Annotated in this window: 33 protein-coding genes, 2 tRNA genes and 1 rRNA gene; 15 read left to right on the forward strand and 21 right to left on the reverse strand. The window is 34.7% G+C overall.

From position 1 onward, the window contains the following. The first annotated feature begins 532 nt into the window (after positions 1-532). From tpx to ABEB31_RS19445, 12 genes are all read left to right on the forward strand, one after another. Positions 533-1,030, forward strand: a complete 498-nt coding sequence (gene tpx / locus ABEB31_RS19390) for a thiol peroxidase (protein WP_347053313.1) — start codon at positions 533-535, stop codon at positions 1,028-1,030. 9 nt (positions 1,031-1,039) lie between these two features. Then, entirely contained in the window at positions 1,040-1,414 is a 375-nt protein-coding gene (locus ABEB31_RS19395; protein WP_347053314.1) for a diacylglycerol kinase, read from the forward strand. Between the two features lie 18 nt (positions 1,415-1,432). After that, complete coding sequence (locus tag ABEB31_RS19400) at positions 1,433-3,883, forward strand: FtsK/SpoIIIE family DNA translocase (protein WP_347053315.1); 2,451 nt, start codon at positions 1,433-1,435, stop codon at positions 3,881-3,883. Between the two features lie 7 nt (positions 3,884-3,890). Further along, positions 3,891-4,583, forward strand: coding sequence for an outer membrane lipoprotein periplasmic chaperone LolA1 (gene lolA1, locus ABEB31_RS19405; protein WP_347053316.1), 693 nt, complete (start codon positions 3,891-3,893; stop codon positions 4,581-4,583). An 8-nt stretch (positions 4,584-4,591) separates the two neighbouring features. Then, a complete protein-coding gene (locus ABEB31_RS19410) occupies positions 4,592-6,043 on the forward strand; it encodes an LptF/LptG family permease (protein ID WP_347053317.1) in 1,452 nt (483 codons plus the stop codon). A gap of 5 nt (positions 6,044-6,048) precedes the next feature. Continuing rightward, positions 6,049-7,182, forward strand: a complete 1,134-nt coding sequence (ribB, locus tag ABEB31_RS19415) for a 3,4-dihydroxy-2-butanone-4-phosphate synthase (RefSeq protein ID WP_347053318.1) — start codon at positions 6,049-6,051, stop codon at positions 7,180-7,182. Between the two features lies 1 nt (position 7,183). Further along, entirely contained in the window at positions 7,184-7,582 is a 399-nt protein-coding gene (locus ABEB31_RS19420) for an acyl-CoA thioesterase (protein ID WP_184167062.1), read from the forward strand. Positions 7,583-7,722: 140 nt separating this feature from the next. Continuing rightward, a tRNA-Ser gene (locus ABEB31_RS19425) sits at positions 7,723-7,807 on the forward strand. Between the two features lie 145 nt (positions 7,808-7,952). Beyond that, positions 7,953-8,037 (forward strand) — tRNA-Ser (locus tag ABEB31_RS19430). A gap of 229 nt (positions 8,038-8,266) precedes the next feature. Continuing rightward, positions 8,267-10,915: a sensor histidine kinase gene (locus tag ABEB31_RS19435; protein WP_347053319.1), complete on the forward strand. Its 2,649-nt coding sequence runs from the start codon at positions 8,267-8,269 to the stop codon at positions 10,913-10,915. Beyond that, positions 10,908-13,178, forward strand: a complete 2,271-nt coding sequence (locus ABEB31_RS19440) for a hypothetical protein (RefSeq protein ID WP_347053320.1) — start codon at positions 10,908-10,910, stop codon at positions 13,176-13,178. Before ABEB31_RS19435 ends, ABEB31_RS19440 begins: the two co-directional genes overlap by 8 nt. Further along, complete coding sequence (locus ABEB31_RS19445) at positions 13,168-14,337, forward strand: DNA cytosine methyltransferase (RefSeq protein WP_347053321.1); 1,170 nt, start codon at positions 13,168-13,170, stop codon at positions 14,335-14,337. Before ABEB31_RS19440 ends, ABEB31_RS19445 begins: the two co-directional genes overlap by 11 nt. A 79-nt stretch (positions 14,338-14,416) precedes the next feature. On the opposite strand, the gene ABEB31_RS19450 is transcribed toward ABEB31_RS19445, so the two are convergent. From ABEB31_RS19450 to ABEB31_RS19515, 14 genes are all read right to left on the reverse strand, one after another. Beyond that, complete coding sequence (locus tag ABEB31_RS19450; protein ID WP_347053322.1) at positions 14,417-14,719, reverse strand: hypothetical protein; 303 nt, start codon at positions 14,717-14,719, stop codon at positions 14,417-14,419. Positions 14,720-14,931: 212 nt separating this feature from the next. Continuing rightward, positions 14,932-16,749, reverse strand: coding sequence for an alkaline phosphatase (locus tag ABEB31_RS19455; RefSeq protein WP_347053323.1), 1,818 nt, complete (start codon positions 16,747-16,749; stop codon positions 14,932-14,934). A 328-nt stretch (positions 16,750-17,077) separates the two neighbouring features. Then, positions 17,078-18,613, reverse strand: a complete 1,536-nt coding sequence (locus ABEB31_RS19460) for a RagB/SusD family nutrient uptake outer membrane protein (RefSeq protein ID WP_347053324.1) — start codon at positions 18,611-18,613, stop codon at positions 17,078-17,080. Positions 18,614-18,634: 21 nt separating this feature from the next. After that, entirely contained in the window at positions 18,635-22,015 is a 3,381-nt protein-coding gene (locus tag ABEB31_RS19465; RefSeq protein WP_347053325.1) for a TonB-dependent receptor, read from the reverse strand. A gap of 67 nt (positions 22,016-22,082) precedes the next feature. After that, the gene (locus tag ABEB31_RS19470) at positions 22,083-23,003 is read right to left on the reverse strand and encodes a FecR family protein (RefSeq protein WP_347053326.1); all 921 of its coding nucleotides are present in this window, start codon (positions 23,001-23,003) and stop codon (positions 22,083-22,085) included. Between the two features lie 109 nt (positions 23,004-23,112). Next, on the reverse strand, positions 23,113-23,670 hold the full coding sequence (locus tag ABEB31_RS19475) for an RNA polymerase sigma-70 factor (RefSeq protein ID WP_347053327.1): 558 nt from the start codon (positions 23,668-23,670) through the stop codon (positions 23,113-23,115). 310 nt (positions 23,671-23,980) lie between these two features. Then, positions 23,981-25,468, reverse strand: coding sequence for an aminotransferase class V-fold PLP-dependent enzyme (locus ABEB31_RS19480; RefSeq protein WP_347053328.1), 1,488 nt, complete (start codon positions 25,466-25,468; stop codon positions 23,981-23,983). 23 nt (positions 25,469-25,491) lie between these two features. After that, entirely contained in the window at positions 25,492-27,495 is a 2,004-nt protein-coding gene (locus ABEB31_RS19485) for a protein-disulfide reductase DsbD family protein (protein WP_347053329.1), read from the reverse strand. Positions 27,496-27,690: 195 nt separating this feature from the next. After that, entirely contained in the window at positions 27,691-30,483 is a 2,793-nt protein-coding gene (locus tag ABEB31_RS19490; RefSeq protein WP_347053330.1) for a M16 family metallopeptidase, read from the reverse strand. Positions 30,484-30,641: 158 nt separating this feature from the next. Beyond that, positions 30,642-31,793 carry a redoxin domain-containing protein gene (locus ABEB31_RS19495; RefSeq protein WP_347053331.1) on the reverse strand — a complete coding sequence of 384 codons (1,152 nt, stop codon included), beginning with the start codon at positions 31,791-31,793 and terminating at the stop codon, positions 30,642-30,644. A 78-nt stretch (positions 31,794-31,871) separates the two neighbouring features. Then, positions 31,872-33,059: a redoxin domain-containing protein gene (locus tag ABEB31_RS19500; RefSeq protein ID WP_347053332.1), complete on the reverse strand. Its 1,188-nt coding sequence runs from the start codon at positions 33,057-33,059 to the stop codon at positions 31,872-31,874. A gap of 63 nt (positions 33,060-33,122) precedes the next feature. After that, entirely contained in the window at positions 33,123-34,529 is a 1,407-nt protein-coding gene (locus tag ABEB31_RS19505) for a RagB/SusD family nutrient uptake outer membrane protein (RefSeq protein ID WP_347053333.1), read from the reverse strand. Positions 34,530-34,546: 17 nt separating this feature from the next. Further along, entirely contained in the window at positions 34,547-38,134 is a 3,588-nt protein-coding gene (locus tag ABEB31_RS19510; protein ID WP_347053334.1) for a SusC/RagA family TonB-linked outer membrane protein, read from the reverse strand. 205 nt (positions 38,135-38,339) lie between these two features. Beyond that, positions 38,340-39,491, reverse strand: a complete 1,152-nt coding sequence (locus ABEB31_RS19515) for a FecR family protein (protein WP_347053335.1) — start codon at positions 39,489-39,491, stop codon at positions 38,340-38,342. 280 nt (positions 39,492-39,771) lie between these two features. Here ABEB31_RS19515 and ABEB31_RS19520 point away from each other — a divergent pair, with 280 nt between their 5' ends. Next, complete coding sequence (locus tag ABEB31_RS19520; protein WP_347053336.1) at positions 39,772-40,371, forward strand: RNA polymerase sigma factor; 600 nt, start codon at positions 39,772-39,774, stop codon at positions 40,369-40,371. A 117-nt stretch (positions 40,372-40,488) separates the two neighbouring features. Here the strand turns inward: ABEB31_RS19520 and xylA are convergent, their stop codons facing one another. From xylA to ABEB31_RS19550, 6 genes are all read right to left on the reverse strand, one after another. After that, positions 40,489-41,814, reverse strand: a complete 1,326-nt coding sequence (xylA, locus tag ABEB31_RS19525; RefSeq protein ID WP_347053337.1) for a xylose isomerase — start codon at positions 41,812-41,814, stop codon at positions 40,489-40,491. A gap of 7 nt (positions 41,815-41,821) precedes the next feature. Continuing rightward, positions 41,822-43,303 carry a xylulokinase gene (locus ABEB31_RS19530; RefSeq protein WP_347053338.1) on the reverse strand — a complete coding sequence of 494 codons (1,482 nt, stop codon included), beginning with the start codon at positions 43,301-43,303 and terminating at the stop codon, positions 41,822-41,824. Positions 43,304-43,307: 4 nt separating this feature from the next. Continuing rightward, positions 43,308-44,315, reverse strand: coding sequence for a GntR family transcriptional regulator (locus tag ABEB31_RS19535; protein ID WP_347053339.1), 1,008 nt, complete (start codon positions 44,313-44,315; stop codon positions 43,308-43,310). 167 nt (positions 44,316-44,482) lie between these two features. Beyond that, the gene (locus ABEB31_RS19540; protein ID WP_347053340.1) at positions 44,483-44,995 is read right to left on the reverse strand and encodes a glycoside hydrolase family protein; all 513 of its coding nucleotides are present in this window, start codon (positions 44,993-44,995) and stop codon (positions 44,483-44,485) included. A 16-nt stretch (positions 44,996-45,011) separates the two neighbouring features. After that, positions 45,012-45,749, reverse strand: coding sequence for an SDR family NAD(P)-dependent oxidoreductase (locus ABEB31_RS19545; RefSeq protein ID WP_347053341.1), 738 nt, complete (start codon positions 45,747-45,749; stop codon positions 45,012-45,014). A 304-nt stretch (positions 45,750-46,053) separates the two neighbouring features. Next, a complete protein-coding gene (locus ABEB31_RS19550) occupies positions 46,054-46,500 on the reverse strand; it encodes a PepSY-like domain-containing protein (RefSeq protein ID WP_347053342.1) in 447 nt (148 codons plus the stop codon). A 258-nt stretch (positions 46,501-46,758) separates the two neighbouring features. Between ABEB31_RS19550 and ABEB31_RS19555 the strand changes: the two genes are divergently transcribed. Beyond that, complete coding sequence (locus ABEB31_RS19555) at positions 46,759-47,100, forward strand: alpha/beta hydrolase family protein (RefSeq protein ID WP_347053343.1); 342 nt, start codon at positions 46,759-46,761, stop codon at positions 47,098-47,100. Positions 47,101-47,114: 14 nt separating this feature from the next. Further along, entirely contained in the window at positions 47,115-47,246 is a 132-nt protein-coding gene (locus ABEB31_RS19560; RefSeq protein WP_347053344.1) for a hypothetical protein, read from the forward strand. 643 nt (positions 47,247-47,889) lie between these two features. Here the strand turns inward: ABEB31_RS19560 and rrf are convergent. Further along, a 5S ribosomal RNA gene (gene rrf / locus ABEB31_RS21715) occupies positions 47,890-47,962 on the reverse strand; the annotation flags it as partial.

Below are 47,962 nucleotides of genomic sequence, written 5' to 3' on the forward strand. Positions count from 1 at the left end.
GTCCTTAGTATTTAGTTCTTAGTTCTTAGTCCTTAGTATTTAGTTCTTAGTAAGTCACTTTTGTCAGGCTGAGCGTCCCGAAATTTCGGGACGCTCAGCCTGACAAGGTTGCGAATAAATCTAAAATCTACATTCTTAAATCTTAAATCTTAAATCAGTTGGGCGAGCCACCATTAGAAAAAGGGGCTAATCTTGCAGGTCTATATTCGCCCCTTTTACTAATGCTGTCGGGCTATCCACGCTACTTCGGTAGCTTGCTCCTATCCCTCTCGCGTGCAAACGTTTTCAAAAGATGTTTCTGTTTTCATTTCACACAATATGGTCCTGACAAAAATGAGAGTAAAATTATATGCACAATAATATCATGCATTTTAAAGTTATCAATGAAAATAATTGGCAAATAAAAACACCAATACGTGAATTCGTGGCTATCCAAAAACCATTCTTAATCTCTCCTTAAACGCATAACAAATACTTTTAGATTCAAATTTTAATCCTTACTTTTGAACCTCATTAATTTTAAACAAAAAACATGGCATCTATCACATTAGGAGGAAATCCGGTACATACATCAGGCGAATTACCAGCAGTTGGATCTCAATTAGCTGACTTCAAATTAGTTCAAAACGACTTATCTGTAGCTTCATTAAGTAATTTTGCGGGCAAAAAATTAGTTTTAAATATTTTCCCAAGTGTAGACACAGGAACTTGTGCAACATCTGTTAGAACATTCAACGCCAGTGCAAGTAATTTAGAAAACACAACAGTTTTATGTATTTCGAGAGATTTACCATTTGCTCAAAAACGCTTTTGTGGTGCCGAAGGATTAGAAAATGTTGTCAACTTATCTGATTTTCAAACTGGTGCATTTGGTAAAGCAAACGGTTTAGAAATCGTTGACGGACCTTTAGCAGGTTTACACTCCAGAGCTATTATTGTAGTCGATGAAAACGGAAAAGTACTGCATACAGAACAAGTTGCTGAAATTGCAAACGAACCAAATTACGAAGCTGCTTTAGCTGCACTATAAGATCCTATAATGGAATTTCAAAAAGACAATACTTTTGTTACAGGTCGGTTAAAAAGCACAAAATATGCTTTGCAGGGAGCTGTAAAATTGATAAAAACAGAACACAGTGTTATGGTCCAGTTCTCATTGGGAATTATTATGACCATAGCCGGGTTCTATTTTCATATTTCACAAACCGAATGGCTATGTCAGACATTAGCTATCGGTTTGGTTTTAAGCATAGAAGGATTAAATACGGCAGTTGAAAAAATTGCCGATTTTATCCATCCTGATTACAGCAAACGAATCGGATTTATTAAAGATATTGCTGCCGGAGCGGTATTTTTTGCCGCAATGACTGCAATAGCAATAGGCTTGATTATTTATATTCCAAAATTTATTTAGGCAAAGGAAAACGCAAGAATGGCAAAAAATAAAAAAGAAACTGCAGATAAAAAAAACGAAAAACAGGAAGGAAACAAAAGATCTTTTAAGATGTCAAAACAACAAAAATTTGTTGTTGGTTGTCTTTTGGTTCTTTTTTCTATTGCCCTTTTGGTGGCATTTATTTCTTTTTATGTTAACGGACAATGGCAAAACGATCAGAGTGTCGTAGACCAGCTTGGTGACCGTACAGAGGTTGCAGAAAACTGGCTCGGAAAATTCGGCGCTTATTTAGCCGACATCATTATCTACAAAGGTTTCGGAATTGCCTCGTTCGTTTTTGTACGTCTCATTTTCTTAACAGGAATGTTTCTGGCGTTGGAACTTTCTACCCAAAAACTTAAAAACACCTGGTTTTGGGACATTTTTGCTATTATAATTGTATCCGTTTTATTTGGTTTTTTTGCCACTTCTGCTCCCGAACTTGGAGGAACAATTGGTTACGAATTAAATTTATTTCTGCAGGATTACATTGGAAAAACAGGAACGTTATTAACCCTTCTTTTTGGTTTAATAGTGTATCTGATTTTTAAAATTAAAGTTTCTCCGGAAAAAATTCAATCCTATTTTGATTCTACGAAAAAACAACTGAAATCTGAGTTTGACACATTTAAACCAGCTGCCGCTCAACCGGAAAGTGCTTATAATTTAGAAGAATTCGCCGTTGAAGAACCGGAAAGCGATCCCGAAATTGATGAAATCCACATCAAAACAGCCGATTCTCAATTTGAAATCAACAAAGAAGCTTTAAAACCAACGATATCCCACTCTTCTGAAATTGAACTGAATCCGGTTTTAAAACCAATTGCCCCAAAACAGGAACTGCCTTTAGTTTCACCGGATGAGGCTTTTGTAATTGAAAAGGCAGAAGAAGAAGATATTATAGAAGAAAACCTGGCTTCGCGCCTTGTGGCCGATTTCGGGTTATTTGACCCGACTTTGGATTTATCGAATTATAAATTCCCAACCATTGATCTATTAAAAGAATATTCAACTGGCGGAATTACAATCAATCAGGAAGAATTAGAAGAAAATAAAAACAGAATTGTAGACACACTTCGTAACTACAAAATCGAAATTGCACAGATTAAAGCAACCGTTGGACCTTCTGTAACCTTATACGAAATTGTTCCTGAAGCCGGTATCAGAATTTCTAAAATTAAAAGTTTAGAAGACGATATTGCGTTGTCATTATCTGCATTAGGAATTCGTATTATTGCGCCAATTCCCGGAAAAGGTACTATCGGTATTGAGGTTCCGAATAAAAACCCAACTATGGTTTCCATGAAAAGCGTTATCGGAGCCGCTAAGTTCCAGGAAGCTGAAATGGAATTGCCTATTGCATTAGGAAAAACCATTTCTAACGAGACTTTTGTTGTCGATCTTGCCAAAATGCCTCACTTATTGATGGCGGGTGCAACCGGACAGGGAAAATCGGTTGGATTAAATGCAGTTTTAACTTCGCTTTTATACAAAAAACATCCTGCGGAGGTGAAATTTGTTTTGGTCGATCCGAAAAAAGTGGAGCTTACTCTTTTCAATAAAATTGAAAGACATTATTTGGCCAAACTTCCGGATACAGAAGATGCGATCATAACCGATAATGCGAAAGTTGTCAATACTTTAAATTCACTTTGTGTGGAAATGGACAATCGTTACTCTTTATTAAAAGATGCGATGGTTCGTAATATAAAAGAATACAACGATAAATTTAAAGCTAGAAAATTAAATCCCGAAGCAGGTCATCGTTTCTTACCCTATATCGTTTTGGTGGTAGATGAGTTTGCCGATTTGATTATGACGGCAGGAAAAGAAGTTGAAGTTCCTATTGCGCGTCTGGCACAGCTGGCCCGTGCGATTGGTATTCACCTGATTATTGCCACGCAAAGACCTTCTGTAAACGTTATTACAGGTTTAATAAAAGCCAACTTCCCGGCAAGGATTGCTTTTAGGGTAACCTCTAAAATTGACTCCAGAACTATTTTGGACACACAGGGTGCCGACCAGTTAATTGGACGAGGAGATTTACTCTATACAAACGGAAACGATGTGGTACGTGTTCAGTGTGCTTTTATCGATACTCCGGAAGTTGAAAAAATCACTGATTTTATCGGTGGACAAAAAGCGTATGCCAATGCTTATTTGCTTCCTGAATTTGTTGGGGAAGAAAGTGGCATTAATCTTGATATAGATATTTCCGAAAGAGATACTTTATTTAGAGAAGCCGCAGAGATTATAGTCAATGCCCAGCAAGGTTCTGCTTCTTTATTGCAGCGAAAATTAAAATTAGGATACAACAGAGCCGGTCGTTTGATTGATCAGCTGGAAGCAGCAGGTATTGTTGGTCCGTTTGAAGGCAGTAAAGCCAGAAGTGTAAACATCCCGGATTTAAGTGCTCTTGATCAATTTTTTAATAATGAACAAAATTAATCTTATCATGAAAGCAAATTTTCAAGAAATCAACAACAATTCTATCACAAACAGGACTAAAAAGTTTTTGCAAATAGGCGTTTTATTCCTTTTGAGCTTCACTTCTATTCAGGCTCAGGATAAAAAAGCAAAAGATTTATTGAACCAGGTGACTTCAAAAATAAAAAGCTACGACAATATTGTTATTGACTTTAAATATTCTTTAAACAATGCTAAAGAAAATATCAATCAGGACAGTAAAGGAAATGTTACCATGAAAGGAAATCAGTATGTACTGAATTTTATGGGCGTTACTAAAATTTTTGACGGGCAAAAAACCTATACAATTGTACCTGAAGATGAAGAAGTTACTATATCTAAAGTAAATGAAAAAGATGACGCTGCGATTACGCCGTCAAAAATGCTTACTTTTTTCAATTCCGGCTACAAATACAATATGGATATTGTTCAAAATGTGAAAGGAAGAAAAATTCAATACATAAAATTAGCTCCGACCAATACCAAAGATCAGAGAAAAGAAATTTTGTTAGGTATTGACGTTCAGACCAAACACATCTATAATTTGATTGAAACAGGAAAAAACGGAACAAAAACAACTTTAACCGTTAATTCTTTTAAAACCAATCAGCCATTATCAAAAAATCAATTTACCTTTGTAGCGAGTAAATACCCGAAATACTACATTAATAAATTAGATTAATTACAAGGTTGAAAATTTTAGACAAATACTTACTAAAAACTTTTCTGATTACATTTACTACGGTATTTGTAATCCTTTTTTTTATATTCATATTACAGACTGTCTGGCTATTTATCTCAGAACTTGCAGGTAAAGACTTAGATTTATTACTGGTTGTTAAATTCCTGCTTTTCTCAATGCCGCGTATTATTCCGCTGGTTTTGCCGCTTTCAGTTTTGTTGGCTTCGATAATGACTTTCGGAAATCTTGCCGAAAATTATGAATTTGCTGCCATGAAATCTTCCGGAATTTCTTTACAGAGAGCCATGCGGGTTTTAATTGTATTTATCTGTATTTTAAGTATTGTAGCGTTTTGGTTTGCCAATAACGTTATTCCGTATGCAGAATATAAATTTGTCAATTTTAGAAAAAATATTGCACAAGCGAAGCCGGCAATGGCAATTGCTGAGGGACAGTTTAACGATGTTGGCTTTTATAATATTAAGGTCAACAAAAAGACCGGAGAAAACGGAAATCACCTGACGGGAGTGACGATTCACGAAAAGCCTAATAATATGGGCGAAAACAAAACGGTTATCAAATCGAAAACCGGTGAATTGATCAGCAGTGAAAAATCAAGCATTCTGCAATTGGTTTTAAATGATGGTTATTATTACCAGGATGTTACTCCTAAAAAATATGAGGATCGTGCAAAATTGCCTTTCGTTAAAGGAAGGTTTAAAAAGCAGATCATCAATATTGACTTATCTGAACTTAATAAAGTAGATGACAGCAAAGAAAGTATTGCCGGTACAAACGCCATGCTTAACGTTAATGAATTGCGATATACACTGGATTCCTTAAATAAAAATCTGGACAATGAGATTGTTTCGTTTTCTGAAAACATCAATCAGCGCGTTGGGATCAGAAAAGCACCTCCATCAATAAAAAGAGATTTTAAGAAAAAACAACTGCCCAACAATCTAATGTCGATGTACACGAACAAAGACAAAGTTGATATTTTGAAAATGGCAGGAAGCAATCTTACAAGTAATATTTATTCGATAGAAACGACACAAAAGGACTTAAAGGATAAACAACGTGATATTAACAAGCACCTGAGTGCCTTATACGAAAAATTCGTAATTGCGTTTGCCTGCTTTCTAATGTTTTTTATCGGAGCTCCTCTGGGTGCTATTATCAGAAAAGGCGGACTTGGGTTACCAATCGTATTCGCTGTTTTAATCTTTATTACTTTCCACTTCATCAATACATTCGGAAAAAGATTATCTCAGGAAGGCGGTATCACTCCGTTTTTGGGATCATGGATGTCGTCGTTTATTCTGACGCCACTGGCCGTTCTTTTGACCTACCGCGCCACAAACGACAACGGATTAATTAATTTTGATGCGATTACAACTCCGATCTCACAACTATTTCAGAAAATTTCCGAGCGGTTTTCACCAGCTCAAAAGCAATAATAATTATGTCAACAACTAATATACAACTGAATACCATTGAAGAAGCCATAGAAGACATTCGTCAGGGTAAAGTAATCATTGTAGTCGATGATGAAGATCGCGAAAATGAAGGCGATTTTTTGGCTGCTGCCGAAAAAGTAACACCGGAAATGATCAACTTCATGGCCACTCACGGACGCGGCTTAATCTGTACACCACTTACCGAAAGCCGTTGCAAGGAACTGGATTTGCGTGCTATGGTTAGCAATAATACAGACCATATGGAAACTGCTTTTACCGTTTCTATTGACTTAAAAGGTCATGGCGTTACCACCGGAATCTCTGCTGCAGATCGTTCTAAAACAGTTGAAGCCTTGGTTGACCCGAATACCAAACCACATGATTTGGCTCGTCCCGGACATATTTTTCCACTGATAGCCAAACAAGGAGGCGTTTTAAGAAGAACCGGACATACAGAAGCAGCAATTGATTTTGCCCGATTAGCCGGATTTAAACCGGCCGGAGTTATCTGCGAAATTTTAAACGAAGACGGAACCATGTCACGTTTGCCTCAATTGATAGAGGTGGCTAAAAAATTCAATTTAAAATTAGTTTCTATTGAAGATTTGGTTGCCTACAGAATGCAACACGACAGTCTTATCGTTAAAAAAGAAGATTTTGATATTGAAACCCGTTTTGGGACTTTCAGATTAAGAGCTTACGAACAAACGACCAACAAACAAATTCATATTGCTTTAACAAAGGGAACCTGGAATTCCGGAGAACCTATTTTAACACGCATCCACTCTTCGCAGGTAAACAATGACCTGCTAGGCACATTGACCAACAATGCAGAACAGCAGCTCGATGACATGTTTAAGGTAATTAACGAGAATGGAAAAGGCGCTGTTATTTTCATCAATCAGGATATGACGGCGGTAAATCTTTTAAATAGAATTTCTGAACTTAAAACCTTGCAGTCCAGCGGAACTTTAAAAGCTCCAAAAGTAATTATTGACAGTAAAGATTACGGAATTGGCGCGCAAATCCTGCACGATATTGACATTTCTAAAATCAGACTGGTTTCTAATACCGAACAAACCAAACGCGTTGGGATGATTGGTTACGGACTTGAAATTACAGAATACGTAAACTATTAATATGGGAACAGTAGAAGAAAGAATCCAGAAATCTGAAACGCGTATTTTTAAGGCTGTTTTCCCAAGTACAACTAACCATTACGACACTTTATTTGGCGGAACTGCTCTCCATTTAATGGACGAAGTAGCATTTATCTGCGCTACCCGTTTTAGCAGAAAGAAAGTCGTAACGATTTCGACCGGCCAGATCGATTTTAAAAAAGCGATTCCGGCGGGAACTTTAATCGAATTAGTGGCAAAAGTAGACAGCGTTGGGCGAACGAGCTGTAAAATTCATGTTGATATTTTTATGGAGCAAATGTATTCTGAGCTGCGCGAAACGGTGGTTTCAGGAACTTTTTCGTTTGTTGCAGTGGATGAAAATAAAAAACCAACACCTATTTTAGACGATTTAGAGTAATTTTTTAAACTTTCTATTTTTCGGAAATACTGATAATTAGACACTTGAAAATTATTTTAAAAAAGTCGCTAAAAAAGTTTTGAGAACCGAAAAAGCGTCTTATATTTGCACTCGCAATCACAAAATGATAGCAACATACTGGAGAAATGGCAGAGCGGTCGAATGCGGCAGTCTTGAAAACTGTTGACTGTAACAGGTCCGGGGGTTCGAATCCCTCTTTCTCCGCTGACTTTGAAACCCTTAACTTTGTTAAGGGTTTTCTTTTTTTATGCCCTATAATTTTATTGCAAATAGTAGCTAAAAAAGTTTTGAGAACCGAAAAACCGTCTTATATTTGCACTCGCAATCAGAAAATGATCTGCAACATACTGGAGAAATGGCAGAGCGGTCGAATGCGGCAGTCTTGAAAACTGTTGACTGTAACAGGTCCGGGGGTTCGAATCCCTCTTTCTCCGCTGGATTTTAGGAAACCTTCAACTTTTTAGTTGGAGGTTTTTTTTATACTAGTTTTTATCGTTAAGTTTTTGTTTTTGAACCAAATTATATTATATATTTGAAATTAATAGTTTTTATATTACATAAAAATATTATACTTTAATTTTTATTTTTTACACTTATTAACTAATTATAAAAACAATAATATCTTTACTCAATTATACAATCATCTAATTCTTTTTTTCTCAAATGAAATTTACATATAACTCAAGAATAATAAGACACCTTGGATATGAACTTATTACCTCAGATGCCGTAGCATTGACCGAACTTATAAAAAATTCATATGATGCTAAAGCTAATAAGGTCTTAATTAATTACTTCACAGATATTGAAACTATCAATTTTAATGATTTTGATAGACCTATTGATACTGTTATTCATAACGAATTAAAAAAAATCAATCCTTCAGGCATTCTTACTATTGAGGATAATGGAAAAGGTATGGATTTCAATACACTTAAAAAAGGTTTTTTTGAAATTGGTTCTACCGTAAAAAAGGATGAGAAAAAAAATCAACAAGAAAGCGATAATACTATTATTTTAGGAGATAAGGGAATCGGACGACTTGCATCGCAAAGAATTTCTCCTATTTTGATTGTTGAGTCGTACGATGATATTGAAAAAGAAATAAATGTCGTTGTTGTAGAATGGTCTAATTTTTTTTCAGGGGACGATTATGATGCTCCTGAATATAAAATAAAAAATCAAAATATTCAATCATATACAAGATTATGGCTACTAGGAAGTGGTGACCAAAAACTGGAATTTTCTAAATTTTTCGAAATAAAAGATTTATTTGAAGGTGGTGACATTTTTGGCAATCTTGGAAAAAAACTAGGTAATTACAATTCTATCAAAGAAGATCTAAATTCCGCATTAAGTTTTCTATACTCTCCTTTTGAAAAAGAAAATTCAGTGTTAAATTTAATAATAAAGTCGAATTCTCAAGAAGTTAAAATAGATTTTAGTCAAGAAGTATTAAAAGTAGCAGAGACTAAGCACTCATTTGATACAGAAATTATATTAGACGAAAATAATAATCCGTCAGATTTAAGATTTAATTTAAGAATGGATATTAAACCTTGGTTTATTGAAAGAATACATCAAAATATATTGGGAGACGTTTTATTTAGAAGTTATAAACTAGACTCAAAAGGATATCAATCTATTCTTGATAAATATTTGGAACAGTATAAAAAGAATTTGTCAGATATATTTCTTTTAAGTGATGCTTTTGTAAGATGGAATAAAAAATATAATGATGAGCTTACATCTTCATTTAAATCGGCTCTAATCAAAATTGCTCCAATTCAAGGTCAAATTTATTCTTTTAAGCGCGACCAGTCACTAATGAGCATGGCTCGAAAATCTGCACTAGATAATGGATATATCGATGATACAACAAAAATAAACTATAGTATTCGTCCGTTTTTAGAATCAAATAATGGAATCAAATTATATAGAAATTCATTTAGAATTGGAACTATTGGAAATAAAGATAATGATTGGCTTCAATTACAACAAAGAAGAACATCTGGGCAACAATTTTTTAGGTTCGAATTAGGTAATGTAGTAGGATATATAAAAATTAATGATAAAAAACAAGAATATATATATGAAACTAGTTCTAGAGAACACTTAACTGATAACATATATGTTGATTCATTACAAAAAGCATTAACTGAAATTCTTGAAATATTTTCACCAACTTTTAACAAACGAGCTGTTGAATTGACAAAACATATTTTAGACATTGAAGGATTAATACCTGAGAATAGTGAAAAAGAAGTTCAGAGGGAAGTTGATAAGTCTAAAATTTTACTAGAAGATGCCAAAAGAAATATACAACTTATAAGCGGAGCTTTTAAAACGATTAAAGATAAAATTGATTTAGATACTGATGAAAAAATAAATACAGTTAGAAATGTTTTAAAAAAATTAGAAGTTGTAACAGATAATTTTGAACAAAACGTTGACGATACTCAAAAATCATTGGAAAGTGCAAATTTATTACTTGCAATAACACGAGAAGAACAGAACCGCGTAAAAACAGAAGCCTATAATAATTACAAATTAATGGCTAATGGGCTAGTTACAGAAGTTATCACCCATGAATTACATTCAATGCTAAGTAATTCTGAGGATGAAGAAAAAAAATATGATCAACATATTAAAACAGTTCAAAATTATTTTCTCGAAAATGGACTATATGATTTAAATAAAACTCATTTTAAACCTGTAAAAGATAAGTTTGAACATCTTTACAATAGAATGGGTGATTTGAGTAAATTTTATTCTTTTTTAGAAAAGACATTTATAACAACAGAAGGGAATAGAATTTTACAACCAACTGAGTTAAAATCTGAACTGGAAATTATTAACGAACGTTTTTTATTCAGAACTAAGAGACATAATATTGATATAACTTTTGATGATGTTTCAAATGTATGGGAAGTACCAAAAGGTGCTTTGCTACATGTTTTTTATAATTTAATCGACAATTCAATTTACTGGATAAAGCAAAGACAATCATTAGAAAAATCAATCCCCACATACAAAAGAGAAGAAAAAGATTTTATTATAATTAGAACCACATCTAATAAAACAATAGAGTTTTTTGATAGCGGAACTGGTGTTGTAGAGAAATATCAGGATATTCTTTTCAACGAATTAGTTTCTGGTAAAGAAAATGGACGAGGAATGGGATTATATATAGTGAGACAGTTTTTAAAATCTTTTGGAGGAGATATTAAATTATTAGATTCAAAAAATGAATATGGTAATCGCTACATTTTTGAAATTAGTATAAATGATTATATAGAAGAACATGAGTAAATTTAAGGAACTAATAAAGTCATTAAAAGCTTATACAATTGTTATTATTGAAAATGAATTTACCCTAATAGATGATTCTTTAAAAATCTTAGCTTTCTATTGTTTAAGTCACGAAAACATTTCTAATAGAATAGACGAATATCTTTTAAAATATAATTTTACTGAAATAAAAGATTTATTAAAAAAATTTAAAGATAATTTTGAAAAATTACCGCACGATGAAGAATTAATAAATCAAATACCGGCAATAGATAATTTTGAACACTATTTGATAAAAATAAATAGTAAGAAAATCTTAGATGCTTTTGATTTAAAATTATTTGAACAAATAATTAGTGCTGATACAGATAATTTCATTAGAAAAATTTTTCTCAAATTTGGTGCTGTAAATACTTATCCAAATAATCAATATGATGAAATAATTCAAGAGATAAAAGAAATTAAAAATTCCGAAATATTATTTTTTAATCAAGTTCCTGCACGGACTGAATTCGAAGACTTCATTAATGACATAAAAAATAGCCTGATATTAACAGAAAGTAATTTTTATCTTTGCTTGATTGATAAAAGCTTAGGAAGTGGAGATGATGCTACAGGCAAAGATTTTGCACTAAACGATCTTTCAAATCTTAATAAAGAAAATAAACTTAATTCTATTTGTTTTATTTATACAAGTAGGCCTTCGCAAGTCGATCCTCCAACTGAACTAGAACATTATTATGCACAGGAAATTGCAAAAAATTCGCCACCAAATTTTGATGAAATTACTCAAGTTTTAGCTCAATCTGCTTACGCTACAGTTTTTAATAATATCCATGAGAATATTAAAGAAAGCGCTAAAGTTTCATTGAGTGCTGTTTTAAAAAATCAAAAAAATATAAAACATATTGTTAATGAATCTCATAATGAAGGGATTCCTCCTTATGACTCTGTAAAATATTGGTACAATCTTTTAACTCAAAAGACTTTTGAACAAAAAGAGACGAGTGATTATTCATATGTTGCTTCTTTATCATCTTTTTTTAAAAATGAGTTTTTAAATGATCACCCAAATATTTCTGAAATAGACAAAGAAATTAGGGATCTGAATAACTATGAGCAATTTGATGATAATGTTAATATAAAACATTTACCAATTTCTCCAGGCGATATTTTCAAAATCAAAAATGAATACTACATCCTTGGCGGACAATTATGCGATACATTAATTAGAGGAAAAAAACTAAAAAGAAATTATATAACAGGTGAGTTGCTTAAAATAAAAATTTCAGATGAAGTTTTAAATGGAAAATATAATATCGATACTGATGGAAAAGTAAAAAAAATAAAAATCTGTAACTTTAATTTAGAAGGGGTTTTAAAAACATTAGAAATAGATATTTCAACTACTAATACTTACTTAATTGAACTTGAAACACTAGATTTGTGTTGTTTAAATAATGATGGTAATTCAAAAATTAATATTGCCCAAGATATAAACGAAAATATTTTAAGATTACTGCCAGATTATGGAAATGAATATTTCAAAAACATAAAAGATTTCTTCAAAGAAAAAAATATAAATAAGCTTAGACAAATATTAAACAATATCCAATTATATAATCCACTTTTAATTTCTAAAATCGATTTTTCTAGAAAAGGAAAGGTAATTAAATACGATATACAAAGACTGTCAAGATTAAAGGGAAGATATTATGATTCTCTTTATAATAATATTTTAAATAATAAAGGTAGAATAGATCTGAATTTAATAGACAATAGTAACGAAACTGCGACATCTTGTAAATTAATATTTTCGCTCCCTGGTGGAGAAAACTTAGAAATTCTAGATTTTAATTTATGGTCATCAAGAGGTCGTGTTTTTATAACTAAAAAGGACTTAGTTAATGAGGTAAATCAATATTCTGAATTATTAAGTTTGTGCAATGATGAAGAATTGTTCGGTGAAAACAAAACTCAATATAATATAAAAATAAATGGGAGCATTATAGAATTACAATATAAATATCAATTAGATGAAAAAAAATACCATGGAAAAGCTAACTTCTCTTACGCCGATTTTTTTAAGAAATTAAACGCAGACGATGATGATACCTTTACATTATTAGAGACAAACACAACTTTTGGCATCAGAAATGATAAAGGGCACCCTACAAGAGTATTTAGTATCGACGAATTAAAAAAAGGCATCTGCTTTCATCATGAAAAAATGACTATTAGGTTAATTAACGGAATTATCAAAAGAGAACCAAATGCAGAATAAAACATACAAAATCTTATCACTTTTTTCTGGTGGTGGATTTCTAGATTTAGGATTTATTAATCAAGGATTTCAAATAGAGGAAGCTCTTGAAATAGAGCCTTATTTTATTAGTGCATATAACCATGGTATGACCAGTTACTTTAATAAATCGAATAATCACTATATTAAAAATAACTTAATTGAACATAAAAACATATCCAGGCCTAGAGATGTTTCTAGTATAGTTGAACAAAATAGATTAAAAGATAACTACAAGGATATCGTTGGGATTATCGGTGGTCCACCATGTCAAGACTATTCAGTTGGCGGAAAAAATGGAGGAATCGAAGGAGAAAGAGGAAGATTAATTTATAGTTATTTTAAAATAGTTCAAGACCTAAAGCCAGGCTTCATGTTTTTTGAAAATGTTGAAGGTCTTTATAAAACCAAACGGCATAGGGAATCATTTAATGCATTTGTAGAAGATATAAAAAATGAAGGTTATTATGTTTATCATGATTTATTGAATGTATTAGAATATGGTTATGCACAAGACAGATCTAGAATTGCGCTTGTAGCTTTTAAAAAAGAAATCATTGATACATTAGTGTTAAATGGTTTTGATTATATAAATGATAATGATTATTTAAAATTTGGCGATGATAATAATTTAGTATTTAAATGGCCAAAACCATTATTCAAAACCCCTAAGTTATTAGACTGGCCAAAAAAATGGAATTTTGGTAATAAAAAAGTTATTGTCCAAGACCATAATATTATAAGATTAACAGTGAAAAATGCTTTCGAAGGACTAAATTCTAAAACTCCTAATCAAGATGAGTATTTTCAACCTAAATCAACTAAATTTAAAACAGTTGAAGAAGGAAATACAGATAGAAAGTCTTTTAAAAGACTTCATCGTTATAGATACAGTCCAACCGTTGCATATGGCAATAATGAAGTTCACTTACATCCTACAAAAGAAAGAAGACTTACAGTAAGAGAGGGGCTAAGACTTCAAACTGTCCCAGATGAATATGTTTTACCTAAATCAATTCCTTTAACGCCAAAATTTAAACTAATAAGTAACGGTGTTCCGACTGCCAAGGCAGAATTAATAGCAAAAGAAATCAGACACACTTTGAATAATTACTCTAAATGTCTTGATAAAAAATTATAATATCTTTTCGAAAAACCTTTCTACAACAACTTAAGAAACCTCATAAATTATTTATTATGAGGTTTTTACACTTTTAAACTTATTTCTTCACCCCAACCCTCCAAACCTCATCCAACAACTCCATCTCATCATTCGGCAACAACTGTAAAGCAATTTCAATCAAAACCATGGCATCTGGAAAAGCTTTACCGGAAGTTTCCGCTTGAAGTAAACTAATACTTCCTTTCATTAGAGAAGAAATCATGATATTTAATTCGCTATAACAAGACACTTTTAATGTTGCGTCAAACGAATTATTATTGGGCTTTAGAGTTTTAAAATAATTTACTTTACTCATTAATTCTAATAATTCTGTTAGCGATTCTTTTTGTTGTGTTTCCATATTTTCGATTCTCATTTAGACAATTCAAATTTGAATCTTTATTTCGGAATAAAGGTTATCACATATGATAACAAGGCAAAAAAGTCGGAAAATAATTGTAGAAATAAGATTTTCAAAACAGGAATTGAATGTAAATCTTATTTTTAAGCAACAAAAAAAGCCGCAATCTTATTTCTAAAATTGCGGTCCTCTAAAAAATCAATCCACTAAAATTATTTCCCAGAAATCAGCGCCATAATTTTATCATAAATAGCTGTATTCTGATAAACACCATTAAATTTTTCAGCTCCCGGACCGTAAGCAAAAACCGGAACCGGAACCGCTGTATGATCGTTTGTGCTGAAACTTCCGTGAACGTAACCTTTTTCGATGCTTCCATCAATTAGAGACAATCCGCCTGTTTCGTGGTCTGCGGTTATGATTAATAATGTTTCCGCATTTTTATCTACAAATTCCATAGCCTGACCTACGAGTTTGTCAAAATCGAGCATTTCCCGAACCACGTATTCTACATTATTCTGGTGTCCCCCATAATCAATTTGTGCGCCTTCGGCCATAATAAAAAACGGATTTTTTGTTTTTGCAAAAGTATTTGTCGCTTTCGCTAAAGATTTTGAAAGGAAATCTCCCCTCCCATTTTTCATAGAAACTACCGCTGCATCTTCTAAAACTATAAACTTGTTGTTTTTAATAGTATCTAAACTGGCAAATTTATCCGAAAATGTATAGCCTTTTTCGATCAGCATTTTCGATAAATCTTTACCGTCTTTTCTGGCATAAAATTCTTTCTGCCCGCCTCCAATTAAGATGTCAGAAGGATTTGAAAGAAAATCGTTTGCAATGGGTTCGCTCAAACTTCTTTCCAGTTGATGCGCATAGAAAGAAGCCGGAGTTGCATCTGTAATATTTCCGGCAGAAATGATCGCAGTTTTATAATTTTTCTCTGCTAATTGCTGTGTAATCAATTCCAGCGGTTTTCCGTTTTCATCCACACTTATAAAACGATTATTGGTTTTATGTCCGGTTGCCATTGCAGTGGCTCCTGCAGCCGAATCGGTAATGTAACTGTCCGACGCTTTTGTGATCGATAATCCCTGAGTCGGGATATTAAACAAACTCAATTGTCCTTTGTTTGCCGTGTATCCGGAATAGATTTGAGTTAATCCCATTCCGTCTCCGATTAAAAGAATGACGTTTTTTGGACGCTTATTTTTGAAGCTGTTTTTAGGAACATACGCCTGATGAAATTCTGTATTCTGGTAAAATGTCGTTTTTATTTTATTGATGAATTCCGTCAGATCAGCCACATGGTCTGTTCCAATAAAATCGACTTTTAGATTCATCAAAGTCATGTACGTATTTACATTATCCTGCGTAGCCCAAAACCTTATTTTTTTATTTTGATCGTGGACTTTTTTAATAATGGCCTGAATTTTTTCTGAATCCGGCTGGGTCAAAACACCTTTTCCGTTCCAAACTGTGATTTCATGCAAATCTTCACTGATCATTTCGACTTTTGCCAATTGATCAGAAGTATAATTTTCATTCAGCCTTCCGTCAAAATAAATAAAATCAGGATAATTTTTCCATAAAGACGGCAAAGGTCTGTTTCCGGAAATAACCACTTTTATGTTTTTATTCGAAATGATATCCGGAAATGTTTTGAGCTGCTCGGTTATTACTTTCAAAGTCGAATCGGCATCCGACTTGATATCAATCATTACAATCAGCGGTTTGCCGCTCGGATAAGCTTTTCCTTCTAAAGTTTTCAATTTAGACGAAAGCGGTTCCAGATACATTGTTTTTAAGGTATTGTAAGAAGCAATTTCTTTTGAGGTATGGGCCACATACAACTCATTATTTACTAAAAAAACATCGGCTTCGATAACACCTGTTTCGTTAGAATAGGCTCCATAAAACGGTAATTTACTGGCGTAATCGTTATGCGAATGAATGTTGGATGAACTGTATTCCTGCGCCTGCGCGAAAAGGAAAAAGGAAAGGCAAAAAAGGGTGATTATTTTTTTCATTGAAAATGATTTTTATTCTTTTAAAGCTGTAGGTAACTTTATTAGAAATGTAAGTTTTAATCTATTTCCCGAATTTTCGGGGTTGTTTTTGTCCATAAAGACATTTCAATAGTTTAAATACACATAGTAAAACTATTACGTTTGTATTTGTCATTCCGAGGAACGAGGAATCACACTCGGAATTCGACAAAGATTGGAGATATTCTATGCGGAATATCTAGTGTGATTCCTCGTTCCTCGGAATGACAAAAAGTATCTTTTTTACAACTGCAGCCCTCCGACAAAGGCTGCAGCTTAAAAAACTAAAAAAACACAATGAAATTCTGTATTACCAGCCTTGATTCTGAGTTAAAGCTCCTTTGCTTACTGCAATTTCATCTGGCGGTATTGGCCAGACATGATGAATGGCAGGGTTAAAATTACGGGCAGGATAAATGACACTTCCGTCATAATGGTGCAATGGTTTGGCGTAGGTTTCTTTTGCATCGCCCCAACGAACTAAATCGAAATGACGATCGGTCCACTCTCCTGCTAATTCGCATCTTCTTTCTCTTTTTAAATCCACCATTGTCGCTCCTGAAAGATCGGCAAGTCCGGCACGGTGACGAATCATATTAATTTCCAAATCGGCGTTCTGGCCTTTCATTAATTTGGCTTCCGCTAACATCAAAATCACATCTGCATATCGCAAAAGAGGTACATTTAAAGCTGTTGAAGGTTTGTCTCCATTTGCATTTACATAACGGATATCTACTGCACCTGAAGTTGACTTGGGATAACTGAAAGGCTCCATATATTTTTTAAACTGATACCCTGTTCTGTTGCTTGAGCTTACGATATGATTTCCTTCATTAAAAGTAACTTCTTGTCCGAAATAAACAAATTTGTCCCCTTTTTGTAAAATTGTGGCACTGCGTCTTTTATCGTTTGCCGCATAAGCATCAAACAATTCTTTTGTAGGATAGAAATTTCCCCATCCGTTGTAAACACCCCACCCTTTATCTTCCAGACATACTCCCGGAAAAATAGATCCTAATGATGTGTTTCCGGCACTTGAAGTTACCGACCAAATATATTCTGAAGACCAGTTGTTACTGATTTTAAATACATCTTCAAAATTATCCAGTAATTTGTGTTTCCCGCTTGCTACAATCAGGTTGGCGTATTTAATAGCATTGTCATAATCTTTTGCATACAAATACGTACGAACCAAATAAGCCCATGCAGCAGTTTTGTGCGCCCGGCCATAATTATCCGGCGTTAACTGATCAAAATAAGGTAATAAGTCGGCTGCTTTAATTAAATCGGCTGCAATGTAGGCATAGTTTTCCGCAACATTTTTAGCACGAGGCACATATACGTTCGTATAATCTGCCCGGTCCTGAATCGGAATTCCTGCGCGGTCATCTCCATAATGATAAGCGAGTTCCAGATGCATTACCGCATGATTGAAATACGCTTCACCTAACATGCCATTTTTGGTACTTTCGTCCAAAGCAATATTCGGAACGTTACGGATTACGTCGTTACAACGTTTCATAATTTCATAGTGAATTCTCCAGATATCTTTGGTATCCGATTCTGCTCCGTCTACAATAAAATTTTTGATACGTTCTGCATTTTGTCTCGGCTTGGTTCCAATATCATCACTGGCATTGTTGAGCCAGAAGAAACCACGGCCGTACATATTATCATCAGAATACAAGGCATAAATCGCATTAACTCCTGCTTTGGCATCTGCGGGAGTTTTCCAGAAATTTCCGCTTGACGGCGCACCTTGTGGAATCACATCAAGTTCGCTTTCGCAAGCCAAAGTGCTGACCAAAAGCACAACACTCCACAATAAAAGACTTATTTTTTTCATTTTTAATTGTTTTTTATTTTTTTAAAAAGTTGCGTTAATACCTGTCATGTAAATGCGGGAAAGCGGATAACGTCCTAAATCCATACCGAAGCTTCTAAGACCTACTTCGGGATCCATTCCTGAATACTTTGTGATAGTGAATAAATTTTGTCCGGAAATAAAGAATCTCAATTTTGCTTTTCCGTTCAGCCAGCTTTCTTTTACTGTGTAACCTATCGAAACATTTTTCAATCTTAAGAAAGAAGCATCTTCAATGTATAAATCAGAAATACGCCCGAAATTATTGTTATTGTCTGTAGCTGATAGTACCGGAACATTGGTATTGGTATTTGCAGGCGACCACGCATCTTTAGATTCTGCCAATAGATTATAACCCGGGAAAGAAGCATTTAAACCCGTATGTTTTACAGCATTGAAAACACTATTTCCTGCAGCGCCGTTGAAAAAGATATTCATATCGAAACCTTTGTAGCGGAAATTAGCATTAAGGCTATAAGTGGTTTTTGGAAAAGGACTTCCTAAGACTACCCTGTCACTGTTATTGATTACGCCGTCTCCGTTTTCATCTTTGAATCTGATGTCTCCGGCAACCGCATTGGGCTGATACGCCACCCCATTCTTATTAACATACTCTTTTGCCTCTGCATTACTTTGAAACAACCCGTCAGTCGCATATCCGTAGAAAGCGCCAACCGGACTTCCGATCTGATAAATATTGGCCAATGGTAAACTACGAACCCGGCTTAAGCCAAGTGGTTCCAACGAACTTAAATCGTCTTTTATGGAAACAATTTTATTGGTTAAAAACCCTGCGTTTGCCGTCACATCAAACTTAAATTCACCACGCGTTTTCTGATACGTCAAACTTACCTCAACTCCTTTATTTTCAACATCACCGGAGTTTACAATTCTTCCCTGAGGTGTTCCCGAAACCCCTGGTAACTGGTCACGAACCAACATGTCTTTGTTTTTCTTAATATATGCATCTACAGATCCGATTAAACTATTGTTCAGCATAGTAAAATCCAAACCAACGTTGGTCTGCTCTGAACTCTCCCATTTTAAATTAGGATTTGATAATTCGCTTTCTGCATACCCGTAATTGATAGACGGAGTTGCACCAATTAAAGCCTGTGTCTGTACTAAAGGCACACTAAACTGATAAGGACCAAGATTTCCAAGATTTCCAATCTGTCCCCAGCTTGCACGAAGTTTTAAATTACTGATAATCGGCTCGATACCTTTCATAAAACTTTCTTCAGAAATTAACCACCCCGCAGAAACGGAAGGATATACTTTCCAACGGTTTTCAGATAAAAGTTTTGATGTTCCGTCGCGGCGGACAATCCCGGAAAATAAATATTTCTGATTGAAATCATAATTTAACCTTCCTACATAAGAAGAAATAATTTCATCTGATAAACCAGCTCCGGTCTGTTGGATTAATTTTGCATTTAATAAATAACGCTGGGAAGGATCTTCGTTATCAAAACCAGTTCCTTCAACCGTATAAAAATCTCTTTTGGTCTCCTGATACGTATAACCGGCCAAAGCTTTCAAATTGTGTTTTCCGAATGATTTTTCATAGGAAATAGTCTGTTCGCTTAATAAATCGGTAACCGTTAAGTTCTTTAAAGTCAATCTGTTGAAATCAAATATTTTTCCTGGCTCTGTAACTTTTACTGTAAAATCCGTCGCATTATCCTGAATTCTGGTATAACCCCAATTGGATTTAATTTTCAGCCCCGGAATAACCTCCCATTCCGCATACGGATTGATCAAAATGGTAGAAACAGGATTTTTGTTGTCTAATCTTTTCAGGTATGCTACAGGATTAATCACATCTCCGTAAGAACCAATATATTTTTCTGGAACTCCTCCAAACTGACCAGAACCGTCTTCCCTGTAAATCGTCGCGTTTGGCGGATATAAAATCGCTGCCTGAATTGCTCCTGTGTATGAACTTGAAGTATTTGCCGTCTGACCATCTGTTAAGGAATACGATAAGTTTTCTCCAATGGTAAAATTATCAGCTAGTTTAAAAGAAGAATTTGCTCGTACTGTATAACGTTCCCCATAAGTATTCAGCAGGATACCTTCGTTTTTTCTGTAACTTCCCGAAAGGAAGAAATTTGTTTTTTCTGTTTTTCCATTTACCGAAAGTGATAAATCCTGAATTTCTCCCGTACGGAAAATTTCATCCATCCAGTTTGTTTTGGTTGTTCTTGCTGTTGGTTCAAAGGCCGTGTCAAACGCAGGGATTCTTGGCAAACCTGCATTATCTCTGGAAAGATTCATTGCATCAGCATATTCTGCAGCGTTTAAAACATCCAGTTTTTTAGCTACATTCTGAAAACCGCCCTGATAATTTACGTTTACGTTAATTCGGTCTGAAACTCCTTTTTTCGAAGTAATTAAAATGACACCGCCTGAAGCTCTCGCTCCATAAATGGCCGCAGAAGCCGCATCTTTCAAAACACTGATCGATGCAATATCATTTGGATTAAGTGTATTTAAAGATCCGCTGTAGATAATTCCGTCCAAAACAATTAACGGAGTTTCTGCATTTAAAGATCCAATTCCGCGAATATTGATAGTCGGCGAGGCAGTTGGGTCGCCACCATCATTGATTACCGTCACACCGGCAACAGTTCCCTGTAATAATTCTGCAGCATTATTATAAGTTCTGCTGGAGGTCTCCTTCATAGAAACAGCCCCTACCGCGCCTAATACTTCATTCTTTTTCACACTTCCGTATCCCATAACCACTACTTCCTGAAGCTGCTTAACATCGGCTGTTAATTTTACAGTTATAGTTTGTGAACTGGTTACTTTTACTTCCTGGGTTACATAACCCACATACGAAAAAATAAGTGTCGCCTCTGCTGCATTGATTTCCATTTTGAATGTTCCGTCAAAATCAGTTGCTGCAGTTGCGTTAGAACCTTTATCTTTAATTCCGACACCCGGAAGCGGCATATTGTCATCTCCGCCATATACAGTTCCTGAAATAATGATTTTATTTTGATCTGAATCTGCCAGCTTCTGATTTTTCTTAATTACAATATTATTACTGATAATTTCGTAACGAAGAAGAGAGCCGCAAATTTTATCCAAAGCCTGTTCAATTGTTACGTTATTAAGCTTTAAACTAAGTTTTTGATTCGTATTTACCTGACTGCTTTCGTACATAAAATGCAAATCGGTCTGATTCTCTATTTTTTGAAATATCTTTTTTATACTTTCATTTTCAACTTTTAAAGTCACTCTTTTGTTAATGTCAACATTCGCTGCTTTTACTGTTAGTGCTGCAAAAAACAAAGTAAGAAACAGGAGTAATTTTATTCCTGTTGTCCTTATGTTCTGAGACTTTACGGCATACCGCATTTGTTTTTCATTCATAATGTTTAGATTTAGTTGTTTGTTTTTGTTGATTTTTCTCTACGTAGTTTATTTTGATGTCAGGGGATTATTCTATTGTATAAATTCCCGAATCCATTTTATATTCGGCGTTGATAATATTACACACCAGTACAATTACCTGATCGGCAGTTAATTCTTTAAAATATCCGCTGATCTTTAATGTGTTTAGTTGCTTGTTTTTAATTTCAATGGCAACATTATAATTGCGGTTAATTGTGGCAATAACTTCAGGCAGCGGGGTTTCTTCAAAAACCATTATATTTTTGCGCCAAAGCGAAATCGTATTGACCGGAATATCTTTAAAAGCCTGAAGTTTATTATTTTGAGATTTAAAAATCACTTTTTGCCCCGGAGTTACATATACATTTTCATCTGTGACAGTCGACTTTACATTTACCCTTCCTGTCATTACCGAAACTTCCTGTGTCTTCTGATCCGGATAAGCCTGAACATTAAAACTGGTTCCCAAAACTTTCGTGTCCATTTTATTGGTATGAATAATAAAAGGATGTTTTTTGTCTTTGGCCACGTCAAAAAAAGCTTCTCCTATTAAGTGAACTTCCCTGGTATCGCCTTTAAATTCTTTTGGATATTTTAAAACACTTCCTGCATTCAGCCATATTTTAGTTCCGTCACTTAATTTTACTGCAGCATGTTCTCCCAGTTTTACCGTTAACTGGGTAGTTACGACTCCATTTGCTGACTGGTGAAAAAACACTGATAAACCAATCAGAAAAATAACTGATGCGGCAACAATCCAGTTTTTATATTGAAGAAAAATAACTTTATCCGTATTTTTTATTTGTTTCACTTCTTTTCTTAATTTGGAGCGATCTGAATGAACCGCTTCCATGTTATCAAAAAAATCATCGGTACGGTCGTACCATTTATTCCACATTTCCTGTCCTTTGGGAGAATATCTTCCGTCTAAAAAATTTTTGATTTCGTTATTTGAATTTTCAGGCATTATAATTTCTTTATGTCTTTAATAATATGTCTTGGAAATTGTTTTTTCGGTTAGGCGCAAAAGGTTACGTTTCTGTTAAGAAAAAAATATTTTCACCCGGAACTGTAGTCTAATTGAATTCTCCCAAATAAGAGCGCATAAATTTTAGCGCATAGGTAATATGATACTTTACCGTTTCTACAGAAACATTTAGTTCTTCTGCAATTTCTTTATTAGAATAATTTTTGATGCGGCTGAGAATAAAAACCTCTTTGGATTTTTTAGGAAGTAATTTTGCCGCCTGATCAACAGCATTCTGAAGTTCCTCATAATAAATGGCATCTTCTGTGGCATTACGGCTGCCAAAAGAAACCGCATTTTTTTGTAAAACTTCCTGAATATACTGATCTGTTACTTCATATGACTTGATATAATCTAAAGTCATATAACGGACTGAAGTGTAGATATAAGCCGCAAAACTTTTCTGAATGACAATTGTCTTGCGTCTTTCCCAGATCGAAGTAAAAACTTCCTGGACAATTTCTTCAGAAATGGCAATTGATCTCATTCTCAGATAGACAAACCGAACAAGCACATCCCGATATCTGAAATACAACTCATCAAAAGCCTTATCCTTGCCATTTTTCAATAAATCGACAAGTTCTTCGTCTGTTGATTTCTTATACATGATACATTAATTTGGCAGGATTAATCCAATTAAAAGTATGGTATGAAAAATTTTTTCTGATGGAGTTTGGATAATGTTTCTGTTGTTCAAAAGTTGACATAGACAAAGTATTGCGTTCTTCTTATATGTCTGTAAAATTAAAGATGAGGGTAGGTCGAAAAGGTTACGTTTACATTAATAAAACTACCTTGAAAAGAAACATATTATTAACATTTGGAGAGAAATGTTATTTGAATTTTTACAAAAAGAAAAAAGCATGAGAATCTAAGATCTTCATGCTTTTCTGAAATTGCTTTTAAGTTCCAGTATGTCAGAGTAAGAACCAATCCCTCACCTCTTCCTCAATAGTTTCTTTTATTATTAAACTATCAAACTCATTCGTAACACAATTATACTGATACGCTTTCTCCCAATCTTTACCATTCTCAACAATTTCTTTAATTGAATTTATAATAAACAAAAGTTCTTTATTTGTCATTGTCGGATGAAGCGAAACCCTAACCCAGCCCGGTTTTTCGGTTAGGTTTTTCTGAAGGATTCCGTTTGTTATTTGGGCTGATTTTTCTTCATCGATATGGAGTAAAAAATGGGCGTATGTACTGGCGCACGACCAGCCGCCGCGAACCTGGATTCCGAAACGGTCATTTAGTAAACGTACTATAAGATTGTAGTGAATATCCTTTATGGTAAAAGAAACACAACCAATTCTTTCAGCATCTAAATCTCCTAAAATCGTTAATCCTTCGATTTTTTGCAGCTCTGAAAAACAAAGATTTAATAATTCTTTTTCCCTGTTTTTCATGTTTTCAACGCCCATTTTGTTCTTTAGCTCCAGACATAAAGCCGTTCTCATAACCTGCAAAAATCCGGGAGTTCCACCGTCCTCTTTAGTTTCAATGGCATCGCTGTAATTGTATCCGCCCCACGGATTGGTAAATTTTACATTTCCTCCGCCAGGATTATCCGGAAAATTGGAATTGTATAATGTTTCATTAAAAACCAAAATACCACAAGTTCCGGGTCCGCCCAAAAATTTATGAGGCGAAAAGAAAATCGCATCCAACCTTTCTTCCGTATTTTCAGGATGCATGTTGATTTCTACATAAGGAGCCGAAGCTGCAAAATCTACAAAACAGTAACCACCATTTTCGTGCATTATTTGGGCGAGTTCATGGTAAGGCGTAACGATTCCGGTTACGTTCGAACAAGCTGTAAAAGAACCTATTTTTAATCTTCTGTTTTTATATTTTTGAAGTTCTTCTGAAAGTATTTTTGGATCGACCAGATTGTTTTCGCCGCAAGGCAAAACCACCACATCGGCAATGGTTTCGTACCACGGCACCTGATTGGAATGGTGTTCCATATGGGTAATAAAAACGACTGGCCTTTCATCGTCATAGTGAAGTTGTACATTGAAAATATTATCGGCAGATCGTAATCCCATAATACGCTGCAATTTGTTTAAAGCCGCCGTCATTCCACTTCCTGTGGCTACCAGACAATCTGTTTCTGAAGCATTTACATGTTGTTTAATTAACTGCCTTGCATATTGGTACGCGTATGTAGATGCTTTTCCGGTCTGACTGGAAAAAGAATGCGTATTGGCAATCATGGGTCCCATTTTTCGGAGCATAATTTCTTCAATAGGAAAATACAATCTCCCGCTGGCGATCCAGTCCGCGTACAGTAAATTCTGAGTTCCGTAAATCGATTCAAAAGTATGATTTACGCCCACGGTATTTTCTCTGAATTCAGAAAAATAGTGTTCTAATTTGCTTGTCTCTAAAGTAACTTCCATTTCATTTAATATTACAAAAACATTTACTTCTTAAAATTTTTAATTCCCGATTGCAGCCAGGCATAATATTCCTCAATATCGGGATTATATGCCGACGGTTGTGTCAGGTTTTCGCTTTTATGATCTATAATAACGTAAAAAGGCTGCGCATTTGCCTTATAAGTTTTAATCTGCAGATCACTCCACTTATTTCCAATTGTTTTTATTTTTTTTCCGGTAGTTGCAGAAGTATATTGTTCACTTTCCGGTAATTCTTTCTTGTCGTCCACATATAGTGAAATCAAAACTACATCATTATTCAGAATTCCCAGAACTTTCGGGTCCGACCAAACCAGTTCTTCCATTTTTCGACAGTTTACGCAGGCATATCCTGTAAAATCTAATAAAACAGGTTTACCTTCTTTTTTTGCGAAAGCCATTCCTTTATTATAATCGTGAAAAGTGATAATATTTTGTGGACCATGCTCTGCCCCTTCCGGCAGCGAACCTGTTATTTTTAATTCAGAATTTCCGGAAACTCCCAATCCGTTTGGTGATTCGCTATAATGTAAAGGAGGAGGAAATCCGGAGATTAATTTTAGCGGCGCTCCCCATAGTCCCGGAATAAGGTAAATCGTAAAACTTAAAGCAATTAATCCGAAACCTAATCTTCCAACAGAAATATGATTTAGCGGAGAATCATGCGGAAGCGTAATTTTTCCAAATAAATAAAAAGCCAACATTCCGAAAACGGCAATCCAAATCGCCAAGAAAACTTCCCTTTCTAACCAATGCAATTGCAAAACCAAATCGGCATTTGATAAAAATTTGAAAGCCAAAGCCAATTCCAGAAAGCCTAAAACTACTTTTACAGTGTTCAGCCATCCGCCCGATTTTGGCAAAGCATTCAACCAGCCCGGGAAAGCTGCAAATAAAGAAAACGGTAATGCAATTGCAATCGAAAATCCTAACATTCCAATAATTGGTGCGATTCCGCCTTTTGAAGCTGCTTCAACCAATAACGTTCCCACAATGGGACCCGTACACGAAAATGAGACAATGGCCAAAGCCAAAGCCATGAAGAAAATTCCGATTAGTCCGCCTCTGTCTGCCTGAGAATCGACTTTATTGGCCAGCGAACTGGGCAGCATGATTTCGAAAGCGCCTAAAAATGAACAAGCAAAAACTACCAGTAAGATAAAGAAAATCAAGTTGAACCAAACGTTTGTTGAAAGTGCATTTAAAGAATCGGCACCAAAAACGGCTGTCACAATCGAGCCTAATAAAACGTAAATAATTACGATCGAAAAACCGTAGATCATAGCATTTCTGATTCCTGCAGCTTTGGTTTTACTTTGCTTGGTGAAATAACTGACCGTCATCGGAATCATTGGAAAAACGCACGGTGTCAGCAAAGCAGCAAATCCAGATAAAAATGCTAAAATAAAAATACTAATCAAACCACGTGATTCATTTTTCTTAGGCTTATCTATTTTTGTTTTAGAAAATGCTACATCTGTTTTATCGATTGTCTTTCCTGCAGAAACAGCAGAATCTTTTACAACCGCCAATCCTTCGGCGGAAGCCAAATTCTTCTCTTCCGGAATCTTAAAAGTCAATTCTTCTGTCGTTGGCGGCAGACAATTGCTGTCATCGCAAACCATAAATTCTACCTCAGCTTCTATTTTTGAACTAACCTTCGAAGTAAATTTAATTTTCTGTGTAAAAAGTGCTTTTCCTTCAAAATACTTAATCTTCATATCGAAAATTTTATCCTGAACTTCGTGTCCTTTTTCTTCGGTTGTCTTTCCTGTTAATTCGAAATCTTTGTTGGGATTTTTAAAAGTAAAAGCAGTTTTAGATGGCCCGCCTTCTTCAATATATTGTCCGTACAAATGCCAGCCGGATTGAATTTCTGCCTGCACTTTTAAAAGATATTCTTTGTCTGAAAGCTTTTCAACAGACGTTTTCCATTTTACCGGATTGTACATTTGTGCAGACAAAAAGCTGCTGTACAAGAGAAATAGTACTATAATTGTTTTCTTCATTTTTTTAAGGTTTAAAAAAAAGAGCTGTCGGCAAAACAGCTCTTTTAGTCTTTCACAGAAAATGGCTTACTAATTCAGATTCTAAAATGAAATATTGAAAGACTACTATTAAAAATTTAATATTGGATTTTCGATTTTAAACTTTATGGCTTTTGACTTACGAATTCAAAAAATCCTGTCATCTATGGCCAAAAACTATTTTAAAGGATTTCCTTCTTTATCCAAAGAACCCGCTTTAATGATGATCATTTTATCCAACTGAATGTATTTCTTAATTGCGTCATTTACTTGCTGTAACGTTGCTTTCTCGATATCTTTTGGATATTGCTCAATGTAATCCGGTTCTAAACCTCTTTCAATAAAATTTAAAATTGTTCTCGCCATACCATTTGTGGTCGACATTCCCACTTTAAAACTTCCTATCAGGTTGGTTTTCTTGTTTTCTAATTCTGAAGCCGTTATACCTTCTTTCACCCATTTATCTACCTGAACCATAGTGGCATCAAGACCTTTTTGAAACAACGAAGGATTAAAAGAGGCATTTACAAACCAATACCCTCCGGTTTCAATATTTCCGCCTAAACCAGATGAAATACTATAGGTTAACCCATCATTATCACGTACGGTCTGCATTAGGCGTCCTGCGAATCCTGCACCTAAAGTGTAATTTCCAATGTAAAACGGAATATAATCGGCATCGGCTCTTTTTAAACCTGTAAACTGTCCGATATACAATTCTGCACTTGGTTTTTCTGCAATGCTGACCACTTCTGTTTTTGAAGGTGTTTTAGAAGCTTCTTCAAATTTTAATTTTTCAGAAACCCCGCCATTCCAGTTTTTAAAAGATTTTTTTAATGAATTGTTCAGATTCGCACCATCTGTATCTCCCACAATAACCAAACGCATAGAAGCTGTTCCGAAATATTTTTTATGAAAAGCTTTTACCTCATCTAAGGTTGCATTTCTAATATTATTGATATCCTCTTCAACACTTAAGCTGTAATTTGGGTTCGTTTTGGGATAAATTGCCTGCGATAAAGCAATACTTCCTCTTGCTCCCGGATCATTTAAATTCTGCTGGGTATTTCCAATAAATTGCTGTTTCAAATTTTCAAACTCTTTCGCATCAAACAAAGGACTTCTTAATTCTTCTGCCAGTAAGACAATTACCTGATCTAAGTCCTTTTTCAGACATTTAAATCCTATATTAATTTTAAATGCAGAAGCGTTTATATTTAAATTCACTCCCAGTTTTTGAAGTTTTTCTGAGAATTTAAATTTGTCATTTAATGTCGTTCCTTTGGATAACATGGAAGCGGTTAATGCGGGAATCATTTCATTTTTAGTTTCGCTCGCATAATTACCCAACGAAATACTTGCTGCAACAGTCACGAAATCTTTGGCAGAGGTTTTTACTGAAACAACATCAATTCCTGCAACTTTTTCTCTTTTGAAAGCGGAAGCAGATTTCCCGGTTACATTTTCTGCTGAAATTAGTTCTTCTGAAATATCACTATTTGAAACCAAATGTTCTGATTGTTTTCCGTCATGCGAATGTTCATTCTCCGGATGCCTGTAATAAAAAGGCTCATTGTCCGGAATATAATTATTTGCCTGAGTTGTTGCCAAATTCTGAGAACCAGCTTGTTTCGGAATAAAATATCCTGTAGTACTTTGATCTTCCAGTAAATATTTTTGGGCTACGCGAAGAACATCTGCCGGTGTAACTTTTTTTAATCGGTCCACACCTGTAATATAATCTGTCCAGTCGCCTGCTGCTATTGCTTCATTCAATTCGGACGCAATGACACCAGATCCGTCGCGGGCTAAAATAGTCTGAGCGCTAATTTTTGCCACAACACGATTTACCTCATCCTGCGTTACGCCTTCTTTCTGAATTTTCGCTACCACTTCGCTAATCTTTGCATCGATATCTTCATGCTTTGAATTTGTGGGAAACCCAACGCCTATTGTAAAAAGTCCAACTTCTTTAAAGTTTGTGGCATTGGCGTAGGCATATATTCCCAAACGGCTGTCAACAATTGTTTTGTTTAAGATCGCCGATGGTCCGGAGCCTATAATTTCGCCCAAAATGTTTAACGCCGGAAGATCTTTGTGCAAAGCACCAGGAATCTTGTAGGCTTTGTTAACTACGCCAAGTTCTCCAGGCTTTTTAACCACTATTTTTCGCGCACCATATTGTCGTGGCTCTTCTGTATATGGCTGGGGCATTGCTTTTGGCGCTTTGGTAATTTTACCAAAATACTTTTCAACCAGAGCAAAAATGTTTTCTTTTTTAAAATCGCCGATAATGGTTAAAGTAGCATTATCTGGCCAGTAATAGGTATTGTAGAAATTTTGTAAAACCTCAATTGGTGCGTTTTCAATATCCGATTTCCATCCAATTGTAGAATGATGGTACGGATGCGCAATATAAGCCGAAGCCCATATTTCTTTGTCCAATAAACTATTAGGGTTGTTTTCGCCACGCTCAAATTCGTTACGCACAACCGTCATTTCTGCCTCCTTGTCTTCTTTAGTTAAAAGCGAGTTACGCATTCTGTCGGCTTCAATCCGGATCGCCAACTCAATTTTATCACTCGGCAGCGTTTCAAAATAATTGGTTCTGTCGTTCCATGTAGTGGCATTCAATTGTGCACCGGTATTTTGTAAAACATCGGTAATGGTATTTCCATTTTTTTTATTGAAAGTTGGAGTTCCTTTAAACATTAAATGCTCTAAAAGATGCGTTGATCCGGTGTTTCCCAAAACTTCATGTTTAGAACCTACACGATATACAATTTGTACAGTTGCAACAGGCGATGCATTGTCTTGTAAAAGCAAAATATTCATTCCGTTTGGTTGGTACAAATACTCTTCTATTCCGCCTAACTCCTTTATTTTTTTAAAGTTAACCGAATTATTCTGCGCCGAAATAAGCGTACAGAATGCCAATGAGCAAAAGCCCAGAAAGATAGTTTTTTTCATTTTTTGTCTGATTGAGATATACTAAATGTAAATTTCCAAAACACATAATACCAAAAACCGAAGAGTTTTTTTGAAGGCTGATAAAACAGATCTTATGATCTTAAATCTGTTTTATCAGTTCAAATTAATACTTTAAGCAATATGTGTAAAATAGTAATTTACGATTTACTAAAAATTTCTTTTAACTTCGTCTGTAGTGCTTCTTCACGAAGATTCGATGCTACAATTTTTCCGTCAGGACCAATTAAGTAATTGGTCGGAACCACTGTCACCCCGTAAGTTTTAGCTGCAGCATTTTTCCAGCCTTTTAAGTCCGAAACGTGTGTCCAGGTTAAACCATCTTTTTCAATTGCTTTCAACCATGGTTCTTTTTTATCGTCAAGCGAAATGCCCAAAACTTCAAAACCTTTATCGTGATAGGCTTTATAAGCAGCAACAACATTCGGGTTTTCTTTACGACATGGTCCGCACCAGCTTGCCCAAAAATCAACCAAAACATATTTGCCTTTGTAATCTGATAGTTTAACTAATTTACCATTAGCATCTGTCTGAGAAAATTCTGGTGCCACGGCTCCAACGGCAGTTTTTTCAAAAAGATCCACTGAAGCTTTTACCTGCTTTCCGTAAAAAGATTGTTTTACTTCGGGCGATAAAGTTTCATACATTTTCTTCGCCAGTTTTGGATTTGGATATTTAATCAGTCTGTCATCTAAAACTAAAACTGCTCCAATGCTTCCTTTGTTTTTTTCGATAAATCCTGCTGTCGCTTTGTCTGCTACTGCCTGAAGATTTTCCCATTTTTTATCCATAAAAATGCGGTGTCCTTCTGATAGTTTTCCTTTCGGAATTGTCTTATCTGCAGCATCCACTTTATACAATGAATCGGATAATTGATATAGCGGAAATGCCACTTTCTGAATTTTAGCAAATTCGTTTTTATAAAAAGACTGGTAAATCGAGTCTTCTTTAGCACCTGAGATCTGGCCTTTAAAAATGGAATCTTTTAGTGCCTTAAAGGATATCTCTCCGTTTTCCAAAACAAAAGTCTTTCCGTATTCTGCACCTTTCAACTTGATGTTATGCAGCATTGGTTCTGCAACAGATCCCGTAAATATAAATTTACCATCTGTAACTTTGGCAGAATCCACCACTTTTGTACTATCGCCAAAGGTTTCCAGATAAACCATTCCCTCTTTTAGTCCGTCAATTTTTCCATTAATAGTGTATCCTTCAGCTTTCTTAGAGCAAGAAGTTATTGTCGCGGCAAGTGCTAACGTCACTAAACCACATTTTAAAATTGTATTTTTCATATATATTTTTTTTGCGATGTTTTTTTTCAAAGTTTAAATTTTCACCACGTTGCCTTTCCAGACTGAAATTGAGACAAACTAGGACTTTAATAATTCTTTTAGTTTTGCTTCTAATGCTTCTCCGCGTAAATTATCAGAAACAATAACCCCTTTGCTGTCAATAAGATAAGTTGCAGGAATTGTTTTTACATTGAATGCTTTACTCACTTTATCATCGTCGTACAGATTTGGCCATTGCATATTTTCCTGCGCTAAAGCTTTTAGCCATGCTTTTTGATCCTGATCGATAGAAATACTTAATACTTCAAATCCTTTTGCTGAATAGGATGCATATGCAGTTTTAAGATTTGGAATTTCTTTACGGCATGGCGCGCACCACGAAGCCCAGAAATCGATAAGAATGTATTTTTTTCCCGAAACAAGATCTTTGACACTTTTAGCATTTCCATCCTTATCATTTAATTGAAAATTGGCTACACTCGTACCTACGAGAGATTTTGGATTAATTTCTTTGTCCACCAATTGTCCGTAATAACTTTTCTTTGCTGCTTCGGATAGTTGGTCGTATAAAGGTTTTTGCTGTGGCGTTAAGTATGAAAACTGTGTCATCATGAAAAAAGGTCCCCACCAGTTTGTTTTATGTCTCGTTATAACATCTGTTGTCAGTTTTTCCACTTTCGTGAAAAAAGCTTTTTCATCTGTTTCAAATTTTTTCCATTGTGCAAGACTGGAAACAGAATCCATCAGTTTTTTGTTGTTTTCTTTTCTGGCTTTTCCAATAATGTCGCTTAAATCTTTTATTCCAATATGATAAGCTTCATAATCTTTATTTAACTCCCCTTTAAAAGCCGTTTGCTTAACATAATAATCATGTGATTTTGAACCTGTAATAACTTCATTTTTAAAAAAGATACTGCCGGTTTGAGTTGGTTTTTCGGCAGCTGCTGTTATTTTTATTTTTGAGTTTTCAACCAAAACCGGAATAAATCCCTTGTTTTCTCCAAATGCGACAAAAAATAATCGTGGTTCATTCAGTCTTCCGTTAAAACTAAATTTTCCGTCTTTTACTGTTGTTTCGGCTACCGCAGCTTCCGAAGAATGTGTTGCAGAAGGCACTAATTTTACCTTTATACCTTCTTCTAGTCCGGTAATTTCCCCTTCTATACTATATCCTGTACTCGGTATTTTTTTATTTTGCGCAGTTGTGTTGGCGGTTATTAAAACGCAGGCAATAACCGCATAAATCGTTCTTTTGAGATTTTTCATGGTGGTGTTTTATATAAAGCTTCCTTTTCTGGAAAAAATTTCCTAATCAGGAAGCTTTAGTTTTTATTTAGCTACATTTTGCGTGATTGTTCCATTTCCCGGATTCTGGGTTGCTCCCTGCGGGAAAGGCATTGTCCATAAATGAGAATCTGATGCCAGTGTATAAGTCGTTCCGTTTGCTGTTTTTGTAAAACTAACTTTGTAAACACCTTCCGCATTGAGACGGCGCGCATCTGCAAACGGAACAATAGTATTGATAAGTTCGTTTCTTTTAGTTCTAACAATAGCATTCAGTGCCATAGTTTTATCAGCTGTTGCAATGTCCTGATAAGAAGCCGGAAGAATACGGGTTTTGCGAACGGTATTTAAAACATTTAATGCCTCGCTAATTTGCCCCGCACGAGCCAGACATTCTGCTTTAATTAAATAAACTTCTACCGTGGTAATGCCTCCAAAATTAAACATACCAGATAAAGTCCTTCTATAATAGGTTTCTGCACCAACAGTATAGATTTTCCAACGAGAAATAAAACGGGCATCTCCTGCTTCAAATAATTGTGCACGTTCTGTCGGAATACTATTTTCTGTGGCCAAATTAGAGTTAGCACCATGGCGGTACGTGTAGTTTTCTACATAATTATAACCCATTGGAGAAGTTGTGGCTGTATACGAATTTGGTACATCAATAATGGCTTTATTCGAATTATAATAGCCAATCCAGTCGAATAATTTATTGTTTTCTGCTAATGCCAAATCTGCATATTTAAGTGCTTCTGTATAATTATTCATTTGTAGATAAACCCGCGAGTAAAATGCATAACCCGCACCTAAATTGGGGTGTAAAGGGGTTTGTGATACCTTTAGGAGATAGGGTAAGGCTTCACTAACATCTTTCAAAATAAAATCATACATTTCCTGAATCGTTACCTGCTTACTCGGTGCATTAATATTGGCACTCGTAATCAACGGAACTGATAATTTTGTAGCAGCGGTGGATGCGACATACGTATCGGCATAAAAATTAACCAGATTAAAATAATTCATGGCCCGTAATATCTTTGCTTCTGCCCAAACTGCTCTTTTCTCACTTTCGGTTGCCTGATTGGTATTTAATACATCTTCAATAATTAAATTGAAAGTTGAGATTCCCTGATAACTTGCGTAATAGGTAGTTTCATCTGAGACTTTCAATGCGATACGATCGGCATTTTCATCCCACATATAATTGGCATTAATCAATCTGTCACTTGACAAAGTAGCAAGAGTGACATACTGATCGTTTAGTAATTGTGAAGCTCCTGTCACATTCACGCGCTGATTGGTATATTCGTCGCGTAAAAAAGCTTCGTAATCTGCCAGTGTGGTTGGCGCTTTTGATCCTTTGGGAACATCGCTTAAATAATCATCGCAGGAAGCAAATGTTATTCCCAGAATCAATAAACATGCTATTTTTGTATATATATTTTTCATTGTCTTCTTCTTTATTATTAGAAATTAACATTTACACCTAACACAAAACTTGGAGAAATAAAGCCGCCCAGCATATACTTGGCATCTCTGCTTTTTGCAAAAGTATATACGTTTTCTGCATTCAGATTAAATCGTATGCCATCCAATTTTACTTTTTTTATAATTGCATCTGGCATTTCATACGCCAATGAAATATTGCTTAACCTCACATTTGATGCATCCAAAATATTAATATCTGCATACGAATATATAGTGCGGGAATCTGAATTGAATTCCGGATCATATTCGTAAACCGCTCTTGGGACATTTGTGAAAGCTTCATCCCCAGGCTGCATCCATCGGTCTGCAATATGATTGTTTACAACAGTAATATCTGTAACGTAACCTCCCGCAGCACCATTGTAATTATTAGTCAGCATCGGTAAAAATGAATTTCTGACTTTATGCCCTAATTCGTAAATAAAAAGTGCCGAAAGTGAGAAGTTTTTATAATTAGCAGAAGTATGAAAAGATCCGCTGTGCGTGGGAACTGTTGATCCATAATCCTTAATCGCATCCAATTGGCCGGGATTGTATTTTACGGCAGTTCCTGAAGCATCATAAACCTGAGGGATTCCGGTACTGCTTAATCCTGCCCATTTATAACCATAAATTGAATTAAAGTTGGTACCCACTCTCGGAAAAGACTTTGCCTGGTCCAGTTGTAAGTAATAAACCGGTGCTTTAACATTGACATAGTCTACTCTGTTTTTATTATATGCATACAAAACAGATGCATCCCAGAAGAAAGAAGGTGTTTTTACGATAGTTCCGCTTAAACTAACTTCAATTCCTTTATTGGTCATTACACCGTTATTTATTCTGTAAGTAGAATATCCCCATCCTTCTGTTGGAATTCCCTGACTGCTCGCTAACAAATCTTCTCCTTTCTTATTGTAGAAATCTAAGGTTCCGCTAAATCTGCTTTTAAAGAATGAAAAATCCAAACCAATATTGGTAGTAGTGGTTTTTTCCCAAGACAACTCTGGATTTGGCCTCGAGTTTACGGTTCCCTGATTGCCGCCAACATTAGAATTTGAGTTGTAATAAGCTGTTAAATAGGGTGCAGAATCTTTAGCAATATTTCCTCCAATACCATAAGATCCGCGAAGTTTTAATGCGTCTATCCAGTTAACAGCAAAAAATGATTCTTTATCAATATTCCATCCAGCTCCGGCAGACCAGATTGGTTTGTTTTGATATTTACTGTCTGTACCCCAAAGATTAGAACGATCCCAACGTACACTTCCGGAAACAGTGTATTTTCTATTGTACGTATAACCCCCGGTTCCGTAAACTGATACGTAACGGTTTTGCAATTCTTTTTCAAATGAGAAATCGCTTTGTGACATATATCCATTAAAAACGGTTCCGTAGACTTGCAGTAAATTTGCCTGATTTATTGGTGCAAAGCCCAAAGTTTGTGCATCGTAACCATAGCGTGTATTGGTATTATACTCTTGTCTCGCATGGCGGATTTCCATACCGGCAATAGCAGAAAAATCATGTTTCTGATTAAAAATCTGATTGAAATTTAATTGTTGACGGAAGTTGTAAGCATTCGAAAACTGATTGGTTTCTGCGATAATATCTCCATACGGCAGATTGTAAACTGCCTTGTTATTTGCAATGGTCACCAGGCCGTTTACCTTACTTCTGACATAATACGAGTTTTTGTCAAATAACTGACTGCCACGATCTGAACCAAATTCGTATTGAAACATTGCATTATAAGTAAACGCTTTACTGAATTTGACATTGAATTTAGCATATGTTCTGTTCAGGAAATTTTTATTTTCTATTAAATTTCTTCCAAACTCGTCCATAGGTGTTATATCCATATTATAAAGACCGTAAGTCTGCATAGAATTAAGCGTAAAACTATTGTATCGGGAAGCAGCAGTAGAAACAAAATTACTTCCGTCGTTATTAACTAATTGGTTATAAGGCTGATATTTAAATCCGGGTCCAGTAGTAAAATTTGGATTGGAAGCGAAATAACTTTGCGTATTTCCTTTTCCGAAATTTACATAAGTTCCTAAGTCTAAAGAGAGCCAGCTGTTAATCTGGGTTGAATTTTTTAAATTAATACCAACTGTTTCATTTTCAGAAAACTTATCTTCAAGTTGATTATCCTTATAAGTTAAAGAAGCATTAAACGCATTATTTTCAGTAGCTTTTCCTAAACTAAGGTTGTGCTGCATAAAATACTGATCGCGTTTTGCATATTTAGCAATATCATCAAAATATCGATATCCTTGAGAGCCAAGCATATCTAACGTACTATTTGCCGCTGCCTGCGAAGTAACGCCAGCAAAACCTTTTAAGATTGCCTGCATTCCTAAACTTGTAAAAACTGCATTATTTAATAAAGACTTCGCATACGTACCGGCATTTGCTCCTTGTAAATTAGGATTTCCTGCCGCCCATCCTCTTTCAAGATCCACAATATCGGCAGAACTTGTTAAGTTATCTGTATAATTTCGGTATGGAGTAACGGTTAAATTACTTGAAAAAGAAATGGTTGTCTTTCCTGCTTTTGCTTTTTTAGTAGTAATTACTACGACTCCGTTCGCAGCACGGGCCCCATAAATAGAAGAAGCTGCAGCATCTTTTAAAACGGTAATTGTCTCTATATCTTCTAAATTCAGGCTTGGAAGATTTTCTTCTATAGAAGCATAAGGAGATAATTTTGTGTTTTCAACCGGAAAACCGTCAATTACATATAAAGGCGCTGTAACACCGTTCATAGAGGTAGTTCCGCGAATTTGTCCATCCTGATATCCCACGATTCGTCCTTCTAAGATTTTATCCAAACTGCTTAAACGCTGCTCTTTAAATTCTCTGGCTTTTAAATTTGAAAAAGCTCCTGTTACATGTTCAGCATTTATGGTTTGATATCCGGTCGTTAAAGTTAGTCCTTCTAATTCCAGAACATCTTCTTTTAATACAACGTTGATGACACTTCTTCCTTCCACTTTTATTTCCTGTCTGACATATCCTAAATAAGCAAAAGCCAAAGTAGTTTCGCTGCTTACAGCAATTATTTGATAGTCACCATTAAAATCTGTATTTACACCTCTTCCAGAGCCATTATCAGAAATGGCCGCTCCTACTAAAGGGATTCCGTTGGCATCTGTCACCCTTCCCTTTACAATAAAATCTGCAACTGGTTTTTGCACTTCAGTTTTATCAGAGGATGCTTTTTTGGACATTAAAATAATATGATTTCCAGATACCTTAAAATCTGTAGTGGTATTATTAAAAATTTTACTCAAAATCAATTCAATAGAAGCATCATTTGCATTTACATCGATTATTCTGTTAAGATCAACAGATTTTACATTGTAAACAAAACGGTAATCTGTAGTGTATTCAAGTCGTTCAATTGCTTTGGCAACGGTCATATTATTGACATTAAAAGAAATTTTAGACTTTTGAGAATAAGTGGTTCCGGCGTGCATTACTGTTAAGGCAGTTAGCAAAAATAATGTGGTCAATTTCATTTTCAAATCAAATTTCAAAAAAGGCTTATCAAACCTGATTCTGTTCAAGAGTTTTTTCATACTTTTAAAATGTTTTTTAATGTTGGTTGGTTAATTAACTGACCGCATTTTTATTATCCGGAAAGTGTTGGCGCACTTTCCGGTTTTTTATAATAACGATCCTTTGCTTTTGGATTCTTTTTACATAGGCGTTTGTTTATTTTATATTTTAAGATACTGGTGCTTAGTCTTTTCTTTATAAGTTTCAAGAACTAACGACTAAAACTTATTTAATCGTAATTTTATCCTTATCAATATTGTAATCAATTGCGTAACTGTCGCTGAAATATTTCAGAACCACCTCAATTGGCTCGTTATCAAAACGGGCATTAAAAATTTCTTTTCCCAGAGTTTTGTTTTTATTTATAAAAGTTACATTGTACTGACGTTCCAGCCTCTTGATGATCGCATCAAAAGAAGCATTTTTAAAAACTAGACCGCCCTTAACCCATGCCGTGTAGTAATCTGTATTAACCTGTTCGGTTTGAAATTGAGTTTGGCCTTTCTCATTTGAACCTTTATAACCTGGTTTCAGATACGTCTGGTTTTGCTTTGTTTTTTGATTTTTATACAGCGAAACTTTTCCTTCAACCAATACAACATCAGTTTGCACATTGTCGCTATAAGAATCAAGATTGAATTTTGTTCCTAAAACTTCTACATTAACTTCCGGTGTTTTAACCGTAAACGGATGCGCCTTGTCTTTACTCACTTCAAAATAGGCTTCACCGGTTAAATAAACCTCTCTGCTTTTATTTCGTAAAAACTGAACCGGATATTTTAAAGACGTGCCCGAGTTCAAATGCACAATAGTTCCGTCTGACAATTGCACTTCAAACTTTTTACCGTACGGAATTTTAAGCGTATTGTAAACCAAATCTCCCTCTGCAAGCGCTTTAGTGTAAACCAATCTGTTTTTTTCCTGTTTTCCGATTACATTTCCATTCTTATCAGTAACATTTTTATTTTCAGATGTGTCAATGTTTTCAGAGGAACCATTACCAAATTGTAAAACAATCTCATCCACTCTTGGTACGATAATATTTGGTTTATCGCTTAAAGAATGTGAATTGTTATAAAAATAAAATCCGCCTAAAGCGAGAATTATAATTGCCGCATATTTATAATAAGAGGAAAATCTTCTTTTATAAAAAACATTATTTTCTTTCTGAATTCTTTCTGAAATTTGTTTTCTGACCTCGGTAGAATCAAAAGTATTCAGTGAGGTATCTATCGCGTAATTGACTTTTATAAAATCTTTAAACACCACCTGATTTTCTTCGTGTTTAAGCCATTCAGTCAGCTGCTCAATTTCTTCCTGAGAAGCTTGATTTGTAATAAATTTAACAATTAATCGCTCTGACGTTTTTATTGTCATTTTAGTCGTTTTTAATATTATTACGAAGCAAAAAAACAAAACCCTAACAATTTGATAAAGTTTTTTTCATTTTGATGATTTTTTTATTTTTCACAAGTCTTTTCTTTCATTAAAACACTATTAAGTTCATAGAATTAATATGACAAAATTATCCAGGTCTCCATTTTAGCCGGTTTTATTTGTACTAATTTTCAAATAGAAAGTCTAAAAAAGAGCAAATTTTATCGAATTACGTGGACCAATTCCAACCTTACAAAGTATAATTTATATATTTGTTTTTATGAAGTTTGATGATTTCCATAACAATGATGTATTAATTGAAGCTCTTCGAAGTGGAGATGAGTCTGCTTATGCCTATCTGATAGAAACGTATCATCATAAACTTTGTGTCTATGCAAATAGTCTCGTTAAGAATGTTTACAGCGCAGAAGATATTGTCCAGAATGTTTTTATCAGGATCTGGGAACAGCGTACGAGATTAAAAACAGATCATGCCTTAAAAAGCTTTTTATATAAATTGGTTTATAACGAGTTTATCGACTTGTACCGAAAAAACCAATCTCTGTTTTCTCTAGAAAAATCCTATTACGAAGCTTTGAACGGAATTGTTAACGAAGATGATTCTGAATCTTTTCAAAGGGTACTAAATGTTGTCAACAAAGAAATTCAGAACCTGCCTCCAAAATGCAAACAAGTTTTTATTTTGAGTAAAAAGGAAGGTTTAACTAATATCGAGATCGCAGAACATCTAGATGTTTCCATAAAAACGGTTGAAGCTCAGATTACAAAAGCCTTTTCTATTTTACGTTCTTCGCTTGACGAAAAAGTAAAAAATATTCTTTTCTTACTATTCGGAAAAAAGAAAAAATTTATAGCTTAAATGGCTCAAAAAAAAATCCCTTTCAAGTTACCGAAAGGGATTTATATTTTTTTTAATCAATATATGATAGAGAAACCCAAATATTATATAACCTTTGGATTCTAAACATCTTACCGATTAAATATATTGATTGATAATATTTTCAAACAATTCCTGTTTACCGCTTTGAAGATTTAACTCTCCATTTTCATGAGCGATATTGTAAAGATCTTTAAGGTCTAACTTTCCGTTTTCAAAATCTTTTCCTTTTCCGGAATCAAAAGAACTGTATCTTTCTGATCTTAATTTTTCGTAAGGAGAAGAAGTAATGATTTTATCTGCAGTCAGTAAAGCTCTTGCAAAGGTATCTGCTCCGCCAATATGTGCTAAGAAAACATCTTCCAAATCTGTAGAATTTCTTCTTATTTTAGCATCAAAGTTTACTCCTCCGCCCTGTAATCCACCAGCTTTCAAGAAAACCAGCATCGCTTCGGTAGTTTCCTGGATGTTGTTTGGAAACTGGTCTGTATCCCAGCCATTTTGGTAATCTCCTCTGTTAGCATCAATACTTCCTAACATTCCAGCTTTTGCCGCAACTTCTAATTCGTGTTGAAAAGTATGTTGTGCCAAAGTCGCGTGGTTCACCTCGATATTGATTTTGAAATCTTTATCTAAGCCGTATTCTTTTAAGAAACCGATAGCAGTTGCCGAGTCAAAATCGTATTGGTGTTTTGATGGTTCCATAGGTTTTGGCTCTATAAAGAAAGTTCCTTTAAAACCTTGTGCTCTTGCATAATCTCTTGACATCGTAAGAAATTGTGCCATGTGGTCTAACTCTCTTCCCATATCTGTATTTAAAAGAGACATATAACCTTCTCTTCCTCCCCAGAAAACGTAGTTTTCACCGTCTAAAGCAATAGTCGCATCCAGAGCCAATTTAACCTGTCCACCTGCGCGGGCAACAACATTAAAATCAGGATTTGTAGCGGCTCCGTTCATAAATCTCGGATTTGAGAAACAGTTTGAAGTTCCCCAAAGTAATTTAATTCCGGACTCTGCTTTCTTCTGCTTAAGGTATTCTGTTATAGCAGCCAAACGTTTTTCTGATTCCGCGAAAGTTGGTCCTTCAGCAATCAAATCATAATCGTGAAAACAGAAATAATCAAATCCCATTTTGCTTATAAACTCAAAAGCTGCATCCGCTTTATCTTTTGCCGCCTGTAACGGATCTGACGATTGGTCCCATGCAAAACTTTGAGTTCCGGGTCCGAATGGGTCGCTTCCTTGTCCGCAGAAAGTATGCCAGTAAGCGATCGCAAATCTAAAATGTTCACGCATAGTTTTTCCGGCAACAATTTGATCCGGATTGTAATATTTAAACGCTAACGGATTATCTGATTCCTTCCCTTCAAATTTAATTTGTCCGATACCTTTGTAGTATTCTTTATTTCCTAAAGTTATCATTTGTCTTTTATTTATTAGTTAATATTAATTCCAGTTCTTTTTTCCATTTTTGGTATGCTTTCTCGTATTCTTCTTTGTTTTTAAGCGGTAAAAAAGTCATTACGTGATCGTTAGTTGTAATTCCTGAACTAAACTTATCATAATCTCCGTCTTTTAATCCCACTGCTCTCGCCGCCCCAACAGCGCCGGTTGTATTGTAAATCTCGATTTCGTGGCCAATTAAGGTTGCAACTGTATTCGAGAAAATTTCAGAACGGAAAAGATTGTCGTTTCCGGCTCTTATGACATTAATAACTGCATTATCCTCTTTTAAACATTCCATTCCGTACACAAACGAAAAAGCAATTCCTTCCAGAGAAGCCCTGAATAAATGAGCGCTGTTATGAATGTTGAGATTTAAATTAAGAAAATGCGTTCCGATATTTTTATTATTGAACATACGCTCTGCACCATTTCCAAACGGGATCACGACCACACCTTCAGATCCGATCTCAATCTCAGAAGCTTTCTCGTTCATTGTTTCGTAAGAGTCATTCCCCATATTATTACGAAGCCATCTGTACTGAATTCCTGCTCCGTTAATATTCAATAGTTTTCCAACTCTTGGCGTTTGTAATTCGTAGTTTACGTGAACAAAATTATTTACTCTCGTACTTTTTCCAGATGTTGCTTCGCTTACTGCATAAAAAACACCCGAAGTTCCTCCTGTTGCCGCCACTTCTCCCGGATGCAAAACATTTAAAGCCAATGCATTATTGGGCTGGTCCCCTGCTCTGTAAACAATTGGAATTCCTGCCGGAAGCCCGGATGCTGCTGATCCTTCTGCATTAATAATTCCTTGATTGGTGAAATTTTCGACGATATTGGGTGTCAATGAAGTATCGATCCCGTAATATTCTAAAAGCCAGTTGGCTACTTTATTTTCTTTATAATCCCAAAGCATGCCTTCAGACAAACCATTTTTTGTGGTTGTTACTTCGCCTGTGAGTTTCAAAGCGATATAATCTCCGGGAAGCATATATTTATAAATCCTCTTATATACTTCAGGTTCATTTTCTTTAACCCATTTTAATTTAGAGGCAGTAAAATTTCCAGGTGAATTTAGCAAATGCTCCATACATTTTTCCTGACCAATTTCAGTATAAGCCTGATTTCCAATTTCTACTGCACGGCTGTCGCACCAGATAATCGAATTTCGCAAAGCTTTTCGAGCTTGATCGACTATTACTAATCCATGCATTTGGTATGAGATACCAACCCCCACAATTTTTGAAGCATCAATATTGGCTTCGCGAATGGCTCTTTTAGTGGCTTTACAAATATATTCCCACCACATTTCCGGATCTTGCTCGGCCCAGTCAGCATGCACCGAAACAATTTCCATTTCATTTTGGGGTTCATTCAAAACAATTATTTTTTTACCCGTTTCTGCTTCTACGATTGCCGCTTTTACAGAAGAACTTCCAATGTCATATCCTATATAATACATAACTTTATAATGATTCTCTTAAAATTAATTTAGTTGGTACATAACACTTCGTTTCTTCGTCGTGTGTGATAAATGCTGCTGCTTTGGTCCCCATTTCTTTAAAGTCGGTCGATATAACCGAAATTCCTTTATATATAAATTTCTTCATTGGAGTTTCGTTGTACGAAAGAAAACCAACATCTTTTCCGGGCTCAAAATTTTTGTCTTTACATTGTTCCAAAAATTCTCCTAAAATTCGGTCACTTACACTGATGTAGGCAATCCCCTTTTCAATTTGAAACTTTTTAGAATCCGTAAGAATTTCATATTCAAACCCAAAATCTTTGCAAAACTTCTTAAAATATTCTACTGTCTCCCACGGATGATTTGTAAAATCAGGGTATACAAATGCAATTTTTTTATACTTTTTAAACAAATCAGCTGCCTCTTTCAAAGCTTCATAAAACGCACCGCCAAAATCCTGAAAAACATAATTACTCTTTTTAGAAGCCTGAATATTCCAGTCAATCAAAAGCAGTTTATCGTTCGAAATAGATGACAAAGTCGGCGCTATTTCCTTATGGTTAAAATTCATCACAACATATTTGTAATATTTCCCGATACCATTATTGATTATTGTTTTAAAAACATCAATATTATAATGATGAAACTGCACATCAATAATTACATTATCTGCCAGATTATTCACAACCGAATGATACAAAACCTCTTTATAAGCCTTAAAAGTATCTAAAACCAAAAGCACTTTTCTTGTTTCTCCTGCTACGTAATATCCCTTATTTGGCACAGAATCAATTACATTCTGCTCTTTTAAAATTGAATAAGCCTTAAAAACTGTGTCTCTCGAAAGCTGATAAGTCTTGCAAATCGCATTAACAGATGGCAGTAAATCTCCTTTCTGCAATATATTCTCTGCAATAGCATTCGTAATTCCGTCAACCAATTGTTGATATTTCGGAATATCACTCTCATGATTAACTTTTAATACCACTTTTTCTTCTTCTTTTTGCATACCGTTCTGTTCCGTTCTGTTATGCTAAAGTAAAAAGTTGTAGCTTATAAAAAAAATCTTTTTCCCATTAAATTTGTTAATTTTTAATGGTCTGATAATAAATTACTTTACAATTCCATCACATTCGGTTTTCTAACAAAATTTTCAACAAATCATATATCAGTTATTTAATCAAATAATCTTCTTATTCCAAAAGAATCAATCGAAATTATCGATCCATCTTCTAAATAATCAATTTTTGTTACTTTCATATTTTGCAAAAGATTTGTTTCTTGTGATAAACTTTCGTCAAAATAAACCAAATACCATTCGTTCTCAACTTCTAAAATAGAATGATTGGAAGCCCAATTACCAACCGGATTCAAAATTTTGCCGTGAAACACATAAGGCCCATTTGGATTGTCGCCAATCGCATAACAAATAAAATGTGTATCCTTTGTCGAATAAGAAAAATAATATTTTCCGTTGTATTTATGAACCCATGAAGCTTCAAAAAAGGGATGAACATGATCGTCTAATAAAACTACTCCACTTTTATCTATAATTAAAACCTCATTTCTATGCTCATTAAGCGTCATTTCTTCCTTTAGTATCGCCTCAATTTTTTCCACAGAAATTTCATTACAAAAGGTTTCATTATTGTATTTCGCATCTCTGGGCAATCCTACTGCTTCCTGCATATTTATACAATTAATTTTAAAAACCAATACTGTTGCCGCCATCAACTGGCAAAACAGTACCTGTAGTATATTTTGATTCGTTTAAGGCGAAATAATAAACTGCATCTGCAATATCAGATGGTTCTCCCAAATATCCCAATGGTGTTCGTGATAGTACCTTATTCTTTCTTTCCTGATCATTGTCCAGGGCAGTTGATGACATTTTTGTTTTAATAAATCCCGGAGCAATGCAATTTACACGAATTCCAGCCGGAGCTAATTCTGTCGCCATCGCGCGTGTCATAGATTCAATCGCACCTTTGCTTGCTGAATAAGCAATCACTTTGGGAATGCCATATTGGGATGCCATTGAACTTATATTTACTATACTTCCGCCTCCATTTGCTTTCATGTTTTTAATAACTTCACGACTTACCGCGAAAACACTAAGTAAATTAGTATGAATAATCGAAAGGAAATCGGAGTCCGTTACATCCGTAACCTCTTTTTTCATATTAATTCCAGCGTTGTTAACCAAAATATCTATTGTTCCGTTTTTTGTAATGCTTTCAATCATAGAAGGAATATCTTCCAAATTATTTAAATCAAAAATTACAGGAATGGCATTTTCTCCTATTTCCTTGCATGCTTCCTCTGTCTTATCTTTGGATCTTCCAATAATGTAGGTCGTTATTCCATTATCACACAGTTTTTTTGCTGTTGCAAATCCTAATCCCGAATTACCTCCGGTAACAATTGCTTTTTTAGTACTCATAATTTAAAATATATTTTTTGACTTTATTTAATCTCCTTAGCAAAAGCATCTAATCTTACCTTTAACATTAATCTTATCTATTTATAAATCAAATATAAAACTACGTAAAAAAACAATCGGTTGTGTAAAAATATAGAATTGTTGCTAATGAAAGATATTTTGACGTACTTTTTTTTATTTCTTATTACAAATAAAGGCAGGATAATTATAAAAACTATCCTGCCTATAGCAACAAAACTTGAATATAGATTTATTTATCAGCTAAAAAATCCTTTAAAATTTAAAGGCATTTACTTATGTGAAACTATTTTTTATTGATGTTATTATTTTTATCTTTTAAAATTTTTCCGTCTTTGGTAAATTCCAAATCAATTTTATTCGTTAAATCAATATCGAGATCTTTATGTCCGTAATCTATGTGAGTAATTTTCTCGTTTGGATAATTTTTAGCCACATACTCTCTAATTTCTTTTGGAATAAATGCCGTTGGAATTGCTTTATCTTCGCCGTCCACTTCACGATAAGATCCGTCTTTCCAGAATTCTACTTCTGTTCCGTCTTTTAATTTTACTTCATATCCTTTTTCACCATGTTCTGCATCCTTTTTAGCAATTTCAACAGCAACACCACTAAAATGTTGTTTTAAAAATTCCTGCGCTGGTTTTGGCAATTCTGTAACTTCGATTTTTTTCTGTGCGCTGGCCGAGATTGTTATCAACAATACAAAGGCTGAAAATATTGTGCTTTTCATAATTTATTTTTTTTAAGTATATAACTAATTTACTACAAGTAAAATCGTCTTCAAATCTATTTAAGAAACTTTTAGAATTTTTAACCGAACAACAATTAATTTGTAACCTAGTCAAAACCATTAAATTATAACCACATGCGTTACATCTCAACGATTGCATTTTTACTTTTAATTACAACATGATAAAAAGAAAACAATACCAATCTTTCCACTTATTTTACGTACGAACAAAACAAGATTGAATCTGCAGGAGTGAAAATGATTCCTGTATTAACACCAGTGGGAGAATTTAAAGTGTGGACAAAACGTTTTGGAAACAATCCAAAAATAAAAATATTACTGCTACATGGAGGACCCGCTATGACACACGAATATATGGAATGTTTTGAAACATTCTTCCAGCGGGAGGGTTTCGAATTATATGAATACGATCAATTAGGATCTTATTATAGTGATCAGCCAACAGATAGCAGTTTATGGACAATTGACAGATTGTTGATGAAGTGGAACAAGTACGTAAAGCAATTAATGCAGATAAAGATAATTTTTAGGTTCTCGGTAATTCCTGGGGAGGAATCCTTGCGATGGAATACGCTTTGAAATATCAGCAAAATATGAAAGGCTTATTAGTTTCTAATATGATAGCAAGTGCTCCGGAATACGGGAAATATGCTGATGAAGTTTTAGCAAAACAGATGAAACCCGAATTACTTAAAGAAATTAGAACATTAGAATCCAAAAAATGATTTTAGTAATCCAAGATATATGGAGTTTCTTCCCCTAATTTCTATAAAGAGCATTTATGCCGACTGCAAGAATGGCCAGATGGACTAAACAGGGCCAGCAAACATGTAAACACAGCTATTACAACTTAATGCAGGGACCCAGTGAATTTGGGATAAGCGAAAGATGAGCCAACTGGGATATCAAAAATCGTCTACACGAAATTATAATTCCAACGCTGATGATTGGAGCAAAATATGACACAATGGACCCGAAAGCAATGAGGAACAAAGTAAATGAGTCAAAAATGGTCATTATCTTATATTGTCCACATGGAAGTCATTTAGCTATATGGGATGATCAAAAAGTCTACATGAGTGGAGTTATTAAATTCATACACAAGGTTGATGATGAAAATTATCAAATTAAACAAATCCAAAACCACTAAAAAGAGCGTTTTTGCTTATTATGGCGTATCCCTTCGGGCCGGGCTTTACGTTGTATCTATGCGGAGTGATGTTCAGTTAAAAAAGAAATAGCGGTTCCCTCATAAGGATGCCGCTCCCACCCTGACGCAGGCGGGTTCAAATACTTTCATTTTAAAAATAAATGCAATTTATGTAAAGCGAAAAAACCCCTATCCGTTATGGATAGGGGTTTTCAAAAGAAAGGCGACGACATACTCTCCCACAATACTGCAGTACCATCTGCGCAGGCGGGCTTAACTACTCTGTTCGGG

Origin of the sequence: Flavobacterium olei (assembly GCF_039749035.1) — a bacterium.
Lineage (GTDB): Bacteria > Bacteroidota > Bacteroidia > Flavobacteriales > Flavobacteriaceae > Flavobacterium > Flavobacterium olei.

Coding starts and splice junctions, on each gene's coding strand:
- tpx (WP_347053313.1), top strand. CDS start 533: ATGGCATCTATCACATTAGGAGGAAATCCGGTACATACATCAGGCGAA.
- ABEB31_RS19395 (WP_347053314.1), top strand. CDS start 1,040: ATGGAATTTCAAAAAGACAATACTTTTGTTACAGGTCGGTTAAAAAGC.
- ABEB31_RS19400 (WP_347053315.1), top strand. CDS start 1,433: ATGGCAAAAAATAAAAAAGAAACTGCAGATAAAAAAAACGAAAAACAG.
- lolA1 (WP_347053316.1), top strand. CDS start 3,891: ATGAAAGCAAATTTTCAAGAAATCAACAACAATTCTATCACAAACAGG.
- ribB (WP_347053318.1), top strand. CDS start 6,049: ATGTCAACAACTAATATACAACTGAATACCATTGAAGAAGCCATAGAA.
- ABEB31_RS19420 (WP_184167062.1), top strand. CDS start 7,184: ATGGGAACAGTAGAAGAAAGAATCCAGAAATCTGAAACGCGTATTTTT.
- ABEB31_RS19435 (WP_347053319.1), top strand. CDS start 8,267: ATGAAATTTACATATAACTCAAGAATAATAAGACACCTTGGATATGAA.
- ABEB31_RS19440 (WP_347053320.1), top strand. CDS start 10,908: ATGAGTAAATTTAAGGAACTAATAAAGTCATTAAAAGCTTATACAATT.
- ABEB31_RS19445 (WP_347053321.1), top strand. CDS start 13,168: ATGCAGAATAAAACATACAAAATCTTATCACTTTTTTCTGGTGGTGGA.
- ABEB31_RS19450 (WP_347053322.1), bottom strand. CDS start 14,719: ATGGAAACACAACAAAAAGAATCGCTAACAGAATTATTAGAATTAATG.
- ABEB31_RS19455 (WP_347053323.1), bottom strand. CDS start 16,749: ATGAAAAAAATAATCACCCTTTTTTGCCTTTCCTTTTTCCTTTTCGCG.
- ABEB31_RS19460 (WP_347053324.1), bottom strand. CDS start 18,613: ATGAAAAAAATAAGTCTTTTATTGTGGAGTGTTGTGCTTTTGGTCAGC.
- ABEB31_RS19465 (WP_347053325.1), bottom strand. CDS start 22,015: ATGAATGAAAAACAAATGCGGTATGCCGTAAAGTCTCAGAACATAAGG.
- ABEB31_RS19470 (WP_347053326.1), bottom strand. CDS start 23,003: ATGCCTGAAAATTCAAATAACGAAATCAAAAATTTTTTAGACGGAAGA.
- ABEB31_RS19475 (WP_347053327.1), bottom strand. CDS start 23,670: ATGTATAAGAAATCAACAGACGAAGAACTTGTCGATTTATTGAAAAAT.
- ABEB31_RS19480 (WP_347053328.1), bottom strand. CDS start 25,468: ATGGAAGTTACTTTAGAGACAAGCAAATTAGAACACTATTTTTCTGAA.
- ABEB31_RS19485 (WP_347053329.1), bottom strand. CDS start 27,495: ATGAAGAAAACAATTATAGTACTATTTCTCTTGTACAGCAGCTTTTTG.
- ABEB31_RS19490 (WP_347053330.1), bottom strand. CDS start 30,483: ATGAAAAAAACTATCTTTCTGGGCTTTTGCTCATTGGCATTCTGTACG.
- ABEB31_RS19495 (WP_347053331.1), bottom strand. CDS start 31,793: ATGAAAAATACAATTTTAAAATGTGGTTTAGTGACGTTAGCACTTGCC.
- ABEB31_RS19500 (WP_347053332.1), bottom strand. CDS start 33,059: ATGAAAAATCTCAAAAGAACGATTTATGCGGTTATTGCCTGCGTTTTA.
- ABEB31_RS19505 (WP_347053333.1), bottom strand. CDS start 34,529: ATGAAAAATATATATACAAAAATAGCATGTTTATTGATTCTGGGAATA.
- ABEB31_RS19510 (WP_347053334.1), bottom strand. CDS start 38,134: ATGAAAAAACTCTTGAACAGAATCAGGTTTGATAAGCCTTTTTTGAAA.
- ABEB31_RS19515 (WP_347053335.1), bottom strand. CDS start 39,491: ATGACAATAAAAACGTCAGAGCGATTAATTGTTAAATTTATTACAAAT.
- ABEB31_RS19520 (WP_347053336.1), top strand. CDS start 39,772: ATGAAGTTTGATGATTTCCATAACAATGATGTATTAATTGAAGCTCTT.
- xylA (WP_347053337.1), bottom strand. CDS start 41,814: ATGATAACTTTAGGAAATAAAGAATACTACAAAGGTATCGGACAAATT.
- ABEB31_RS19530 (WP_347053338.1), bottom strand. CDS start 43,303: ATGTATTATATAGGATATGACATTGGAAGTTCTTCTGTAAAAGCGGCA.
- ABEB31_RS19535 (WP_347053339.1), bottom strand. CDS start 44,315: ATGCAAAAAGAAGAAGAAAAAGTGGTATTAAAAGTTAATCATGAGAGT.
- ABEB31_RS19540 (WP_347053340.1), bottom strand. CDS start 44,995: ATGCAGGAAGCAGTAGGATTGCCCAGAGATGCGAAATACAATAATGAA.
- ABEB31_RS19545 (WP_347053341.1), bottom strand. CDS start 45,749: ATGAGTACTAAAAAAGCAATTGTTACCGGAGGTAATTCGGGATTAGGA.
- ABEB31_RS19550 (WP_347053342.1), bottom strand. CDS start 46,500: ATGAAAAGCACAATATTTTCAGCCTTTGTATTGTTGATAACAATCTCG.
- ABEB31_RS19555 (WP_347053343.1), top strand. CDS start 46,759: ATGATTCCTGTATTAACACCAGTGGGAGAATTTAAAGTGTGGACAAAA.
- ABEB31_RS19560 (WP_347053344.1), top strand. CDS start 47,115: ATGAAAGGCTTATTAGTTTCTAATATGATAGCAAGTGCTCCGGAATAC.